The following is a 56,308-nucleotide window of genomic DNA, read 5'->3' on the forward strand; positions in this document are numbered from 1 at the left end:
GTGACCGGCCCTGCGGCGTGTGCCGTGCTCCCCCGGCCTACTGCTCCTCGGCCTTCTTGCGGTCCTGGGCCTCGCCCTCCTCGATGACCGCCTCGGCCACCGCCGCCATCGTCATCCGACGGTCCATCGACGTCTTCTGGATCCACCGGAACGCAGCCGGCTCGGTCAACCCGAACTTCGTCTGCAGCACGCTCTTCGCCCGGTCCACCAGCTTGCGCGTCTCCAACCGCTGGGTCAGATCAGCGATCTCCCCCTCCAGCGCCCGCATCTCGGTGTACCGCGACACCGCCATCTCGATCGCCGGTACCAGATCGGACTTGGAGAAGGGCTTCACGATGTACGCCATCGCCCCCGCATCCCGCGCCCGGTCCACCAACTCCCGCTGCGAGAACGCCGTCAGCATCAGCACCGGCGCCAGCTGCGCCTCGTGGATCCGCTCCGCCGCCGAGAGGCCGTCCAGCACCGGCATCTTGACGTCCATGATCGCCAGATCCGGCTTCAGCTCCTCGACCAGCCGCACTGCCGTCTCCCCGTCCCCGGCCTCCCCGACGACGGTGTACCCCTCCTCCTCCAGCATCTCCTTGAGGTCGAGGCGGATCAGCGCCTCGTCCTCGGCAATCACAATTCGGGTGATCTGGGGCGAGTCGGTCTCAAGCGCCTGGGGCTGCTCGTCGGCGGTGCTCACGTGACTCCTCTTCCGGCGGGGGCTGCATGCATGAGGGTACCTAGACACGGTATGTTTGAGGCCCACAGGGTCGAGGGAAACCTTCGGATCTGAGGATGCCCCGGTAGCCCAGCGGAAGAGGCACGGCGCTCAAACCGCCGACAGCGTGGGTTCGAATCCCACCCGGGGTACTTTTCCTTGAATTCAAAGGTCATCCACCGTTGGATGATCTTCACCACTTCGAGTGGCTCGTGCGATGAAGTGCCATCGTCGCGGCCAATTCACCGCACTCTGGCGTGCGTGACTCGGTCCTTGCGCGAACAAGCTCTTCTGCTGCTTCGAGACGGAACCCCCAACGCTGACGCAGCGCGTCGACTCGGAGTGCCGAATGGCACTGTCGGCTCGTGGAAATTCGGGGATCGCGCCAGGCGGGGCGAGAATCCTGGCAGAAAGCGTTCAGTGTGCCCCACCCACTACGGGGACCAGCTCAACGAGCCCGCCTACTCCTACTTGCTCGGCCTGTACCTGGGCGACGGCCACATCCTGCAGCCCAAGGGGCGTCGCTACTTCCACCTCGCCGTTACCTGTGACGACAAGTGGCCCGGACACATGGACACCGTCGAGCAGGCCATGCGGGACGTCCTGCCGACCAACAGTCCCTTCCGCGTCCGCCGCACCGGGTGCCACGACGTCAAGATCTACTCCCAGCACCTGCCCTGCCTCTTCCCCCAGCACGGCCCCGGCAAGAAGCACGAGCGGCCGATCATCCTCGAACCATGGCAACAGACCATCGTGGACGCCCACCCCTGGGGCCTGTTGCGCGGCCTGCTCCACTCCGACGGCTGCCGGATCATCAACTGGACCAGCAAGACGGTCAACGGCGTCCCGAAGCGGTACGAGTACCCGCGGTACTTTTTCACCAACAAGTCCTCCGACATCATCGGTCTCTTCACCCGCACCCTCGATGCAGTCGGCATCCGTTGGAAGGCCGCCCGGCACCAGAACGGCGGCACCAACATCTCCATCGCCCGCGCCCCCGACGTCGCCCTCCTCGACCGTCACATCGGCCCCAAGCACTGATCCCCGCCCGCCTGAGGATCTTCCGCCCCGCCTGGGTATAAGTCCCCTGCGGCCTCGCCGACTTGCGGGCCCATGGCCAAAGGAGGAGACCATGTCCGCAACGACGCACGGGGCCCGGTCGGTGCTGGTCTTCGATGTCAACGAGACGCTCAGCGACTTCACCGCCCTCAGCGCCCGGTTCGAGGAGATCGGGGCGCCCGGCACGCTGATGCCGACCTGGTTCGCGGGGGTGCTGCGGGACGGGTTCGCGCTGACGGCGGCGGGGGCCTACGCGGACTTCGCGAGCCTCGCCCTGGACGGCCTCCGCACGCTGCTGCCGACCGTGCCGGGGTGGAGTGGTGACCTCGACAAGAGCGCCCGGCACATCCTGGACGGACTGGCCGAGCTCGACGTGCACCCCGATGTCCCGGACGGCGTGCGACGGTTGAGCGACGCCGGATTCCGGCTGGTGACGATGACCAACGGCAATGCGGCCCTGACTAGGCGGTTGCTGGAGCGGGCGGGTGTGGCGGACCGCTTCGAGGCGCTGCTGGACGTGGGTGGGAGTCGTTGCTGGAAGCCGGCGCCGGCCGCCTACCGCTACGCGGTCGAGCGGGCCGCGGTGCGCCCGGAGCAGGCTCTGATGGTCGCGGTCCACCCCTGGGACATCGACGGCGCGCAGCGGGCGGGTCTGGGCGGGGCGTGGCTGCGGCGGGACGGGGCGGCGGACTACCCGCTGAGCATGTCTCGGCCGACCTATGGTGTGCGTGATCTGGTGGAGCTGGCCGAGGTGCTGACGGTGTAGTGCGGCCCGAGCGGATGCGGATCCTGTTCCCAGGCCGTCGGCAGCAGGATCCGCTCGATCCGGCTCGTGGTGGCGAGTGCGGCGTGGTGGCCGGTGCCGAGGGGGCCGCTGGGCGGGAGGTCGTGGAGGTGGACGGCGTCCTGCGGCCAGCCGGCGGGCAGGTCTCCGGCGGGGCGCAGCGTTGGTCCGGCGGCGTCCAGGTGGGCGAAGCGGGCGGCGATCCCGTGGCCGGTCAGTTTGCTGCCGGCTTCCTTGCGGGTCCACAGCCGGACGAAGGCGGCCGCGCGCGCCGCTTCGGGCAGGCGGGCCAGTTCCTGCTGCTCGGAGACGGTCAGTGTGTTGCGCGACAGTCGGCGTGTGGTCTGGGGGTCGGGTGTGGTGTCGATGTCGAGGCCGATGAGGCCTTGGGAGACGACGGCGGCGAGTACCCAGTGGCGGGTGTGTGCGACTGAGTAGTCGAGTTGTCCGATGGCTGCGGGGAGGCGGGGTCGGCCGTGTGCTGCTCCGCAGTGGTGGCAGGTGCGGTCGATGTGCAGTTGGTGGGCGGGGATGCCCAGGTAGTGGCTTGCCAGGGTGCGTTGGAGGGCGCGCGAGGTGGTGTAGGTGGCGCGCGGGGGTCCGGGCGGGAGTGTGTCGGCGTGGGTGGCTTCGTCCTGGGTGAGCAGTGTGCGCAGGGTCGGGGAGGAGGTGACGGGCCACGCCCACAGGTGGCAGTCGCCGGGGCGGGGTGGTGTTGGGGGTGGGGTCACGGGCTGACGGGCTGTGCCGTGCCGGCCGGGTCCGCGGTCTGGGTGTGGGTGGTGGCGGTCCGGGCGTGCCAGTGGTTGATGAGGGTGCGGGAGGTCAGGTAGACGAGCAGGCCGTCGCCGAGGTGCCAGAGGAAGTGGGTGCCGGTGGGCAGTGCTCCGCAGACGCGCTCGTCCAGGGTGCGGGCGGTCAGGGAGATCGCGAACACGAGCGTCGACCAGGCGAACGGGGCGGCGTACGGGCGCAGTTCGGCGTCGGGCGAGCGGCGCAGGGTTGCGGTGATGCCGATCAGGAGCAGCAGGACGGGGATGTAGGTGCCGGACTTGTTGGGGATGTAGGGGCCGGCGACGGCTATGAACAGGGCGAGGAAGACGATGAAGGCGCCGACGCCGAGCAGGGCTTGCTTGATGGGCCGGCGGTGGAACCAGAGCAGGTAGCTGCCGAGGTACCACAGGACGTAGAGGCCGATCGGTGCGACGTCGAGGACCTGGGCCCAGCGGGTGCCGATGGTGTGGAAGGCGAAGCTGCCCAGGCCGATGCAGACCATCAGGGGTGTGGTGAAGGCGATGCTGACGGGTGTTCTGCGGCCGGCGGCGCGGTCCGGGGCGAGCATCCGCCAGATCGCCCAGGCGGCGAGGAGGAAGGAGGCGTTGCTGATCGCGTTGACCGGCTCGGACCAGAAGGCCGCCGTGGTCCGCTCGCAGTAGTCGAAGACGTGCTCGTTCAGGTTCATCGGCTGTTTTCCGTCAGTTCCTTGTCGGACTCCCGTGCCGTGCGGGGCTGTTGCGGGAGCGGTGGGACGTCGTCGGCCGGCTGGGCGGCGATGGCGAAGCGTCTGGTGTCCAGGACCGGTCCTGCCATGGCGGTGGTGACCACGGCCATGACGACCATCATCGAGTAGACGGTGCTGTTGATCAGGTGGAGTTCGAGGCCGACCGAGAGGATGACGAGTTCGGTCAGGCCCCGCATGTTCATCAGCGCTGTCAGCGGCAGTGCGAGGCGCGGGTCCACGCCGGAGAGCCTGGCTCCGCCGTACACGCCGGCGGCCTTGCCGGCCACTGCCACCAGGAGGATGAGGGTGAGCGTGAGGAGGGAGGCGGGGCCGAGGCCGTGGAGGTCGACCTTCAGACCGGCGACGACGAAGTACAGCGGGAGCAGCAGGGCGCCGATGTGGTTGGCGCGTTCGGTCACGTGTCGGCGCAGGTCCTCGAACCCGCTGCGGGGCATGACGGCGCCGAAGGCGAACGCGCCGAAGATGTAGTGCACGCCGAGCCATTCCGCGGCTGCGCAGGACGTCAGCAGGCCCACGACGAGGAGCGGGAACAGGGTGGGGGGCAGGCGGTCGCCGGCGCCGTCGGTTCGGCGGCCCAGCAGCCGTTCGAGCAGGGGTCGCACGACGACCAGCAGGACCAGCACGTAGACGGGCAGCAGGCTGATCCGCCACTGCGGGGTGGTGCCGAACAGCACCACGACGCCGGCCAGGGTGATCCAGGCCACCAGGTCGCCGAAGGCTGCGGAGACGAGGGCGAGGACTCCGATGGGGGTGGCGGTCAGCCGGCGGTCCGCGAGCACCCGTGCCAGGACGGGAAAGGCGGTGACGGACATGGCGATGCCGAGGAAGAGGACGAAGCCGGTCTTCGATCCGGGGGCGTACTGCTTGGCCAGCGGCAGGGCGAGGAGGATGCCCAGGGCCAGCGGTACCGTGACCGACCCGGCGGCTACGCCGAGCGCGCTGCCCCGCAGTCCGCGCAGGAGGGTGTGTTCCAGCTCGTAGCCGAGGACGAACATGAACAGGGCCAGGCCCAGCGCGGCGAGCGCGCCGAGCAGGGGCTGGACATCAGGGGGTACCAGTGTGTGGCGCACCGACGCGGGCAGGAGGAGGGGGCCGCAGCAGACGCCGGCGACGATTTCGCCGACGACGGCGGGCTGGCGTGCTCTGCGGGCGAGGGAGCCGAAGAGTTTGGCCACCGCCAGCAGGACGGACACGCTGAGGAAGAAATGGACGGCCGTGGGGCTGTTCACGAGTTCACCACCGCGGGGGTTACGGGCCGGGCCGGTGGGGCCGGACGCTTGGCGCGGACGATCAGCGCGGCGACGAGCGCGCCGAGGGTCAGCAGGGCAACTGGCAGGTAGACGGCGTCCGCCAGGGCGCTGCCGAAGGCGGGTCTGAGCGCCACGGGGACAGCCGTGCTGCCGTCGCTTCCTGCGGCGAGGTCGGCGGGCAGGCCGCGGGCGGACATCCGGGAGGCGACCACGGCGCTCACGGCGGCGCTGCCGAGGACGGAGCCCAGTTGGCGGGTCGCGTTGTAGACGCCTGCGCCCGCACCGGCCTGTTTGGGGGAGAGCCGGAGTGTGGCGGCCACGGCCAGTGAGGGCCAGATGCAGGCGTTGGCGAGGCCGGCCACTGCGGCTGCGACGAGGAAGAGGCCGACAGGTGAGTGGGGTGTCATCAGCAGTGAGAATCCGGCGAGCGTGGCGGCGAAGAGCGCGAGGCCGGTGACGGGTGCGACGCGTGGGTGCAGCCGGTCTCCGAACAGGCCGATGATCGGGACGAACACGATGGCCAGCAGTGCCATGGGGGCGAGCAGCAGTCCGGCCCTGGTGCCGGGCAGGTCGCGCACCGACTCGAGGTAGAGGTAGAGCGGCACCATCACGGCGGCGACCGCGGCGGCGGCGAGGCCGACGGCCAGGGCCGCTGCGGCGAAGGCGCGGTCGCGGAAGATGCCCAGGGGCAGCAGTGGGTCGGTCGCGGTGCGGTGCTGGTGGGCGACGAAGGCGGCGAGGACCGCGACGCCGCCCGCGGCCGACCAGGAGGTCCAGCCGTGGCTGCCGCCCTCCTGGATGCCGAGGACCAGCAGCGACATGCCGGTGCTGCTGAGGGCGAGGCCGGTCAGGTCGAACCGGCGGGTGTGGGCGGGCAGCGTCGGCACGTACCGGACGGCCAGGGCGGATCCGGCGATCCCGACGGGGACGTTGACGTAGAAGATCCACTGCCAGCCGGCCTGGTCTACCAGGAATCCGCCGAGCAGGGGGCCCGCCAGGTTGGCGAGGCCGGCGACGGCGCCCCACAGGCTCATCGCGGCGCTTCGGCGCTCGGGTGGGAAGGTCTGGGTGATCACTGCCATCGTCTGCGGGGTCACCAGGGCCGCGCCGATGCCCTGGACGGCGCGGGCGGCGATGAGCGCGCCGATGGACGGGGCCAGGCCGCAGGCCAGGGAGGCGGCGGTGAACACGGCGATTCCGGCGAGGTACACCCGCTTGGGGCCGGCGTGGTCACCGAGTCGGCCGGCGGGCAGCAGCAGCGCGGCGAAGGTGAGCAGGTAGGCGCTGGTGGCCCAGACGAGGGAGCTGACGTCGGTTCGGAGGCTTTTCATGATGACCGGGTTGGCGACGGCCACCACGGTCATGTCCAGCACCACCATGAAGTAGCCGACGATCAGTGCGATCAGCGCTGGCCACGGACGGGATCGATCGGCCACGGAGGGGTCCTCACTGGAACGTGCCGGCAGGGCTTTGGCGGGATACGGCGGTCGGGACGGGTGTACCGCTCAGTGGAGGCGGCTGACGGTCCGCTTCACCCAGAACAGGGCGGTCCTGGGACCGCGCACGAGCCGGGTGAGGGCGTCGGGCGAGGAGGTGCGCATGTGGTGGTCGACCACCGGCCCGAACACGACCTGCCAGGGCAGCCACCGGCGGCCGAGCCGCCCGAGCTCCTGCCCGATGTCGATCGCCATGACGTGCACGGTTTCCTTGCTGTACGGGTGCGTCTTGACGATGGGCAGCCGTTTGCCGCCGATCCGCTCGTAGGCCGGGACGAGCTTCTCGATGGCGTCCAGCACCAGGTAGCGGCAGTCGAGGTTGAAGGCCAGTCGGGCCGTCTCCCGGAAGAGCGCGAGGACGACGCCCGCGCCGCGGTGCGCGGGGTCGATGGCCAGCCGGGACACTTCGACGAACCGGCCGCGCCAGATGTGGAGGGGCAGGCCGACGGTGCCGGTCTCGATCTCGCTGAGGGCGCGGTCCCCGCCGTTGACCACGACCCGGCCGGTGCCGACCGGTTTCTCCCCCAGCAGGCACAGGAAGGTGACGGCGTGGGCGTCGAGCTCGTCGGCCACTTCGGTGGTGTCCTGCACGCCGGCGAGCCGGCCGAAGCGCTGGTTGCCGGCCAGTCGCACGTCGAGGGCCTGACGGTAGGTCAGGTCGTCGGCCACGGTGCGCACCGAGAGGTAACGGGTCATCAGGGAGGGCCGCACGCCGGTGTCCCGCAGCTCGGCGAACCCGAAGCCCGGGTCCGTCCCGGCCAGCACGGTCGCGCTGGTGCGCATCGAGGCCCGGTCCACGATCCGGAAGCCGAACCGGGTGGCGGCCGCCTCCTGGCGGCAGTCGGTCAGCTGGACGGTGAGCCGCCAGTGGCCGAGCCACGGCAGCCAGGCGTCGAGCACGACCGCCATCCCGGGGGCGAGGCAGCGGCCGGGGTCGTCGGTGGTGAACTGCCCCTGGTAGGGCGACAGTCGCAGCAGTTCGACCTCCTGCCGGCGGCCGAACAGGACGGTGCTGTCCAGCCGGGCGGGGATCGGCCGGGGCAGTGGCCGCGTCCGGTGGGCGCCGAGGCCTGCGGACAGGCGGACCACGATGCGGCCGGCCTGCTCGTCCAGGCTGTAGTCGGTGGTGAACAGCGGCACCAGTCGGCGCCGCCGCAGCCGGGCGGCGTCGGCCCGGAAGGCGATGGCCAGCCGCCGGCCGGGCCGCAGGACGGCCAGCCGTTGCGGCTCGGGGACGGACAGCACCAGGGTGCCGTCCGCGCCGCGCTCCTCCAAGGTGGCCGTCACCCGGTGCGGGCCCGACCAGACCAGCACTTCCGGGCGGTGAAGATCGGTCTTCCAGTACGCGTACGCCGCGCCGCGGTCGGTCGACTCCGCGTGAACGAGTTCCATCGTGCGTCGCTCCCCCTGCCAAGCGCTCCGCTGGTGGTGCGGCGCCGCGCCGTGTCCGGCGCGGCGCCCTGTGCGGCCGGGTGCGCAGCCGCATGTCGGACGTGGCCCCCGCACCCTTCGGCGGGTGCGGGGGACGGTGTCCTGGTCAGCCGGCGAGCTGCTGCTGGAAGAGGGTCCAGCCCTCTGCCCAGTCGCCCAGGCCCGCCGAGGAGTTGATGTGGCCCTTGGGCCCGACGTTCACCAGGGTGGCGCCGAGGCGTTCGGCCACCCCCGTGGCGTGCTCCACGCTGCTGTACGGGTCGTCCGCGCTGGCGACCACGGTGACCGGGAAGGGCAGTGCGCCGCGGTACGCGGCCGCGCTGAAGCCCTCCGCGTCAGCGGGGAAGTTCTCCCCGTCGGGGTCCGGGGCCGCGACCAGGAAGGCGCCGGTCAGGTCCCCGGCCGCCTCGGGGTGCTCACCGGCCCATTCGCCGAGCAGCGTGCAGCCGAGGCTGTGGGCGATGACCACCTTGGGGCCCTGCACCGCGGCGAGCGCGTCCGCGAGGTCCTTCACCCACGCGTCCCGGACGGGGCGGTCCCAGGAGTCGTGTTCGACCCACACGCTGTTCTGGGCCGACCGCTCGTACCACTGCCGCTGCCAGTGGTCGGGGCCGGAGTTGTCGATCCCCGCGAGGAACACGTACGTCGGGTTCTGTGCCATGGTCACACCTCGTACTCGACGCCGACGCCGTCGAAGCGCAGGCGGTCCTGGATGAGGACAGGCTGGTCGTTCTTGTCGAACCCGCTGACCAGCCCCGCCTCCATCAGCCGGATGACGATCTGCGAGCTGAGTTCCTGCCGGTCGAGCTCGCTGAGCTGACGGATGACGTCCTTGTAGGAGACGGTCTCCTTGAGCAGGGTCTGGAAGACCTCGCGGTGGGACTCCTCCAGCGGCCACTTGGTCATGTCCTGACCGTTCTCGTTGGCCAGCACCTGCTTGGGCTCCAGCCGGAAGCTGGTCGACTCGATCTTGTAGTACGGCTGGAGCCGGACCTCGGTGCCGTTCCAGCGGAGCCGCTTGATGCTGTTGAGCTGCTTGGTGAGCTGGCTGATCCAGCGGACCCGGGCGACGTTCAGCTCGTCGTCGCTGAACTCGTCGCTCAGCTCCTGCCGCTGGTGCCGGCCGATGGCGATCATCGTGGATGCGCGGTCCCGGAAGTCGGCCACGGACCAGTCCTCGCTCGCGTGGTCGATCGCGGACAGCCGCTCGAACCAGCTCTTGCGGTTGAGCCGGTCGTCGTCGGCCTCGCTGATCCTGCGCTTGGTCCAGAACTCCGACTCGGGTTCGGTGAAGGATGCGAAGGTGTAGAAGGAGGCGAGGAACTCGTGGTACTGCTCGTAGGTCTCGCGGTAGGTGCGGTTGTACCAGGCGTGCACCTGCTCCTGCTCGTCCTGGTGCGCGGTGATCCGGTCGATCGCGGCGGCGGCCGAGACGGCGGACTGGCTGGCGAGGTGGACGCCCTGCGAGAAGAGCGGGTCGGTGAAGCAGGCCGCGTCCCCGCAGAGGAAGAACCGGTCGCGGGAGAAGAGGTCGGACTCGTACGACCAGTCGTGGACGATGCGCACCTCGTCGACCATCGGCGCGTCGCCCAGCAGGTCCGTGGCGCGCTTGGCCTTGGCGAGGGTCTCGCGGTAGAAGCGCTCCGGGCCCAGCTCCTTGACCTCGGCCGCCTTGGACCGGTCGACCACCAGGCCGACGCTGTACAGGTCGTCCTTGACCGGGATCATCCACACCCAGCCGTCCTCGAAGGTGATCGAGTAGGTGGTGCCCTTGAGGTCACCGGTGAAGGGGTCCTCGCGCTTGAAGTACGACCAGATCGCGAAGTTCTTGTAGAACTCGTCGTAGCGGCGGACCTTGAGCTGGCGGGCCAGCGGACTGTTCGCGCCGCCGGCGTCGATGACGAAGTCACTGGTCACGGTGCGGGTCTCGGTGCCCTCGCGGACGGTGAGCGTGACGGAGTCGGCCGCGGAGATGTCGACGTCGGTGACCGCGGTGCCCTCGTGCACGCAGATGCCGCGCTCGCGGACCTCGTCCACCAGGAGCTGGTCGAACTCCTCGCGCTTGACCTGGATGGCGTGGTCGAAGACCCACGGGGAGGTGCGGGGCGTGGTGAACGAGAACGTCCACGGCGCCTGGTCCTGACCCCACAGGAAGGTCGCCGACGGCTTCTTCACGTAGTTCTGGGCGTCGATCCTGTCCTGCAGGCCGAGCCGGTTGAGGATCGACAGGGTGCCGGGCAGGAACGACTCGCCGATGCGGTAGCGCGGGAAGTGGTCCCGCTCGAAGACCTCCACGTCATGGCCGAGCTTGTGCAGGGTCAGGGCAGCCACGCAGCCTGCCGGGCCCGCACCGATGATGGACACCTTCGCTCGCTTCACTACTGCTCTCCTCGCAGGACTTCGGGGGGACTTGTCGGGTGGCTCGGTCAGAGGGACTTGAGGGACTTGACGCGGTTCGGCGCGAGGTACGAGAACCCGGTCGCAGCGTTATCGAAGAGCGTCAGGCCGGCCTGGAAGCGGCACTTGTCGCCGATCTCCACGCCGGGTGCGACCGTGCAGCTGAGCCCGAAGAAGTTGTCGTCGCCGATCTCCACGCTGTTGCCGCAGTGGAAGTTGGGGGCGACGAAGTTGTTCGACCCGACGCCGGAGTGGTGTCCGAAGCTGCTCCGGTAGTTCACGACGTTGAAGTCGCCGAACACCGTGTTCACTCCCACGTAGTTGTCGGGGCCGATGATGTTGCCGGTGCCGCGCAGCGCCGCCGGGTCGACGCGGGAGGACGGGTGGACGATGTTGTCCGCCACCAGGGCGTGCTTGGCGATGACGTCGTCGATCAGCTGCCGGCGCAGCGCGACCTCCGAGAGCGCGAGCAGCACCCGGCTGCCGGGCTCGGGCGCGAACTCGGCCAGGTCGACGGTCAGTTCAGCCGGAGCGTGGGTCGGCTCGCCCGCCACCGCGACGTACTGCCGGATGCGGTAGCCTGCCTGCGGGTCGGCCGCGGTGACGTCCTCGAGGTAGCGGGCCACCTCCAGGGCGAACTTGCCGGCCCCCAGGAGAACGACGTCCTTCACGGCAGGATCCTCCTCTTCTTGAACCGCTCGGAGACCGAGAGCTCCTCGACCACCTGCACCTTGCTGGGGATCTTGAAGGGCTCGACCTTCCCGTCGAGGAACTCGTGGACGTGCTTGCGCGCCTCGGTGCGGCTCAGTGCGCCGACGGGCTGGATGTCGACGCAGACCGACTGTCCGGTGATCGAGTTCGGCTTGCCGTAGACCACGCAGTCGGCGATCAGCGGGCTGCCCAGCAGCAGGGATTCCAACTCCAGCGGGAGGACCTTCTCGCCACCGACGTTGATGATCTCCTTGGCGCGGCCCCTGACCTTGAGGTAGCCCTCGGCGTTCTCCTCCACCAGGTCACCGGTGCGGAACCAGCCGTCCTCGGTGAGCGAGTCACTGGGGTAGTTGAGGTAGCCGAGGAACTGCGTCGGGCTCTTCAGCTGCAGTTCCCCCTCGACGACGCGGTACTGCACCTTCTCGTCGGAGATCTGGAAGTAGGTGCTGCTGGAGGACTCGCTCGTGGTGGTCGAGATGCCGGTCTCACTGGTTCCGAAGGTCTGCAGCAGCCTGGCCCGCGGGAACGCCGCGTGCACCCGCTTGAGCAGTTCCTCGGGCATGGGTTCGGTGCCGTAGGTGATCAGACGCAGGCCCGACAGGTCGAACTTCTCGGGGTAGCCGCCGATCAGGACGAGGTTGAGGAAGGTGGGGCTGGTCGGCAGCAGACGGATGCCGTACGACTCGACCAGCGCGCAGATCTCGTCCGGCGTGCGCTTCTCGGGAACGACCGCGGTTCCGCCCACCTTCAGCACACCCAGCAGCGAGTTGATGCCGCCGATGTGGTCGAAGAGCAGGAACATGAGGATGTTCTGCGCCTTGGCCCCGACCCGGGTCCGGGTGCCGACCTTCTCCTCGACCAGGGAGTCGAGATTGTGCAGGATCGCCTTGGGGGCGCCGGTGCTGCCGCTGCTGAGCAGGACCAGGCCGGCCGCTCCGGCCTCGATCAGCGGCCGGTAGGCAGCCTCGGCCTCGGCCGCGTCGCCGGCCATGGGTTCGATGGTGAGGTCGCCCCGGCCGTCGTTCCCGTCGGGCTTGAGCAGGTGCCTCGGGTGGCAGGAGCCGGTCACCGTGGCGTGGGTGCCCTCGGTGAAGGTCACGACCGGCACCACGACGTTCCGGCCCAGGTAGAGCGCGAGGAACGCCGCGACGGACCGGAAGGAGAAGTCGGCGTTGAGGACGACGACCTCGTGCGGGCGGACCCCGCCCGCAGCCAGCTGCTCCTCGATCCGCCGGATCTCCGCGACCAGTTCGCGGTACGAGTACGTGTCCCCCCGGTGGATCACGGCCGGACGGTCCCCGAACTGCTCAAGTTTGGTGATGAGTTGGCTTCGCATCAGTTCACCCCGCCCAGGAAGAGCGTCTCTCCGGTGACGAACCCCGACCGTTCGGAGACCAGGAATTCGACGGGTCCGACGAGATCCGCCATCGTGCACATACGTTTGATCGCCTGACGTTCGATCAGGGAGTCGACCATCCCTTCGGGGAGCGTGCGGGTGAGCACGGTCCGCACCGGGGGCAGGCCGAGACTGTTGACCCGGATGCCGAAGCCGGCCAGCTCCTTGCTCATGACCCGGGTCAGCTGTTCCACCGCGGCCTTGCTGGCCGCGTAGACCAGTTGGCCGTCCAGCGCCCAGGGCACCGCGACCGTCGAGATGTTGAGGATCGCCGCCGAGCCCGAGGGACTCTTCTGGAGCAGCTTCGCCCCCTCCCGGCTGCAGCTGAGCACCGAGAAGAAGTTGAGGTCGAAGATGTCCCGGGCGACGCTGTCCGGGGTCATCATGAAGTGGTTCATGTTGGACCTGCCGGCGCTGTTCACCAGCGCGTCCAGGTGGCCGAACTCCCGTCGGACCGCCCGGAACATGGACTTCACCGCGCTCGGGTCGGTGAGGTCCAGCCCGTGGTGCCGGTAGCCCGGGTGATCCAGACCTGTCGACTTCCTGCTGCACCCGACGACCTGGTGCCCCTGGTCGAGGAAGTGTTCGGCAAGAGCCCTGCCCACACCGGTGCGCGTACCGGTAATCAGAATAATCATGGTCAGTGCAGCCGATAACCGATCAGCAGCGGCAGGGAGTAGAGCGCCGGGCCGATGTCCTGCGCCGTCAGATCCTTGGACTTGTACTGGGAGGGCACCTCACGGGTGACGACCTTGGCGAACGCGGGGGCGCCCCGCTGGTCGAGGAGGTCTGCCAGCTCGGCGTGGTCGATGACGACGAACGCGGCGCCCAGGCGCAGGCACAGGTCCAGGCGCAGCCGGTCGATGACGTCGAGCAGCATCGGCTTGTTGCTCGCGTAGAGGATCCGGCCGAACGGGACGTACTTGCGCAACCGGAGCTTCTTGACGACGAGGTAGAGGTAGTCGGTGCTGCCACGACGCATGACGAGGTAGTGGCGGCAGTCCAGATTCTCGTGGTCGAGGAAGATCTTCCGGTCGGCCTCGTCCAGATGCTGGATGATCAGGTGCTTTCGCGTCTCCAGCCGGTAGCCTGGACTCAGGGTCCGAGGTGTCGGCACCGGCAGGAACTGCAGGACCTTTGTCTCCAGGTCCGCCCAGCCGAACTTCTTACTGATGTCGTAGACGGTCCGGGTGGGAGTGTAGTTCAGCAGCGTGGCTTTTCGGATCGACATCACCGGAAGGAAGAGCTTCATGCTCTCGTTCCGGTAGGCGTCCTTCACGAACCACGAGTGGATCTCGCAGAACTTGTGCCGCCGCCCGTCTATGTCACGTTCGGTGAAAAGCGTCCCGAGGAATCCGACGACCTCGCTGCCGTCCTCCATGACATAGCCGTAATACCCCTCGTTGCCGCCCCACTGCGGCTGGAACATCCGCCGGCGCGACTCGAACGGGATCCATGACGAATTAAGCGTCGAATCCCGGAGCAGTGGGTAGACCTGGTGCAGGTCCTCGGCCACCGCCCTGCGTACCGTCACCGGCACGTGGCACTCCCTCCCCGCCCCGCCGGCGGCAGTCTCAGACCGCGCTTCCCTGGCCGGACTCGGCGCCGACCAGGACCATCTCCTCTTCGATGAACTCGATCAGCCGCTCGACCCGGCTGAACGGGCTGATCCGCCGCGACACGGCCTTCTCGGAGGTCAGCGAGATCTCGAGGTCGTACTCGTCCTCGATCGCCTCCTCGACCAGGGTCAGGAAGTTGACCAGGTGCATGGAATCGAAGACACCCGCGTCGCCGTACAGGCTGACATTCAGCAGGTCATCGGTCGGGATCTTCTCGTCCCGCCGCTCATTGATCTCGGCAATGACATTGCCGATCACTCCCAAAAGGCGGTCGTCCACGACACGGTCCCCTTTCCCGACAGCGAGAGCCGGCCGGCCGCTCCCCGACATGACTCAATCCGTAATCACATGCTCGCGTACCAATAATCTCCACGCAACGGAAAGCCTGCTACGAGGAGATTAACAATTCCTCACACGTGCTAAAGCACGGGCATTGTCTGGCTATATCCGATTTGGCGTCGGTTCGTCGGCTGGGTCTGGCCGCCGTGCGGCTCGCCCCACTCGTCCGGGTCGGCCCGGAATCCTCGGAAGCCCCGCATGCGCCGAAGTGCGGGCAGGGTGGGGCGGTATCCGATTTGCATCGATTCGTCGGCGGGCCTGCCCGCCGTGCGGCCCACCCCGGCCCTGCGGGTCGGCCCACAGTCCTCGGCATCCACAAACGGCCAGGTCACGGACGGGTGAGGATTTGGTGATCCTTCGCCAGATTCCTGCCGGTACACCCGGTTTGCCCGCTTCTCGGGGGTTGCCATGACAAGCCGGCCCACCTACCTTCGGGGCTCATGCCGCAGCCGCTCTTCTCCGTCGTCGTCCCCGCCCATGACCAGCAGGGACAGCTCTCCGACTGCCTGGAGTCGATCCTGGACCAGTCGTTCGGCGGCTTCGAGGTGATCGTGGTGGCCGACCGCTCCCCCGCGTGCCCCGAGGAGGTGCGGCAGGCGGGGTCGGATCCGCGGGTCTCGGTGCTGCGGTTGAACGCCGAGGTGGGGGTGGGCCGGGTGCGGAACGCGGGGGCGACCCGGGCGACGGGGAGCTACCTGCTCTTCCTGGACGCCGACCACCTGCTCTCCCCCGGGGCGTTCCTGGGCCTGGTGGACCGGATCCGGGAGTTCGACGAGGAGCCGGAGCTGGTGCTGTTCGGGCACACCCGGCTGCACGCGGGGCGGGTCTGGCCGGGGGCGGCGGAGGCGGTGCTGGCGCGGGCGGGCAGCGGTGCTTTCGCGGCGTGCGAGCGGCCGGAGCTGTTCGGGGTGCCGGCCTTCGCCTGGGACCGGTTGATCAGCCGGCAGCTGTGGACCAGGGCGGGGCTGGGTTTCCCGGACGGGCGGTACGAGGAGGTGCCGACGGTGCACGAGGCGCTGCTGCGGGCCGAGCGGGTGGCGGTGCTGGAGCGGGAGCTGGTGCAGTTGCGGCGGCGGCAGACGGTGCATCCGGCGGGGTCGCCGGGGTCCTGCGAGTTCGACCTGTTCGACCAGTACGAGCGCAGTTTCGCGTTGCTGGACACGGCGGGGGCGCCGGCCGAGGTGCGGGCGCAGTTGTTCGAGCGGATGGTGCGGCACTACTTGTTCGTGCTGGATCTGGCGGGGTGTGTGAGCCGGGCGGAGCGGCCGCAGTTCTTCCATCGGGCGGCGGCGCACTACCAGCGGTGGGTGCCGGAGGGGTTCCGGCGGCCGGCGGGTCGGGCGGGGGTGAAGTTCTCGTTGCTGGCGGGTGGGGTGTACAGCGCGTTCGAGGTGGCGAAGTTGACGCAGATCGCGCGGACGGCGGTGGCCGGCCGGATCGGGTGATCGGCGGCAGCGGCGGGACGTGGGTGGGGAGCGGGAGCGGCGGAGCGGCCCGCCCCCGGAACGCGGGGGCGGGTCGCTGGTCCGTCAGTTGTCCAGCTCGCCGACGTGGTGCACGCGCACCAGGTTGGTGGAGCCGGCCAGGCCGGGCGGGGAGCCGGCGGTGATGATGACGATGTCGCCGCGCTGGCAGCGGCCCAGGCTGAGGAGTTGGGCGTCGACCTGGGCGACCATCTCGTCGGTGGTCGGGACGAAGGGGCCGAGGAAGGTCTCCACGCCCCAGGTGAGGGCGAGTTGGCTGCGGACGGCCTGTTCGTAGGTGAAGGCGAGCACCGGGATGGGCGAGCGGTAGCGGGTGAGGCGGCGGGCGGTGTCGCCGGACTGGGTGAAGGCGATCAGGTACTTGGCGCCGAGGAAGTCGCCGATCTCGGCGGCGGCGCGGGCGACGGCACCGCCTTGGGTGCGGGGCTTGTTGGTGGGGGTGAGCGGGGGCAGGCCGGCGCTGAGGACGTCGCTCTCGACGGCTTCGATGATCCGGCCCATGGTCTTGACGGTCTCGACGGGGTACTTGCCGACGGAGGTCTCACCGGAGAGCATCACGGCGTCGGTGCCGTCGAGGACGGCGTTGGCGACGTCGGAGGCCTCGGCGCGGGTGGGCCGGGAGGCGTTGATCATCGAGTCGAGCATCTGGGTGGCGACGATGACCGGTTTGGCGTTGCGCTTGGCCAGCTTGATGGCGCGCTTCTGGACCAGGGGGACCTGCTCGAGGGGCATTTCGACCCCGAGGTCGCCGCGGGCGACCATGATGCCGTCGAAGGCGTCGACGATGGATTCGAGGGCGTCGACCGCCTGGGGCTTCTCGACCTTGGCGATGACGGGGAGGAAGCGGCCTTCTTCGGCCATGATGCTGTGGACGTCCTCGATGTCCTTGCCGCTGCGGACGAAGGAGAGGGCGATCAGGTCGGCGCCGATCCGCAGGCCCCAGCGCAGGTCGGCGACGTCCTTGTCGCTGAGCGCGGGCACGGAGACGGCGACTCCGGGCAGGTTGAGGCCTTTGTGGTCGGAGACCAGGCCGCCTTCGATGACGAGGCAGTGGACGCGGGGGCCGTCGACGTGGGTGACTTCGAGGCAGACGCGGCCGTCGTCGACGAGGATCCGCTCGCCGCGGGTGACGTCGGTGGCGAGGCCCTTGTAGGTGGTGCCGCAGATGTCGCGGCTGCCCGGGACGTCTTCGACGGTGATGGTGAACTCGTCGCCGCGTTCGAGGAGTACGGGTCCTTCGGCGAAAGTGTCGAGGCGGATCTTCGGACCTTGAAGATCGACCAGAATCCCGACGCTGCGGCCGCTCTCGTCCGCGGCTTTGCGGACCCGGCGGTAGCGCTCCTCGTGTTCGGCGTGCGAGCCGTGGCTCAGGTTGAGTCGGGCGATGTCCATGCCGGCGTCGACCAGGGCTTTGATCTGGTCGTACGAGTCGGCGGCGGGCCCGAGGGTGCAGACGATTTTTGCTCGGCGCATGAGTCCGAGGGTATGCATTACCCGCGCGTAACAACGCCGTTCCGCCGGATCGTCACATGACCACTGACGGAAGCTTCGTTTAACTCTCTGACGCATCATGATCTCTCTTGTCCGCCAGGAGAGTTGACTCATCTGTCTCGCGGCTGTTGCCGATCCGTGAAAGCCTGTTCACGCCCGGTTCGCCGGTGCGCCGGGTGCCGCTCCGAGCGGGGCGGGAGGCTGGTGTCCGTCGGACGCCGGGTTCGAGGCTGGGGGGACGGGAACATGAAGCGCCTGCTGGGCGGCGTGCTGGCACTTGCCCTGGTGGCCGGGGTGGTGGTGCTGATCGCTTCGCACTGCTGCAGCCGGCCGACACCTGGTGCCGTCACCAGGGTGAGTGGCCTGATCGGTTCGGAAAAGACCAATTTCTTCGCCGATCCGGCGGTCGCGAAGGCGCTCTCCGATCAGCATCTGGGCGTCTCGGTGGACCACGCCGGGTCCTGGCAGATGGCCGACCTGTCGAAGAAGGCCAAGTACGACTTCGCGATCCCGTCCACCGACGTGATCGGCGCGGACATACCCAACCAGGTGACGACGGTGCCGGTGCGCCCGTTCTACTCGCCGCTGGTGCTGGTGGCTCAGGCGTCGACCGTGGACGCGCTGGACCAACTGGGCCTGGTCAGGAGACGGGACGACGGTGTGACGGTCTTCCTCACCAGGGCCTACCTGGACCTGGTCAAGGCGGGGCACCCGAGCTGGAACGACGTGAAGGGCCACCCCGAGCTGAGCGGGAAGGTCCTGGTCTCCACCACCGACCCGCAGTCCTCGGGCTCGGCCGCGCTCTACCTGGCCACCCTGGCCTACCTGGACCTGGGCAACAACGTGGTGACCGACCCGGCCTCGGCGGCCCGGGAGGGGACGGCGCTGAAGGGCTTCTTCGGGCCGCAGGGCGCGCTGCTGGCCAGCAGCGACCAGTTGGTGGGCGATTTCATCGCCGGCGCCGGCAAGCCGCTGATCTGGACGTACGAGTCGGAGGTGGCCGAGCGGGCCCGCGCGGGGACGCTGCCGAAGGACACGGTGGTGCTCTATCCGGACACCACGATCCAGAGTGACCACACGGTCGTCGAGTTGACGCCGCAGGCGCACCAGCTCGCGCTCGCCCTGCAGAGCGATCCCGCACTGGTGAAGCTGGAGGCCGACCACGGCTTCCGGCCGGAGACCGATCCGGGCGCCTTCGCGCGGGAGATGGGGGCCACGGTCCAGGCCAACCACTTCGTGGCCAACGTGGCCGACCTGAAGTCCGCCCAGGCCAACTCGCCGACCGGCGACCTGCTCAAGGCCATGATCAACGCTGCCACCGGAAAGAACAGCTGATGCCCCGTCATGCTCCCCGCCGGGCCGTGCTCGGCGCTCTCGCCCTGCTGCTGGCTGCCGTCACCGGTTGCACCAGCGGTTCCCCGCGCCATGACGGGGGCGCGTCCGGCAGTTCGGCGGCCGCGGCGCCGACCAGTACGCCGGGCACCCTGCGGATCCTGGCCGGCAGTGAGCTGCAGGACCTGCAGCCGGTGCTGGACGATGCCCAGAAGGCGACCGGGGTGACGGTGAAGTTCACCTTCACCGGCACGCTGGACGGGGCCGACACGGTGAGTTCGGGCAAGGCCGACGGTGCGTACGACGCGGTCTGGTTCGGTTCCAACCGCTATCTGCGGCTGGACCGGGCGGCCGGTGCCAGGCTGCTCTCGGAGACGCCGGTGATGGTCTCGCCGGTGGCGGTCGGGGTGCGCTCCTCGCTGCTGCCGGGGCTGGGCTGGGACCCGGCGAAGGTGACCTGGTCGCAGATCGGCGACGCGGTGCAGCAGGGCAGGCTGACCTTCGGGATGACCGACCCGTCGCGTTCCAACTCGGGCCTGTCCGCGCTGGTCGGGGTGGCCTCGGCGTTCTCGGGGGCGCAGGCGGCGCTGACCGAGGCGGACGTGGCCAAGGCGACGCCCGCGCTGCACGGCTTCTTCGGCGGCCAGAAGCTGACCTCGGGTTCCTCCGGCTGGCTGGCCCAGGCCTACCAGCGCACCGCGCAGGGTGGTTCGGGCAATCCGGTGGGTGCGCTGGTGAACTACGAGTCGGTGCTGCTGTCGCTCAACCGGACGCTGCCCGGGGACGCCCAGCTGACGGTGGTCCGCCCGACGGACGGGGTGGTGACCTCCGACTATCCGCTGAGCCTGCTCAGTTCGGCTCCGCAGTCGGCCAAGGACGACTTCGGGCGGCTGACGGCCTATCTGCTGCGCCCGGAGGTGCAGCGCAAGATCTCCGACACCACCGAGCGCCGGCCGGTGCTCGCCGGGGCGGCGCTGGGGCCGGGCCTGTCGCCGGACCGGCGGCCCGAACTGCCGTTCCCGGGCAGCCGGTCGGTGGCGGACGCGCTGCTGGCCGCGTACCAGAACGAGCTGCGCCGCCCGTCGCGCACGGTGTACGTGCTGGACACCTCGGGCTCGATGTCCGGGGACCGGCTGGCGGCACTGAAGACGGCGCTGGGCGTGCTGACCGGGTCCGGGGACACCCGGGCGGTGAACCGGTTCCGCAACCGCGAGGAGGTCACGCTGATCTCCTTCGCGGACGACGTGAAGTGGGAGAAGGTGCACCAGGTCCCGGCGACGGCGCCGGAGTCGGAGCTGGCGGCGATCAACGCCGATGTGCAGAGCCTGTCCACGGACGGCGGTACCGCGATCTACTCGACGCTGGAGGCGGCCTACCGGGAGGTGGCCAAGCAGCAGGCGGCCGCGAACGACGACCGGTTCACCTCGATCGTGCTGATGACGGACGGGGAGAGCAACGAGGGGGCGAGCGCGAAGGACTTCGCCGACTTCTACCAGGCGTTGCCGGCCTCGGGGAAGGCGGTGCCGGTCTTCCCGATCCTGTTCGGCGAGGGGGCCAAGGACCAGTTGCAGGGCATTGCCGACACCACGGGCGGCAAGTTGTTCGACGGGATGTCGGGTTCGCTGAGCGGTGTCTTCGAGGAGATCCGTGGCTACCAGTGAGCCGTCGGGGCCGGCCGGGGCGCGGCGGTCGCCGCTGGGGCGGTGGTTCGACTCGGTGCCGCACTATGCGGGCAGTGCGGCGGGGTTGACCGGGTTGGCGGGTGCGCTGGCGGCGGGGGCCGGCCTGTGGGCGGTGGCCGCGGTGGGCGGGCTGTACGCGGCGGGGGCGCTGGTGGGCTGGCTGGTGCAGGATCTGCGCGGCCGGGGCTCTCGCCCGGTCCTGCCGGCGACGGGTCCGGATCCGCAGCTGCTGCGGGAGTTGGAGTCGGAGGTGGGCCGGCGGGCCGAGCAGGTGGCGGCGGCGGGTTGGCCGGCTGCGGCGGCGCGGCAGGCGGGGCTGCTGCTGGCGGCGGCCGAGGAGGTGGTGCGGCGGGCCGGGCCGGGCGCGGGGGCGCGGGCGTCGGTGGCGGTGCGCGAGTGGGTGCCGGAGCCGCTGGACTGGTACGAGCGGGCGCTGTGCTGGTGGCGGCTGGAGCCGCTGGGCGAGGATCCGGGGGTGGAGTTCGCGGCCCGGGTGGAGCGCGCGCTGGCCCGGTTGGCGGCGCTGTAGCGCGCCTGGGCACGGTCGGGGCCCGGTCGCCCCGTGGCGGGGTGGCCGGGCCCGGTGGTGTCCGGTCAGTGGGCCGAGTGGTGTTCGGCGCCGCGGTGGCGGTGGCCCTTGAGTTCGGCGTGGCCCGGTGCGATGCCGGTGTGGGCCCGTTCCTCGGGGGCGCGGCGCCCGCCGTGCGCGAACGGGGCGGCGCCGGCCAGGGCCGCGTAGCTGCCGTAGCCGGCCGGGCGGGCAGCCGGGCCGGCGGCGGCCGTGGTGTGCAGCACCGGGCCGACGGGGCGCTGGCCGCCGGTGGTGGTCATCATGCCGCGGCGTTCCAGCAGGTCCTGGGTACCGCGGCGCAGCTTGCTGCCGGGTGCGGCTCGTCTGGTCATCTCCGGCCTCCCATCGCTGTCCTTCTGCGATGGTATGTCCGGAGATGACCGCTGCAACCCCGAGGTCTCAGAACGGGAACCGGCTGCGGCCGTGCTGGATCGAGATCCACTTGACCGTGGTGAACGCCTCGACGGTGGCTTCGCCGTTGAGCCGGCCGACGCCGGAGTTCTTCTCGCCGCCGAAGGGCACGATCGGCTCGTCGGCGATGGTCCCGTCGTTGACGTGGATCATGCCGGTCTCGATCCGCTGCGCCACCTGCACGCCGCGCTCGACCGAGCCGCTGTGCACGGCGCCGCTGAGGCCGAAGGGGGTGTCGTTGGCGATGGCCACCGCCTCGTCCTCGCCGTCGAACGGGAGCACCATGACCACCGGTCCGAACAGCTCGCGGTGCAGCAGCGGGTGGCCGGCCGGCACGTCGGTGAGCACCACCGGGTCCACCAGGGTGCCGACGGTGTTGCCGCGCAGCAGGGCGGTGGCGCCGTCGGCGATCACCTGATCGACCTCGGCGGTGATCGCGTCGGCCTGGGTGCTGTTGATCAGCGGGCCGAGCTGGGTGCTCGGGTCGGCGGGGTCGCCCACCTTGAGGGTCCTGATCTTGGCGACGAACTTCTCGGTGAACTCGGCGAGCACGGCGCGGTCCACCAGCACCCGGTTGGCCGCCATGCAGACCTGGCCCTGGTGCGCGAAGCGGCTGAACACCGCCGCGTCCACCGCGTAGTCCAGGTCGGCGTCGTCCAGCACGATCAGCGCGCTGTTGCCGCCGAGTTCGAGCACGGTGCGCTTGAAGTGGGAGGCGGCGACGGTGGCCACGTGGCGGCCGACCCGGTCCGAGCCGGTGAAGGCGATCACCTTGGGCACCGGGTGCTCGATGAACGCGTCGCCGATCTCGGCGATGTCGGTGACCAGCACGTTGAGCAGGCCGGCCGGCAGCCCGGCGTCCTCGAAGAGCTTGGCGAGCAGGGTGCCGCCGACGATCGGGGCGTCCTGGTGCGGCTTGAGCACCACCGCGTTGCCCAGCGCCAGGGCGGGGGCGACGCCCTTGATCGACAGGAACAGCGGGAAGTTGAACGGGCTGATCACCCCGACCACGCCGACCGGCAGCCGGTACAGCCGGTTCTCCTTGCCGTCCACCGGCGAGGGCAGGATCCGGCCCTCGGGGCGGATGGCCAGCTGCATCGCCTCGCGCAGCATGTCCTTGGTGAGGGCGAGTTCGAAGCCCGCCTTCAGGTAGGTGCCGCCGAGCTCGGCGATGATCGCCTCGGTGATCTCCTGCTCGCGCTCCTCGACCAGGCGCAGCGCCCGTTCGAAGACCAGCCGGCGCTGGTAGGGGTTGGTCCTGGCCCACTCGCGCTGGGCGCGCTCGGCGGCCCGGTAGGCCTCGTCGAGTTCGCCGACGGTGGCCACCGTGATGCTGGCCAGCTTCTCACCGTTGAACGGGTTGATGTCGACGATGTCCCAGGAGCCGCTCCCCGGGCGCCACTGGCCGTCGATGTACTGCAGGGCGAGTTCCGAAAAGTAGGACACCTGAATCCCCTTCGCGTGCGTGCGCGATATCCAGCTACCGTGTTCCCCCGGGCTGACTGAGGATCATCCTACTGATGAGTCAGGCTTCCTGATGCAGTGTCCGCAGAAGCTCGCGGCTCTGCTCGACGGTGAGGCTGTCCACCCGCAGCCGCTCCAGGGTGTCGCGGTACTCCTCCACCTCGCGCGGCCGGTCCAGGTAGAGCGCGGTGGTGAACTGCTCGAGGTAGACCACCTCGGCCAGGTCCGGCTCGCGGAAGGAGAGCAGCGAGAAGGTGCCGCTCTCCACGCCCGCGCCGGCGAAGCCCAGCGGCATCACCTGGATCTCGATGCCCGGGTGCTCGGTCAGTTCCAGCAGCCGGGCCAGCTGACCGCGCATCACCTCGGGCCCGCCGCACGGGCGGCGCAGCGCCGCCTCGTCGATCACCGCGTAGACCGCCGGGGCCTGCTCGCCCTGCAGCAGCCGCTGGCGGCGCAGCCGCACCTCGACCCGCCGGTCGATCTCGCGCTGCGGGGCGGCCAGCGAGCCCAGTTCGACCACCGCGCGGGCGTAGGCCTCGGTCTGCAGCAGCCCGGGGACGAACTGCACCTCGTAGCAGGAGATGACGCCGGCCGCCTCCTCGAAGCCGAGGTAGGTCTGGAACCAGGCCGGCACCACGTCGGCGTAGTCGTGCCACCAGGGCACCTCGTTGGCGGTGCGCACCATGCCGAGCAGTTCGGCGCGCTGTCCCCCGTCCTCGACGCCGTAGAGGGTGAGCAGGTCGGCCACGTCCCGCTCCTTGAAGCTGACCCGGCCCAGCTCCATCCGGCCGATCTTGGACTCGGAGGCGCGGATCTCGTAGCCGGCGTCCTCCCGGCTGACGCCCTGTGCCTCGCGCAGCCGGCGCAGTTGGGAGCCGAGCAGCAGCCGTCGGACCGTCACTCCGCTGCCGGTCTGGCCCGTGCCGTTCATCGCGCTGCCTCCCCTGGCGCTGTCACGGACGGCAGTCTGCCATGTCCAACCGTCAACAACCACGGGTGGAAGCTGTGAGTTCGCCGGGGGACGATCGGTGAACGGCCCTGCCGGCGCGCCCTGTTGCCGGTGCGGGCGAGCGGGCCCGGCTGCACACCGCGCCGGCCGGGGCGCGGTCGGCGGGCTGACTGCGGACATGCCGACGGCGCCTGCCCCCCTTGGTCGGGGACGGGGCAGGCGCCGTCGTTGGTGCTCCGCTGAGGACCGGCGGCTCTGACGGGTCAGCGATGGAGCGGCCCGGCGAGCCGGGCTGTGTGCGGGAGGGTTAGGACCGCCGCACGGCGGTCGGAGTGCGGCCCGGCCGCCGAGCAGGTCGGCAGCCGGGTCGCGAGGCGTTGCGGGTCAGACCACCAGGGGGCGGTCGGTGGGGCGGATCGGTGCGGGAAGCGCCGTCTTGCCGCCCAGGTAGGCGTCGACCGCGGCGGCGGCGGAGCGGCCCTCGGCGATCGCCCAGACGATCAGCGACTGGCCGCGGCCGGCATCGCCGCAGACGTAGACGCCATCGACGTTGGTGGCGAACTTCCCGTCCCGGGCGATGTTACCGCGTGCGTCCAGGTCCACGCCCAGCTGGTCGACCAGGCCGTTGCCTTGGTCGGTGCCGGTGAAGCCCATGGCCAGGGTGACCAGCTGGGCCGGGATCGACCGCTCGGTGCCCGGGACCGGCTCGAACCGGCCGTCCTTGAACTCCACCTCGACCAGGTGCAGCTCCTGGACGTTGCCGTCCTGGTCGCCGGTGAAGTGGGTGGTGTTGACGGAGTAGACCCGCTCACCGCCCTCCTCGTGCGCGGAGGTGACCTTGTAGGTCATCGGCATGGTCGGCCAGGGCTGGCCGGCCGGCCGCGCCTCGCTCGGGCGCGGCATGATCTCCAGCTGGGTGACCGAGGCCGCCCCCTGGCGCAGCGCGGTGCCCAGGCAGTCGGCGCCGGTGTCACCGCCGCCGATCACGATGACGTGCTTGCCCTTGGCGCTGATCGGGGAGTCGACGTAGTCGCCCTCCTGGACCTTGTTGGCCAGCGGCAGGTACTCCATCGCCTGGTGGATGCCGTTCAGCTCCCGGCCGGGGACCGGCAGGTCGCGGGCGGTGGTGGCGCCGGCGGCGACCACCACGGCGTCGAACCGGTTGCGCAGGTCCTGGCCGGTGATGTCCTCGCCCACGTGCACGCCGGTGCGGAACCGGGTGCCCTCCGCGCGCATCTGCTCGACGCGGCGGTTGATGTGGCGCTTCTCCATCTTGAACTCGGGGATGCCGTAGCGCAGCAGGCCGCCGATCCGGTCGGCCCGCTCGTAGACCACCACGGTGTGCCCGGCCCGGGTCAGCTGCTGGGCGGCCGCGAGGCCGGCCGGCCCCGAGCCGACCACGGCGACGGTCTTGCCGGACAGTCGCTCGGGCACCTGCGGGCGCACCCCGCCGTTGTCCCAGGCCTTGTCGATGATGGTGACCTCGACGTTCTTGATGGTCACCGCGTCCTGGTTGATCCCCAGCACGCAGGCCGACTCGCACGGCGCCGGGCACAGCCGCCCGGTGAACTCCGGGAAGTTGTTGGTCGCGTGCAGCCGCTCGATGGCGCCGGACCAGTCGTCGCGGAAGGCCAGGTCGTTCCACTCGGGGATCAGGTTCCCCAGCGGACAGCCGTTGTGGCAGAACGGGATGCCGCAGTCCATGCAGCGGCCGGCCTGCTTGGTGATGATCGGCAGGAGGCTGCGCTCGACGTAGACCTCGTTCCAGTCACGGAGCCGGACGTCGACCGGGCGGCGCTCCGCCAGCTGCTTGGGCGTGGTCAGGAAGCCCTTGGGGTCAGCCATGTGCCGCCTCCATCATCTTCGCGGTGGTCTCGGACTCGGAGAGCCCGTCGCGCTCAGCGGCGTCCTTGGCGGCGAGCACTGCCTTGTAGTCGGTGGGCATGATCTTGGAGAAGCGGCTGACGCCGCTGCCCCAGTCGGCCAGCAGCTCGGCGGCGACCGTCGAGCCGGTCTCCTCGTAGTGCTGCTGCACGGTCTCGCGCAGCCACTCGCGGTCGTGGGCGTCGGGGGCCTCGATGCCCACCATGCCGCCGTTGACGTTGGCCGGGCGCAGGTCGAGGACGTAGGCGATGCCGCCGGACATGCCGGCCGCCAGGTTGCGGCCGGTCTCGCCGAGGATGACCACCCGGCCGCCGGTCATGTACTCCAGGCCGTGGTCGCCGACTCCCTCGACCACCAGGGTGGCGCCGGAGTTGCGCACCGCGAACCGCTCGCCGGCCTTGCCGCGCAGGTGGATGCGGCCCGAGGTGGCGCCGTAGCCGATGGTGTTGCCGGCGATCACGTGGGCCTGGGCGTCGGCGCCGATCGCGGCGGCGTCGCGGGCCGGACGGACCACCAGCACGCCGCCGGACAGGCCCTTGCCGACGTAGTCGTTGGCGTCGCCCTCCAGCCGCAGGGTGATGCCGCTGGGCACGAAGGCGCCGAAGGACTGGCCGGCCGAGCCGGTGAAGGTCACGTCGATGGTGCCCTCGGGCAGGCCCGCACCGCGGTAGCGCTTGGTCACCTGGTGGCCGAGCATGGTGCCGACCGTGCGGTTGACGTTGCGGATCGGCAGCTGGATCCGCACCGCCTCGCCGCGCTCCAGGGCGTCCTCGGCCAGCTCGATCAGCTGGTTGTCGAGCGCCTTGTCGAGCGCGTGGTCCTGGGTGGTGGTGCAGTGCCGGGCCGCGCCCTCGGGCAGCTCGGGCACGTGGAACAGCGGGGCCAGGTCCAGGCCGGCCGCCTTCCAGTGGCTGACCGCCCCGCTCGCGTCGATGTGCTCGGCGTGGCCGACCGCCTCCTCGAGGGTGCGGAAGCCCAGCTCGGCGAGGATCTCGCGGACCTCCTCGGCGATGAACTCGAAGAAGTTCACCACGAACTCCGGCTTGCCGGAGAAGCGCTCGCGCAGCACCGGGTTCTGGGTGGCCACGCCGACCGGACAGGTGTCCAGGTGGCAGACCCGCATCATGATGCAGCCGGAGACCACCAGCGGCGCGGTGGCGAAGCCGAACTCCTCGGCGCCGAGCAGCGCGGCGATCACCACGTCGCGGCCGGTCTTCAGCTGGCCGTCGGTCTGCACCACGATCCGGTCGCGCAGCCCGTTCAGCAGCAGGGTCTGCTGGGTCTCGGCCAGGCCGAGCTCCCAGGGGCCGCCCGCGTGCTTGAGCGAGGTGAGCGGCGAGGCGCCGGTGCCGCCGTCGTGGCCGGAGACCAGCACCACGTCGGCGTGCGCCTTGGAGACGCCGGCCGCGACCGTGCCCACGCCGACCTCGGAGACCAGCTTCACGTGGACGCGGGCCGCCGGGTTGGCGTTCTTGAGGTCGTGGATCAGCTGGGCCAGGTCCTCGATGGAGTAGATGTCGTGGTGCGGCGGCGGGGAGATCAGGCCGACGCCCGGGGTCGAGTGACGGGTCCGGGCCACCCACGGGTAGACCTTGTGGCCGGGCAGCTGGCCGCCCTCGCCGGGCTTGGCGCCCTGGGCCATCTTGATCTGGATGTCGTCGGCGTTCACCAGGTACTCGGAGGTGACGCCGAACCGGCCGGAGGCCACCTGCTTGATCGCCGAGCGGCGGGCCGGGTCGTACAGGCGCTCCGGGTCCTCGCCGCCCTCACCGGTGTTCGACTTGCCGCCCAGCTGGTTCATCGCGATGGCCAGCGTCTCGTGCGCCTCCATCGAGATGGAGCCGTAGGACATCGCGCCGGTGGAGAACCGCTTGACGATCTCGGAGACCGGCTCGACCTCGTCGATCGGGATCGGGGTGCGGCCCTGGGCGTCGAACTTGAACAGGCCGCGCAGCGTCATCAGGCGCTCGGACTGCTCGTTCACCCGGTCGGTGTACTGCTTGAAGATGTCGTAGCGCCGGGCCCGGGTGGAGTGCTGCAGCCGGAAGACGGTGTCCGGGTCGAACAGGTGCGGCTCGCCCTCGCGGCGCCACTGGTACTCGCCGCCGATCTCCAGCGCGCGGTGCGCGGCCGCGATGCCGGAGGCCGGGTAGGCCTTGGCGTGCCGGGCGGCGACCTCCTTGGCGATCTCGGCCAGGCCGATGCCGCCGAGCTTGGTGGTGGTGCCGGCGAAGTAGCTGTCGACGGTCTCCTGGGACAGGCCGATGGCCTCGAAGACCTGCGCGCCGCGGTAGGAGGCGACGGTGGAGATGCCCATCTTGGACATCACCTTGAGCACGCCCTTGCCGAGCGCCTTGATCAGGTTGCGGATCGCCTTGTCCGGCTCGATCCCGGTCAGGAAGGTGCCCTGGGCGACCAGGTCCTCCACCGACTCCATCGCCAGGTAGGGGTTGACCGCGCCGGCGCCGTAGCCGATCAGCAGCGCCACGTGGTGGACCTCGCGGACGTCGCCGGCCTCGACCAGCAGCGAGATCAGGGTGCGCTGCTTGGTGCGGATCAGGTGGTGGTGCACCGCGGAGGTGAGCAGCAGCGAGGGGATCGGGGCGTGCTCGGCGTCCGAGTGGCGGTCGGAGAGCACGATGACCCGGGCGCCGTCGGCGATCGCCGCGTCGGCCTCGGCCGCGATGGCCGCCAGCCGGGCGGCCAGGGCCTCGCCGCCGCCGGAGACCTTGTAGAGGCCGGAGAGGGTCACGGCCTTCAGGCCGGGCTGGTCCCCGTCGGCGTTGATGTGGATCAGCTTGGCGAGCTCGTCGTTGTCGATCACCGGGAACGGCATGCCGACCGAGCGGCAGTGCGCGGCCTCGGCGGCCAGCAGGTTGCCCTCGGGGCCGAGGTTGCTCAGCAGCGAGGTGACGAGCTCCTCGCGGATGGCGTCCAGCGGCGGGTTGGTGACCTGCGCGAAGAGCTGCACGAAGTAGTCGAAGAGCAGCCGGGGCTTCTCGGAGAGCGCGGCGATCGGCGAGTCGGTGCCCATCGAGCCGAGCGCCTCGCCGCCGGTCTTGGCCATCGGGGCCAGGATGACCCGCAGTTCCTCCTCGGTGTAGCCGAAGGTCTGCTGACGGCGCGTCACCGAGGCGTGGGTGTGCGCGATGTGCTCGCGCTCGGGCAGCTTGGAGAGCTGGATCTGGCCGGCGGCCACCCACTCCTCGTACGGGTGCTCGGCGGCGAGCTTGCCCTTGAGCTCCTCGTCCTCGACGATGCGGTGCTCGGCGGTGTCGACCAGGAACATCTTGCCGGGCTGCAGGCGGCCCTTCTTGACCACCTTCTCCTGCGCCAGGTCGAGCACGCCGACCTCGGAGGAGAGCACGACCAGGCCGTCCTCGGTGATCCAGTACCGGGCCGGGCGCAGGCCGTTGCGGTCCAGTACGGCGCCGATCTGGGTGCCGTCGGTGAAGGTGACGCAGGCCGGGCCGTCCCAGGGCTCCATCAGGTTGGAGTGGTACTGGTAGAAGGCGCGCCGGGCCGGCTCCATGGTGGCGTGGTTCTCCCAGGCCTCCGGGATCATCATCAGCACCGCGTGGGGCAGCGGGCGGCCGCCCAGGTGGAGCAGCTCCAGCACCTCGTCGAAGGAGGCGGAGTCGGAGTGGTCCGGGGTGCAGATCGGGAAGATCCGCGACAGGTCGCCGGGGATCAGGTCGGTGGCCAGCTGCGACTCGCGCGCGGTCATCCAGTTCCGGTTGCCCTTGACGGTGTTGATCTCGCCGTTGTGCGCGACGAACCGGTAGGGGTGGGCCAGCGGCCAGCTCGGGAAGGTGTTGGTGGAGAACCGGGAGTGCACCAGGCCGATCGCCGAGGCGTACAGGCGGTCCGAAAGGTCGGGGAAGAACGGCTCCAGCTGACCGGTGGTCAGCATGCCCTTGTAGACGATGGTGCGGGCGGAGAGCGAGGGGAAGTACACCCCGGCCTCGCGCTCGGCGCGCTTGCGGACCACGAAGGCGACCCGGTCCAGCAGCAGTCCGCTGGTGCCCTGGCCGGCCAGGAAGAGCTGGCGGAAGCGCGGCATCACCGAGCGGGCGGTGGCACCCAGCAGGTCGGGGGCGGTCGGCACCTCGCGCCAGCCCAGGACGGTCAGGCCCTCCTCGGCCGCGATCGCCTCGACCTGCGCGACAGCGGCGGCGTCGGCCGCGTCCTCGTCCGGCAGGAAGGCGATGCCGACCGCGTACTCGCCGGCGCCCGGCAGTGCGAAGGGCACCTGGGCGCGCAGGAACGCGTCCGGGATCTGGGTCAGGATGCCGGCGCCGTCGCCGGAGTCGGGCTCGGCCCCGGTGGCGCCGCGGTGCTCGAGGTTGCGCAGCACGGTGAGCGCCTGCTCGACGATGGTGTGGTCGGCGATGCCGGTCAGCGTGGCGACGAAGCCGACGCCGCAGGCGTCGTGCTCGTTCCTCGGGTCGTACAGGCCCTGAGCAGCAGGTCGCGCATCCGGAACGAGCGCGTACGGGGAGCTGGTGCTGCCCTGGGGCTCGTTGGCGGAGTGCATGGATGCAGACAGCATCGGCTCTCCCGTCGTCGTCTTGAGCATTTGGGGTGCCGCCCGGCCGCCGGCCAGGGGGTCACGTGCAACAGGGACGACGTTGGCCCTCTGCGATTTCGTGCAGGTTACATGATGCCGGAAGTCCCGGGAAGTGGAATTTTTCGTCCACATGGCGGACAAGGCCGCAGCTCAGAGGCCCTTACCTACGGGTAGTGCGGGGACGTGGGCCCACCTCAGTGTGCCCGGTCGCCGCAGGGGCGAAACAGGGGCGAAACGGCGCCGGCCGACCCCGCCCCGGGGTCGGCCTGCGAATTCACGCGTTCAGCTGCGTCCGGAGCGACGGACCGATGGCGGACCGCCGCTCCCACCGCAAATTCTGCATGCCTATGCAGTGCAGTGAGTGAGATATCACACGGTCCGGTCAGCCGACCTGGCCGCCGATCAGCGCCCCCAGCAGGAAGGTGACCCCGGCCGCCGCGCCGCCCAGCACCAGCTGGCGCAGGCCGGAGAACCACCAGCTGCGCGCCGTGACCCGGGCCACCAGCGCACCGCAGCCGAACAGCCCGAGCACCGCCAGCACCAGGGCCGGCAGCAGCGAGTCGGCGCCCAGCAGGTAGGGCAGCAGCGGCAGCAGCGCGCCGAGCGCGAAGCAGCCGAACGAGGAGGCCGCGGCGACCAGCGGGCTGGGCAGGTCGTGCGGGTCGATGCCCAGCTCCTCCCGCACGTGCACCTCCACCGCCCGCTCCGGGTCCCGGGTCAGCTGCTCGGCCACCTGGTGGGCCAGCTCCGGGTCCACGCCGCGGGATATGTAGACCTGGGCCAGCTCGGCCAGCTCGCCCGCCGGGTTGCGGCGCAGCTCGATCCGCTCCGCCTCGATCTCCGCCTCCACCAGCTCGCGCTGCGAGGCCACCGAGGTGTACTCCCCCGCGGCCATCGAGCAGGCGCCGGCCGCCAGGCCCGCCAGGCCGGTGAGCACCACGGCGCTGTGGCTCGCCGAGCCGCCGACCACGCCGGTCATCAGGGCGAAGTTGGAGACCAGTCCGTCCATCGCGCCGAAGACCGCCGGGCGCAGCCAGCCGCCGTTGACGTCGCGGTGGTGGTCGGCGTCCGGGATCCGCGGGGCCGTCGGCTCCTCGGTGGCGGGTTCGGTGACGGTGGCGCTCATGATGGCGGCCCTCCCTGGTGCAGCGTGCTTCCCCGACCGCAGTCAGGGCGTCTCAACCTTGAAACTAGCCCGATGATCTGACGTTTTCTAGCAAGCCAGGGCTGGCTAACCTGCGCTGAGCTGCGGGTTCGGTGTTCGACTGCGCACCGGGCAGCAGAACGGGCCCCGGAGTGCGTGCACTCCGGGGCCCGTGGTGACGGTGGGTCAGGCGGCGTCGTCCTGCTGGCTCGGCTCGTCCTGCGCGAGCTCCTAGTGCGCCGCCGGGTCGATGCTGTCCGGGTCCTCCCGGCCGGGCCGCAGCCGGCCGACGACCACGAAGTAGGCCACCGCGCCGGCGAAGACCACGATCGAGGTCCAGTCGTTCAACCGCAGACCCAGGAAGTAGTGCGCCTCGTCCACCCGCAGGTACTCGATCCAGAACCGGCCCACGGTGTACGCCGCGACGTAGAGCGCGAAGGCCCGCCCGTGCCCGAGCCGGAACCGCCGGTCGGCCCAGATCACCAGCGCCGCCACGCCCACGCACCAGAGCGACTCGTAAAGGAAGGTCGGGTGGTAGGTGGCGAGGTCCGGGGTGTCGGGCGGCCGGTGCGCGGGGTCGATCTGCAGGCCCCAGGGCAGCGTGGTCGGCTTGCCGTACAGCTCCTGGTTGAACCAGTTGCCCCAGCGTCCGCAGGCCTGGGCCAGCGCGATGCCCGGTGCCACCGCGTCCGCCCAGGCCGGCAGCGGCACGCCGCGCCGGCGGGCGCCGATCCAGGCGCCGACCGCGCCCAGCGCGATCGCGCCCCAGATGCCCAGGCCGCCCTCCCAGATCTTGAAGGCGTTCCACGGGTTCTTCCCCGGGGCGAAGTAGAGCTGGTGGTCGGTGATCACGTGGTAGAGCCGCCCGCCGACCAGGCCGAACGGCACCGCCCAGACCGCGATGTCGCCGACCGTGTGCTTGGCGCCGCCGCGCGCGACCCAGCGCTTGCCGCCCAGCCAGACGGCCACGACGACACCGATGATGATGCAGAAGGCGTACGCGCGCAGCGGGATCGGTCCCAGGTGGAGGACGCCCCGCGACGGGCTCGGGATGTAAGCGAGTTCCATGGCAGGTCCGACGCTACCGCCTGCCGACCGGCGAACCGGCATCGCCCGGGGTACCGGTTCGGACACGGCACCCCGGGCGATCGGCGGGCGGGCCTAGGAGCCGCCGCCCGAGGGCTGCAGCGCCGGGTCGCTCTCGGCCGCGGTGCTGGTGGGCGCGGGGCTGGCCGAGCCGCTGCCGGTGGTGCCCGGCTTCTTGCCCTGGTTGGCCTCGTCGACCCACTTCACCAGGTTGTCCGGGGTGATCTCGTCGTTGCCGTTCTTGGGGTAGATCGGCTTGCCATTGAGCAGCACGGTCGGGGTGGACGTGTAGCCGGACTTGTCGAAGTCCTGCTCGACCGCGGAGACCCAGCTGCCGAACTTGTTGCTGTTGACGCAGGACTCGAAGGTGGGCGAGTCCAGGCCCGGGACCTGCTTGGCCAGGTCGATCAGCTTGGACTTGTCCTTCCAGGCGTCCACCGTCTCGTCCGGCTGGTTCTTGTAGAGCACGTCGTGGTAGGCGCGGAAGTAGCCCGCGTCCTGGGCACAGGCCAGGGCGTTGGCCCCGTTCTTGGAGCCCTTGCCGCCGTCGTGCCGGTCGATGAACGAGACGATGTGGTAGTTCCCGTAGAGCTTGCCCTGGTCCTGCAACTGGTCGACGGTGGGCGCGAACTCCCGCTCGAACTGGCCGCAGGCGGGGCACCTGGGGTCCTCGTAGACGGTCAGCGTGGCCGGGGCGTTGGCCGGACCGTCCGGGATCACCAGGTTCTTGGGGCCGATCGCGCCGGCCGGGGCCGCGCTCGGCGTGTCCGAGCTGGAGCGGCTGCTCTGCACCGCGATGCCGATCCCGGCGGCCACCGCCAGCACCACCACCACGGCGCCGATGACCAGGAGCTTCTTCTTCTTGGCGTGCTGGGCGTCCTGCGCGGCCCGCTCCTCCAGCATCCGCTCGCGGGCCGTCCGCTTGCCAGATCGGTTCTTCTCGCTCATGCCTTCTGCTTCTCCGGGTCGACGGTCAGGGGTTCGGCGGCGGTCAGGGGTTCAGGCGGCCAGCCAGCCGTCCACCGAGAACCTGGAGCGCGGCCTGGCCACCAGCCAGCCGGCCAGCAGCAGGAACCCGCAGTCGCGCAGGATCTCCTGGCCGTACTGGGTCTGCGACTTGTCCACCGCGCCGCCGCCGCCGAAGCAGCCGCAGTCGATCGAGATGCCGCGGGCCCAGGCCGAGGCGATCCCGGCCACGAAGGCCAGCAGCAGCAGCACCGACACCACCGCCGCGATCCGCACCCCGAGCCCGATCAGCAGCAGCAGCGCCAGCGCCAGTTCCAGGAACGGCAGCCCGTACCCGACCGGCTTGACCAGTCCCTCGGGCAGGATCCGGTAGGCCCGCACCGCCTGGGCCGCCACCGCCGGATCCGAGATCTTGGCGAGACCGGCCCAGGCCCACACCACCGCCAGGCCCAACCGGGCCGCGGTGCTGATCCACTCGACCACACCACCGCCGCCGCCACCGGCTGTGCGCGCTGCCATGCCGCCTCCCCCTCTCGGTCCTCGGCTCCCGCCGGAGCTTCCTGACGAACCGTAGGGGATTTGGTCTGTTTACTCCAAGCTCATCACATTCACCCGAATAGGGGAGGATGAGGTCACCTGTCCGTTTTGCCGCCGTGGCGCGCCGCCGGCTCCTCCACCCGGTGCGCGGCCTGCTCGGCACCGCGTTTGGCCAGCGCGTGCCCCACCGCGTGCTCGCCCCCGCAGGCCGCCAGCAGCGCCAGTGCGGCGACGGCCGCCCTGACCAGTACCGCGCGGTGCAGGCCGATCACGATGGGCCTCCTCGGAGCCGGGGCGATCAACTGAGAAGTGTACGAACGGCAGGGCTGGAACCCGTTCCCCGCTGGACACTTGATGCAACGTCAGCCGCCCGGGGATGACACGAGCGGACCGCGCGATTCACCCCCGCGGGCGAGCGCGAAGCCGATCCGGGCGCCGGCAGCAGAACGGCCCGCCACCCCCTGCGGGGTGGCGGGCCGCCTCGACGGTGCATCAGCGCGAGCGCACGCCCTGCGCCAGCTCGGCCGCCAGCGCGCGGACGGCGGCCAGCGCGGCCGGCTCGTCCTCGCCGGCGTCCAGGATCCGCTGCACGAAGGCCGAGCCGACGATCACGCCGTCGGCGAAGCCGGCCACCTGGGCCGCCTGCGCACCGGTGGAGACCCCCAGGCCCACGCAGACCGGCAGCTCGGTGGTGGCCCGGGTGCGCGCCACCAAGTCCTCGGCCAGCTCGCCGACCTGGGCCCGGGAGCCGGTCACGCCCATCACCGCGGCCGCGTAGACGAAGCCGGAACCGGCCGCGGTCACCTCGGCCAGCCGCTTGTCCTGGCTGGAGGGGGCGACCACGAAGACGGTGTCCAGGCCGTGCTCGGCGGCGGCCTTGCGCCACTCCGCGGACTCCTCCACCGGCAGGTCCGGCAGGATCACCCCGGCCCCGCCGGCCGCCGCCAGGTCGGCCGCGAACCGGGCGGTGCCGTAGCGGTCCACCGGGTTCCAGTAGGTCATCACCAGCACCGCGGCGACCGGGTGCGCCGCGGCCACCTCCCGCACGGTGCGCAGCACGTCCGTGATCCGCACCCCGCCGCGCAGCGCGATGTCGTCGGCGGTCTGGATGGTCGGGCCGTCCAGCACCGGGTCGGAGTGCGGCAGGCCGACCTCGACCACGTCGCAGCCGCCCTCCAGCAGGGCGTTGACCGCCTTGATGCCGCCCTCCACGCTCGGGAAGCCGGCCGGCAGGTAGCCGATCAGCGCCGCCCGCTCCTCGGCCCGGGCCGCCGCGAGGACCTGGCTGAGCTTGCTGGTCATCGGTTCTCCCCCTGGGCGGACTCGTCGTACAGGCCGAAGTACTGGGCGGCGGTGTGCATGTCCTTGTCGCCACGCCCGGACAGGCTGACCAGGATGGTGGCGTCCGGACCCAGCTCGCGGCCCAGCTCCAGCGCGCCGGCCAGCGCGTGCGCGCTCTCGATGGCCGGGATGATGCCCTCGGTGCGCGACAGCAGGCGCAGCGCCTGCATCGCCGCGTCGTCGGTGACCGGGCGGTACTCGGCCCGGCCGGTGTCCTTCAGCCAGGCGTGCTCGGGGCCGACCCCGGGGTAGTCCAGGCCGGCCGAGATCGAGTGGCTCTCGATGGTCTGGCCGTCCTCGTCCTGCAGCACGTAGGTGCGGGCGCCGTGCAGCACGCCGGGTTCGCCCTTGGTCAGGGTGGCCGCGTGCCGCGGGGTCTCGGCGCCCTCGCCGGCCGCCTCGCAGCCGATCAGCCGCACCCCCGCGTCCGGGATGAACTCGTGGAAGATGCCCATCGCGTTGGAGCCGCCGCCCACGCAGGCCACCACGGCGTCGGGCAGCGCGCCGGTGCGCTCCAGCACCTGGGCGCGGGCCTCGATGCCGATCACCCGGTGGAAGTCGCGCACCATGGCCGGGAACGGGTGCGGGCCGGCCACCGTACCGAACAGGTAGTGGGTGGAGTCGACGTTGGCCACCCAGTCGCGGAAGGCCTCGTTGATCGCGTCCTTGAGGGTGCGGCTGCCGGACTTGACGGCCACCACCTCGGCGCCGAGCATCCGCATCCGGGCGACGTTCAACGCCTGGCGCTCGGTGTCCACCTCGCCCATGTAGATGGTGCAGTCGAAGCCGAACAGCGCGCAGGCGGTGGCGGTGGCCACGCCGTGCTGGCCGGCGCCGGTCTCGGCGATGATCCGGGTCTTGCCCATCCGGCGGGTCAGCAGCGCCTGGCCCAGCACGTTGTTGATCTTGTGCGAGCCGGTGTGGTTGAGGTCCTCGCGCTTGAGCAGCACCCGGGCCCCGCCGGCCTCGGCGGAGAACCGGTGCACGTCGGTGAGCGGGCTGGGCCGACCGGTGTAGTCCTTGAGCAGCAGGTCGAGCTCGGCGGTGAAGGCCGGGTCGTTCTTGGCCTTCTCGTACTCCTCGGCCACCTGCTCCACGGCGGCGATCAGCGCCTCCGGGATGAAGCGGCCGCCATAGGCGCCGAAGTAGCCGCGGGCGTCGGGCACCTGCGGGCCGGTTGGCAGGTCGGACATGGTGATCCTTCGTGACGGTGGGTCGGACGGACGGGGATTCAGCCGTGCGTCCGGCGCCATCGCCGACCGGGCACCTGCCCGGGCTCGCAGCCGATCACGTACCGCACCCGCCGGCCCAGCACCCGGCGCGCGGGAGCGCGGCAGCCGCGCGGGCGGCAGCCGGGGGCCAGGCGGGCGCTGAGTGACACGGTGTCAGCCCTTGTTCCGCAGCGCGGGGTGGGCGCCGGCGGCCACCAGGTCGGCCACCGCCGTCTTGGGGTCCTTGCCGGTCACCAGGGACTCGCCGACCAGCACCGCGTCGGCGCCCTCGTTGGCGTAGGCGATCAGGTCGTGCGGGCCGCGCACGCCGGACTCGGCCACCTTGACGATGTGGTCCGGGATCAGGTGCGCCACGTTGGCGAAGGTGTTGCGGTCCACTTCGAGAGTCTTCAGGTTGCGGGCGTTGACGCCGATGATCCGGGCGCCGGCGTCCACCGCGCGGCGGATCTCCTCCTCGTCGTGCACCTCGACCAGCGGGGTCAGCCCGATCGACTCGGCCCGCTCGATCAGCGAGACCAGGGCCGGCTGCTCCAGTGCGGCCACGATCAGCAGCGCGAGGTCGGCGCCGTGCGCGCGGGCCTCCCACAGCTGGTAGGCGGTGACGATGAAGTCCTTGCGCAAAACAGGGGTGTCCACGGCGGCCCGGACCGCGTCCAGGTCGGCCAGCGAGCCGCCGAACCGGCGCTGCTCGGTGAGCACGCTGATCGCGGCCGCACCGCCGGCGGCGTAGTCGCGGGCCAGCGCGGCCGGGTCGGCGATCGCGGCCAGCGCGCCCTTGGACGGGCTGGACCGCTTGACCTCGCAGATCACCCGGATGCCCTCGCCGCGCAGGGCGGCCACGCCGTCCTTGGCGTCGCGGGCCTTGGCGGCCAGCTCCTTCAGCTCCTCCAGGGAGACCTGGGCCTGCCGCTCCGCGAGGTCCTGCCGGACCCCGTCGATGATCTCGTCGAGCACGGTCATGCGCCCGCCTCCTTCTGCTAGCCGGAACTGCGTCCGGGGCGGCGTGGCAAAGCACCGGTGCCGCAACCCCCGTCGGCACCTCGATGGTATCGGCACCGGGGCGCGCGGGGCGCATCCGCCCGGCGCGCGTCTCGCCCAGCGGACCGGCTGCTGAGCTGCCCGGACACCCGTCGATCGAGCGGTGGACGGGGCGGGGCGTCAGACCGCCGGGGGTGCCAGGGCGGCGCCGGCCGGCAGGTTGCGCAGCACCGTGAAGACCACAAGCACCAGGACCATCAGCACCGTCGCGCGGCGGCCCAGGGCGAGCCGGGGCGGCCTGCCGTCGGTGAGCGCGGCCCAGGCCCAGCGCAGCCAGCAGACGCCGAGCACCGCGAACAGCAGCACGGCCGGCAGGTTGTCGTGGACCGCCGCGCCGAGGTCGCCGCGGGTCAGCGCGTGCACGCAGCGCAGCCCGCCGCAGCCGGGGCACCACCAGCCGGTGGCCTGCAGGAACGGGCAGGTCGGGTAGTGGCCGGGACGGTTCGGGTCCACCGCGGCCACGTAGAGGGTGGGCAGCGCGACGGCGGTCAGGGCGGCGAACGGGCGGGCGAGGCGGCGCAGTGCGGCGGGGGCGCCGACCGGGGAGCTGGGGGCGGTCACGGGCTGATTGTCCCCCGTGCGGGGGGGTGCCGGGTTACGCCGCGCGGGTGGTGCGGCGCACCGGCGCGGGTGCGCCGCACCACCCGCAACGCGCACGGACCGGGGCGCCCGCCTGCGCGGCGGCGCCCCGGTCCGGGGAGTGTGCGGGAGGCGTCAGGCGCCGACGGTGACGGCCTCGGGGGTGCCCGCCGAGCGCGCCGCGCGGAACTCGGCCTTGTACTGCTCCACCGACGGGTCGGGCTGCTTGCCCAGGCCGGCCCCCTTCATCGCCAGGCCGACCGCGCCGGCGACGACGAACGCCACCACCATGCCCAGCACCACGACCAGCGTGGAGGCCATGATCATGCCGGCGCCGGAGATGCAGAAGCCGACGAAGCTGATGACCACACCGGTCCAGGCCGCGGGGGTGTGTCCGTGGGCTTGCTTAGACATCTGGGTGCTCCTAGGTTTTGCGCTCCTGTCTCCCCCATTGTTGCGGACGCCTCGACGGTGCCCAAAGCGGGGTACGGGTGAGCACCGTCACGCTTGCCGGCCGCAGGGCGGGGAAGGACAGCGGTCAGCCCTCGGTCGGGTCCTCGCCGCGGTCCAGCGCCTTCCACAGGTCGGCAGGGGTGTTCGCGCCGCTCTTGGCGGCGGCCTTGGCGGTGGGGGCCTCGTAGCGCGCGCCCATGGCCGGCCAGTCCCGCCCGCGCAGCAGGGTCAGCGCGCCGGCCGCGGCCAGCAGCAGGCCGCCGAGCACCGCGACGTACGGCCACAGGGTGTGGCTGACCTGCTCAGCCACCGTGCCGGTCAGCGCCAGGCGGCTCGCCGCCAGGGCGTCCACCGTGCTGCTGTCGCCCGCGCCCAGCGCCGCGCCGGCCGCCGCGCCCAGGCCGGCCGCCACCACCAGCACGCCGACCAGTTGCCGGCCGGCCCCGCGCACCGCGAAGACGGCCACCGCCGAGGCCAGCCCGACCAGCGCCAGGGCGCCCGGCAGCCCGGAGATCTGGCTGCCCGAGGCGGCCACCGCCAGCCCGCCGGCCGCCGTGCCCCGGGCCCAGGTCCGCCCGACCGCGACCAGCACCAGCACCGCGCCCACCACGGTGAGCAGCAGCATCAGGGCCAGGCCCCGGCGGGCGCCGGAGCGGGCGGCGGGGGCGGACTCGGCGCGGGGGGCGGGAACGGTGCTCACCGGACCACTATCCCCCGAGCCGGTCCGCCCCCGGCAACTGGGGGCACCTCCCGGCCGAAGGCTGGGCTGGGGGCACCTCCCGGCCGAAGGCTGGGGGCGTTCAGGCCAGCGGGGCGCGCAGGGTGTTGGCGGTGGCCACCGCGCGCAGCACGGCGGCCGCCTTGTTGCGGCACTCGGTGTCCTCGCCGGCCGGGTCGGAGTCGGCCACCACGCCCGCGCCCGCCTGCACGTAGGCGGTGCCGCCGCGCAGCACCGCGGTGCGGATGGCGATCGCGGTGTCGGCGTCGCCGGCGAAGTCCAGGTAGCCGACGCAGCCGCCGTAGAGGCCGCGCCGGGTGGGCTCCAGCTCCTCGATGATCCGCATCGCGCGCGGCTTGGGCGCCCCGGACAGGGTGCCGGCCGGGAAGCAGGCGGTCAGCACGTCGAAGGCGGTGCGGCCGTCGGCCACCTCGCCGGTGACGGTGGAGACGATGTGCATCACGTGGCTGTACCGCTCGACCGACATGAAGTCGACCACCTCGACGCTGCCCGGGGCGCAGACCCGGCCAAGGTCGTTGCGGCCCAGGTCGACCAGCATCAGGTGCTCGGCCCGCTCCTTGGGGTCGGCCAGCAGCTCGGCGGCCAGCTCCGCGTCCTCCTGGGGCGTGGCGCCGCGGTGCCGGGTGCCGGCGATCGGGTGCACCATCGCCTGGCCCGCCGTCACCTTGACCAGCGCCTCGGGGCTGGAGCCGACCACGTCGAAGCCGCCCTCGGCGCCGCCGTCCGGGCCGGGGAAGCGGAACAGGTACATGTACGGGCTGGGGTTGGTGGTGCGCAGCACCCGGTAGACGTCCAGCGCGGAGGCCGGGCAGGGCGCCTCGAACCGCTGCGAGGGGACCACCTGGAAGGCCTCGCCGGCCCGGATCCGCTCCTTGACCACCTCGACCGCGGCCCGGTACGGCGCCCCGCCGAAGGGTGACACGGCGTCAGCGTCAGCGGCGGTGGGGGTGAAGGTGGCCAGGCCCGGGTCGACCGGCTTGGCCAGCTCGGCCTCCATCGCGTCCAGCCGGGCCACCGCGTCGGCGTGGGCCTCGTCGACGCCGCTGGCCAGGTCGTTGTGGTTGACCGCGTTGGCGATCAGCAGCACGGTGCCGTCCACGTGGTCGAGCACCGCGAGGTCGGTGGCCAGCATCATGGTCAGCTCGGGCAGGCCCAGGTCGTCCGGGTTGAGGTCGGGCAGCTTCTCCAGCCGGCGCACCACGTCGTAGCCGAGGTAGCCGACCAGGCCGCCGGTCAGCGGCGGCAGGCCGTCGTCGTCGTGGCGCGGGGTGTGCAGCGCGGCCAGCGCGGCCCGCAGCACCTCCAGCGGGTCGCCCTCGCGCGGGATGCCCACCGGCGGGGTACCCAGCCAGCGGGCGCCGCCCTGCTGGTCCACCGTCAGGGTGGCGGCGCCGCGCACGCCCACGAAGGAGTAGCGGGACCAGCTGCGGCCCTGCTCGGCCGACTCCAGCAGGAAGGTGCCGGGCCGCTCGGCCGCCAGCGAGCGGTACAGGCCGATCGGCGTCAGGCCGTCCGCCAGGAGCCGGCGGGTGACCGGGATCACCCGGGTGTCGACGGCGAGCTTGCGGAACGCCTCAAGGTCCATGGCGTGGGGCACCGATCTCTCGTGTGGGTGGTCGTGGCCGGGTCAGCCGGCGAGCAGCACGTCTTCGTCGAAGCAGGTCCGGGCGCCGGTGTGGCAGGCCGCGCCGCTCTGGTCGACCCGGACCAGCAGGGTGTCCCCGTCGCAGTCCAGGGCGACCGACTTCACCTGCTGGACGTGCCCGGAGGTGTCGCCCTTGACCCAGTACTCCTGGCGGCTGCGGCTCCAGTAGGTGCAGCGGCCGGTGGTCAGGGTGCGGTGCAGCGCCTCGTCGTCCATCCAACCGAGCATCAGCACCTCGCCGGTGTCGTACTGCTGCGCGATGGCGGGCAGCAGGCCGTCCGCACTGCGCTTGAGGCGGGCGGCGACGGCCGGGTCGAGGGCGGTGCTGCCGGGGGCGGCGGGGCTGGGCGGCGGTACGGATGGCATGGGGCCCATTCTGGCAGGCCGACGGCGTGGCCGGGGCCGTGGACCAACTCGTGGAAACCGGCCCCGCGCGGCGCCGCACTGCGGAATTCTAGTGCGCATGACCAAGTCCCCGCGCTCCCGCACGGCCGCGACGGTGGTGGCGCTGCTCGTCGCCCTGGCCGGGGTGGCGGCGGTGCTGCTGTGGCCGAGCTCGCCCAAGCACCCGGCGGCCGCCGCGCCGCCGTCGCCGAGCCACTCGCCGTCCCCGTCGCCCTCGCCCTCGCCGACCAAGAAGCTGCCCTACCCGTGGTTCCCGGTGGGCAGCTGCGTCGACCACCCGAAGCTGAGCCCGGTGATCACTGCGGCCGAGGCCCGCCCGTGCCAGGGGCCGCACGACGGCGAGTCGATCGCCAACCCGCTGCTGCCGGACGGGCTGACCAAGGAGAGCCAGATCGCGCTGGCGCTGATCCGGGCCTGCCAGCCGTACGTGACCAGCTGGGAGGCCGCGCAGGGCGGCGGCACCTGGTACGGCATCCCGATGGGCCCCTCGCTGGCCTACTACAACCAGGGCCTGCGCGACGCCACCTGCCTGCTCACCGACTCCCAGCACGAGGGTGGCACCAAGCTCACCGGTCCGCTCAAGCCGGCCGCCGACCCGTCACCCTCCCCCGCGGCGAGCCCGAGCAGCGGCTGACGGCGGATCAGCGGACCGGGTGGCCGGCCTCGCGCAGCGCGGACTTGACGGCGGGGATGGTGAGGTCGCCGAAGTGGAAGACCGAGGCGGCCAGCACCGCGTCCGCGCCGGCCGCCACCGCCGGGGCGAAGTCGGCCAGCCGGCCCGCGCCGCCGGAGGCGATCACCGGCACCGAGACCCGCTCCCGGACGGCGCGGATCATGGCCAGGTCGTAGCCGTCCTTGGTGCCGTCCGCGTCCATCGAGTTGAGCAGGATCTCGCCGGCTCCGAGCTCGGCCGCCCGGGCTGCCCACTCGACCGCGTCCAGCCCGGTGCCGCGCCGGCCGCCGTGGGTGGTCACCTCGAAGCCGGAGGCCGTCTGCGTCCCCGCCGGGCAGCGCCGGGCGTCCACCGAGAGCACCAGCACCTGGCGGCCGAACCGCTCGGCGATCTCCCGGACCAGCTCGGGACGGGCGATCGCGGCGGTGTTGACGCCCACCTTGTCGGCGCCGGCCCGCAGCAGCTTGTCCACGTCCGCCACCGCCCGGATCCCGCCGCCCACGGTGAGCGGGATGAAGACCTGCTCAGCGGTGCGGCGCACCACGTCGTAGGTGGTCTCGCGGTCCCCGGAGGAGGCCGTGATGTCCAGGAAGGTGAGCTCGTCCGCGCCCTGGGCGTCGTAGGCGCGGGCCAGCTCGACCGGGTCGCCCGCGTCGCGCAGGTTCTGGAAGTTGACGCCCTTGACCACCCGGCCCGCATCCACGTCCAGGCAGGGGATCACACGTACGGCGAGGGTCACTTCTGACTGCTTTCGAAGAGTTAGGGGGCTTCCAGGGTCCGCGCCAGGCCGGCGCGGTGGGCGTCGAGTTCCACCTGGACCATCATCCGGGGGTCGACCAGCCCGGTCACCACCACCAGCGTGGTCACCGGGCGGACCGCGGCGAACAGTTGCCGGTGCGCCCGGCCGACTTCCTCCGCGTCCCGCACGTGGGTCACGTACAGCCGGGTGCGGAACACGTCCGCGGCCGTCAGACCGTACTCGGCCAGCGCCGCCAGGCCGTTGCCGACGGCGGTGAGCGTCTGGGCGAACGGGTCGCCCTCGTGCTCGATCCGGCCGTCCACCCAGGCGGAGCACCCCGCCACGTGGACCTGGTCGCCGACCGCCACCGCCAGGGCCGAGCCGAGCCCCTCCTCCCACGGGGTGGCACCGGACACCCTGCCGCGCACGATCCGAGGGTCCGTCACGATGACACAGCCTCCAGGGCCTCTTCGAGGGTGAACTTCTGCTCGTAGAGGGCCTTGCCGACGATCGAGCCCTCGACGCCCTCCGGCACCAGGGTGGCGATCGCGCGCAGGTCGGCCAGGGAGGACACGCCGCCGGAGGCGACCACGGGCTTGTCGGTGGCGGCGCAGACGTTGCGCAGCAGTTCCAGGTTGGGGCCGGTCAGGGTGCCGTCCCGGTTGACGTCGGTGACCACGTAGCGGGCGCAGCCCTCGGAGTCGAGGCGGGCCAGCACCTCGTACAGGTCGCCGCCGTCGCGGGTCCAGCCGCGCCCGCGCAGCGTGGTGCCGACCACGTCCAGGCCGACCGCGATCCGGTCGCCGTGCTCGGCGATCACCTTGGCCACCCACTCGGGGGACTCCAGCGCGGCGGTGCCCAGGTTGACCCGGGTGCAGCCGGTGGCCAGCGCGGCGGCCAGCGACTCGTCGTCGCGGATGCCGCCGGACAGCTCGACCTTGATGTCCAGCGCGCCGGTCACCTCGCGCAGCAGGTCCCGGTTGGAACCGGTGCCGAAGGCGGCGTCGAGGTCGACCAGGTGCAGCCACTCGGCGCCGGCGGCCTGCCAGGCGAGCGCGGCGGCCAGCGGCTCGCCGAAGGAGGTCTCGGTGCCGGAGGCGCCCTTGACCAGGCGGACCGCCTGGCCGTCACGGACGTCGACGGCGGGAAGCAGTTCGAGGCGGCTCATCGTTGGCTACTTTCCGTGCTTTGGGGGTGTCGGGAGCTCAGAGGGTGTTGACCCAGTTGGTGAGCAGGGCGGCGCCGGCGTCACCTGACTTCTCGGGGTGGAATTGGGTGGCCCACAGCGGACCGTTCTCCACCGCGGCGACGAACGGCTCGCCGTGGGTGGTCCAGCTGACCAGCGGGGCGTGCAGCCGCGCGCTGTGCACCTCCAGCTCCCAGCGGCGCACCGCGTAGGAGTGCACGAAGTAGAACCGGGTGTCCTGGTCCAGCCCGGCGAAGAGGCGGCTGCCCGCGGGGGCGTCGACGGTGTTCCAGCCCATGTGCGGGATGACCGGCGCCTGCAGCGGCTCGACGGTGCCGGGCCACTCGTCGCAGCCCGCGCTCTCCACCCCGTGCTCGACCCCGCGCTCGAACAGGATCTGCATGCCGACGCAGATCCCCAGCACCGGTCGGCCGCCGGCCAGCCTGCGGCCGATGACCTGCTCGCCGCGCACCGCCTTCAGCCCGCGCATGCAGGCCTCGAAGGCGCCGACGCCGGGGACCAGCAGCCCGTCCGCGTCCAGGGCCTGCTGGAAGTCCGAGGTGACGGTGACGTTCGCCCCGGTGCGCTCCACCGCGCGCTGCGCCGAGCGCAGGTTGCCCGAACCGTAGTCGAGCACCACGACGTTCTTCGCCATCTGTCGTCCTCCCGCTGCTAGAGGCGCATGATGCCTGCGGACAGGCACATGACCGAACCGACGGCGAGCACGGCGATGACGCCCCTGGAGACCTTCTGCTTCCAGAAGGAGAAGACGCCGCCGGCCAGGAAGAGGCCGACGAAGATGAACGCGACAGCGGACTTGCTCACAGCGCACCCTTGGTCGAGGGGAGGATCCCGGCCGCCCGCGGGTCGAACTCGGCGGCGTAGCGCAGGGCCCGGGCGAGGGCCTTGAACTGGCACTCCACGATGTGGTGCGCGTTGCGACCGTACGGCACGTGCACGTGCAGGGCGATCTGGGCCTGGGCGGTGAAGGACTCCAGGATGTGCCGGGTCATCGTCGTGTCGTAGCTGCCGATCATCGGCGCCATGTTCTGCGGCTCGGTGTGCACCAGGTACGGGCGGCCGGACAGGTCGACGGTGACCTGGGCCAGCGACTCGTCCAGCGGCACCGTGCAGTTGCCGAACCGGTAGATGCCCACCTTGTCGCCGAGCGCCTGCTTGAAGGCGGCGCCGAGCGCGAGGGCGGTGTCCTCGATGGTGTGGTGGGTGTCGATGTGCAGGTCGCCCTCGGTCTTCACGGTGAGGTCGAACAGACCGTGCCGGCCGAGCTGGTCGAGCATGTGGTCGTAGAACCCGACGCCCGTGGAGATGTCGGTCACCCCGGTGCCGTCGAGGTCGATCTCGACCAGGACCGAGGTCTCCTTGGTGGTGCGCTCCACGCGCCCGATGCGGGACATTGGGTCTACAGCTCCTTGATCACGGTGGCGACGGCGGCCAGGAACGCGTCGTTCTCCTCGGGGGTGCCCGCGGTGACGCGCAGGCGGCCGGGGACGCCGTTGTTGCGGACCAGCACGCCGTGGTCGAGGAGCGCGCGCCAGACGGCCTGCGGGTCCTCGAAGACGCCGAACTGGACGAAGTTGGAGTCGGAGTCGGTGACCTCCAGGCCCAGGGCGCGCAGCGCCCCGACCACCCGGTCGCGCTCCTGCTTGAGCCGCTGGACGTAGCCGAGCAGCGTGTCGGTGTGCTCCAGGCAGGCCAGCGCGGTGGCCTGGGTGACGGCCGACAGGTGGTACGGCAGCCGGACCAGCTGCACCGCGTCGACCACGGCCGGATCGGCGGCCAGGTAGCCCAGGCGCAGGCCGGCCGCGCCGAAGGCCTTGGACATGGTGCGGGTGACCACCAGCAGCGGGCGCCCGGTCAGCAGCCCCAGCAGCGACTCGCGGTGCGAGAACTCGACGTACGCCTCGTCCACCACCACCAGGACCGGCTTGACCGCCTGCGCGGCCTCGTACAGCCGCAGCACCGTCTCGGCGGCGACCGCGGTGCCGGTGGGGTTGTTGGGCGAGCAGACGAACAGCACGTCCGGGCGGTGCTCGGCCAGGGCCGCCACCGCCGCGTCCAGGTCGATGGTGAAGTCGGCCCGGCGCGGGCCGGCGATCCACCGGGTGCCGGTGCCGCGCGAGATCAGCTCGTGCATCTGGTAGCTGGGCTCGAAGCCGAGCGCGCTGCGGCCGGGGCCGCCGAAGGTCTGCAGCAGCTGCTGGATGACCTCGTTGGAGCCGTTGGCCGCCCACACCTGCTCGCGGGTGAGCGGGTGGCCGCTGGTGCGGGTCAGGTAGGCCGCCAGGCCCTCGCGCAGCTCCACCGCGTCCCGGTCCGGGTAGCGGTTGAGGTGGCGGGCCGCCTCGGCCACCCGCTCGGCGATCCGGGCCACCAGCGGCTCGGGCAGCGGGTACGGGTTCTCGTTGGTGTTCAGCTGCACCGGGACGGTCAGCTGCGGGGCGCCGTACGGCGACTGGCCGCGCAGCTCCGCACGGATCGGCAGGTCGTCGATCTTCACGTGTTCGGGACCGTCCAGTCGAAGCGGGCGCGGACGGCGTCGCCGTGGCCGGGCAGGTCCTCGGCGTCGGCCAGGGTGACCACGTGCGCGGCGACCTCGGCCAGCGCCTGCTTGCTGTAGTCGACCACGTGGATGCCGCGCAGGAAGGACTGCACCGACAGGCCGGAGGAGTGGCAGGCGCAGCCGGCGGTGGGCAGCACATGGTTGGAGCCGGCCGCGTAGTCGCCCAGCGAGACCGGGGCGTACCGGCCGACGAAGACCGCGCCGGCGTTGCGCACCCGGGCGGCCACCGCGGCCGCGTCCCGGGTCTGGATCTCCAGGTGCTCGGCGGCGTAGGCGTTGGCCACCGCCAGGCCCTGCGTCAGGTCGTCCACCAGCACGACCGCCGACTGCCGGCCGCCGAGCGCGGTGGTCACCCGCTCGCGGTGCTTGGTCCGCGCGACCTGCTCGACCAGAGCGGCCTCGACCGCCTCGGCCAGCGCGACCGAGTCGGTGACCAGCACCGAGGCGGCCATCGGGTCGTGCTCGGCCTGGCTGATCAGGTCGGCGGCCACCTCGCCGGCGTCGGCGGTGTCGTCGGCCAGCACCAGGATCTCGGTGGGACCCGCCTCGGCGTCGATCCCGATCCGGCCCTTGAGCAGCCGCTTGGCGGCGGCCACGTAGATGTTGCCGGGGCCGGTCACCAGGTTGACCGGGGCGCACTCCTCGGTGCCGTAGGCGAACATCGCCACCGCCTGGGCGCCGCCGACCGCGTACACCTCGGTGACGCCGAGCAGCGCGCAGGCGGCCAGCACCGCGGGGTGCACCTTGCCCGCGAAGTCCTTCTGCGGCGGCGAGGTGACCGCGATGCCCGCAACGCCCGCCTCCTGGGCCGGGACCACGTTCATCACCACGGAGGACGGGTAGACCGCCAGGCCGCCGGGGACGTAGAGGCCGACCCGGTCCATCGGGACCCAGCGCTCGGTCACCGTGCCACCGGGCACCACCTGGGTGGTGTGGTCGGTGCGGCGCTGCGCCCGGTGGACGATCCGGACCCGCCGGATGGTCTCCTCCAGCGCGGCCCGCACCTTCGGGTCCAGCGTCGTGAGCGCGTCGGTGATCTCCTGCTGCGGGACCCGGGTGGAGGCCAGCCGGACCCCGTCGAACCGCTCGGTGATCTCGATCAGCGCCGCCACGCCGCGATGGCGCACGTCCTCGCAGATCGGACGCACCTTCTCCAGGGCGTCCTCCACGTCGAACTCGGCACGGGGCAGCAGGTCCCGCGGATCGGAGGTGGATCCGCGCAGATCGATTCGAGAGATCACAGAGGCAAGTGTAAGGAGTGGCCGGAATCGGTGGTCCCGCATTTCAGTCCGTGATACGAACCCTGAGACGTGACGCGGGAAGACATTCGAAAACGGTGGGGGGATCGCAGATGGAGCAGGCTCCGGCGGGGTGGAGCGAGGTGGAGCAGCGGCTGTGGCGGGCGTTCGGCCGCGGCGACATCCTCGACCTGGCCAGTGGCGACCAGGCCGCGGACGACCCGGCCACCGGCGCGGCCTGGGGGGCCGAGCGCACGGTGCGGGCCGAGACGCTGGCCCGGGTGCTGCTCGCGGGGCCGGCCCCGGAGCCGGGGCGGGTGCGCGGGCTCAAGCTGGTCGGTGCCCGGATCGCGGGACGGCTCTGGCTGGCCGGCGGCCGGTTCGAGTCCTTCGTGGAACTGCACGACTGCTACTTCGACACCGGTGCGGTGCTCTCCGAGGCGCACGCCGGCACGGTCCGCCTCGACGGCTGCCACATCCCCCGGCTGGACGCCTCCCGGCTGGACACCAGCGGCGACCTGGTGCTGGCCCGGTGCACCGTGCTGTACGGGGTCCGGCTGACCGACGCGCAGATCGGCACCGACCTGATCGCCAACCACCTGCGGGTGGGCACCGACCAGTTCGGCCGCTCGTTCTCCGCCGACGGCATGACGGTGCACCAGGACTTCGAGGCGGACCGGCTGGAGTGCGACGGCGAGCTGAGCCTGCGCACCGCCCGGATCGGCGGCCGGTTCTCGCTGCGCGGCGCCCAGCTGCGCGGCCGCCCCGGCAAGATGAACTGCTTCAACGCGGCCCGCCTCAGCGTGGGCAGCACCTTCTACCTGACCGGCTGGCGCGATCCGAAGACGATGGCCCAGCCGCAGTCGCCGGACCGGGGCGGGCTGCTGGAGCCGGCGGCGGCCGGCCGGCCGAACGGGCCCGAGCTGCGCTACAGCCGCCCGGAGGGCGACCCGGGCCCCTACCGGTCCGCGCTGCCGCCCCAACGGCTCGGCGAGCGGGAGGGCGAGGGCCAGGAGGAGCTGGAGGAGGAGACCGAGGCGGCCACCCGGATGGTGTACGGCCAGGGCTTCGGCGAGGACCCGGAGAGCGGCATCCCGTTCCGCGCCTTCGGCGGCGTCCGGCTGGAGGACGCCCGGTTCGAGACCGCCTGCCTGATCAACTACGCGGAGTTCCACCTGGGCGAGGACCAGGAACTGTCGCTGCGCCGGATCCAGACGCCGGAGCTGCGGTTCACCTGCCCGGCCCCGCCGACCGGCAAGGTGGCGCTGTCCCGGGCCCGGGTCGGCAACCTGATCGACCGGCCCACCGCCTGGCCGCGCAACCACGAGGTGCGCCTGACCGGCTTCTCGTACGAGGCGCTGCGCTCCCCGGAGGGCGCCTACCAGAGCGTGCACCAGCGGATCGCGTGGCTGGACCAGGCGCTGGACACCTTCCACCCCGAGCCCTACGAGCAGCTGGCGGCCGCGCTGCGCCGGGACGGCCTGGACGACGACGCCCGCCAGGTCCAGTACGCCAAGCAGCAGCGCCGGGCCCGCACCCTGCCGGCGCCGGGGCGGGCCTGGTCCCGGCTGCAGGACATCACGGTCGGCTACGGCTACCGCCCCGGGCGGGCCGCGCTCTGGCTGCTCGCCGCCTGGGCGGTGGGCACCCTGTGGTTCGCCGGCCACCCGCCGGCCCCGGTCAAGGTGGACGAGCACCCGCACTGGAACCCCGCGCTGTACGCGGCCAGCCTGGTGCTGCCGATCGTCAACTTCGGCATGGACGGCTGGGCGCCGGCCGGGGTCGGCCAGTGGCTCAGCGCGGTGCTGGTGCTCTCCGGCTGGGTGCTGGCCTCCACCGTGGTGACGGGGGCGACCCGGGTGCTGCAGCGCGGCTGATCCGGTGCGCGGGCCGGCCGGTAGGGTGCCGGGCATGATCGACGACGACCGGACCGGCCCGCCCCACTTCGGCACCGAGCGCGAAATGCTGCGCGCCTTCCTGGAGTTCCACCGCGCGACGCTGGCGATCAAGTGCCGGGGGCTGACGGACGATCAGCTGCGCGAGCGCTCGATGCCGCCCTCCACGCTGACCCTGCTCGGGCTGGTGCGGCACATGGCCGAGGTGGAGCGCGCCTGGTTCCGGCGCACCTTCGAGGACCCCGAGGTGCCGATGGTCTGGTCGGACCAGGTGGACTTCCAGGCGGCCTACGACGCGAGCGGCTCCACCCGGTCCGAGGCGTTCGCCGCCTGGGAGGCGGAGGTGGCGCACTCGCGCCGCGTCGAGGCGGCCGCCGAGTCGCTGGACACGGCGGGCTACCAGCCGCGGTGGGAGGAGGAGGTGTCGCTGCGCATGGTGCTGCTGCACGTGCTGCTCGACTACGCGCGGCACAACGGCCACGCCGACTTCCTGCGCGAGGGCATCGACGGCGTGACCGGGGCCTGAGGCCCCGGTCACGCCGTCCGGGCCTCAGGCCCCGTCGGCCGGCAGGCCCACAGGGCGCCCGGTACCGCGAACCGCGGTGGCCGGTGCGGCGGCTACGCTGTGCGCCGTGACAGAACGGCTGCCCATCTTCCCGCTCAACGCGGTGCTCTACCCCGGTCTGGTGCTCCCGCTGCACGTCTTCGAGGAACGCTACCGCCGGCTGGTCGCCGATCTGCTGGCCGAGCCCGAGGGGCGGCCGCGGCGGTTCGGCGTGCTGGCGATCAAGGACGGGCGCGAGGTCGCGCCGGTGACCGAGGACGGCGGGACGGCCGGACCCCTGGACGGCCTGGGCACCGAGACCGGCGATCCGCTGGAGGCGCTCTACCACATCGGGTGCGTGGCCGACGTGGCCTCGGTGACGCCGCAGCAGGACGGGCGGTACGAGCTGCTGGTGACCGGGACCACCCGGTTCCGGCTGCGCGCGGTGGACACCGCCGGGCCGTACCTGGTGGGCCAGTGCGAGCCGATCGCCGAGCAGCCCGGGAACGGGGCGGGCGCGTTGGCGGGCGGGGTGGAGCGGGCCTTCCGGACCTACCAGAAGCGGCTGGCCGGGGCCCGGCAGTCCAGCCTGGCGGGCGAGCAGGAGCTGCCGGACGACCCGCAGGTGCTCTCCTACCTGGTGGCCGCCGCCGCGGTCCTGGAGGTCCCGGTCAAACAGCGCCTGCTCGCCTGCGCGGACACCACCGAGCGCCTCGCCGCCGAACTCGACCTGCTGCGCCGCGAGACCGCCCTGCTGAACTGGCTCCCGTCGGTCCCGGCCGTCGACCTGACCAGGCAGCAGTTCAGCCCGAACTGAGCCACACCCAGACCTGGAGCGACCGGGAGGCCGCCACCGTGCCCAAGAAGAAGTCCCCCGCCGGCGGTACCCCCGCGACGGTGGCGCTGGCCGCGGCCGGGGTGGTGTTCGCGGTGCACGAGTACCCGCACGATCCGGCGGCTGCCTCGTACGGCGACGAGGCGGCGCAGGCGCTCGGGGTGGCTCCGGAGCGGGTGTTCAAGACCCTGGTGGCCGAGCTGGACGGCGCGCTGGTGGTCGGCGTCGTCCCCGTGGCCGGCCGCCTCGACCTCAAGGCGCTGGCCGCCGCCCTGGGCGGCAAGCGGGCCACCATGGCCGACCCTGCCAAGGCCGAGCGCTCCAGCGGCTACGTGCTCGGCGGCATCTCCCCGCTCGGCCAGCGCAAGCAGCTGCGCACCGTGCTCGACACCGGCGCGCTGGCCCACCCGACGGTCTACGTCTCGGCCGGCCGCCGCGGCCTGGAGGTGGAGCTGGCCCCCGCCGACCTACTGCGCCTGACGGGTGCCGTCACCGCCGAGATCGGCCGGGGCTGACGGAGCGTCGGCCGGGCCGCCGACCGCGGGCGGCTCCGGCGGAGCGTCCACCGGAGCCGACGGGGCGTCAGCCGGGCCGGTCGGCGGGGCGTGCGGGTCGTCCAGCGGAGTCGTCCCCGCCCCCCACTGCGGGCCCGCCCAGTACGGCGGCGGGTCCTCCTCGCGCTTGCCGAAGGCCGCCGTCAGCGCCAGCAGCACCACCATCGCGCAGATCGGCCAGGCGAACAGGGCCCCCTTGGCCTGCAGTTCGAGCGCCTCGTGGAAGCTGTGCCCGTCCCCGGCCGCCTTGGCCGCCGCGACCAGGTCCGAGGTCGGCCCGAGGGCCTGGCCCAGCCACATCCCGATGAACGAGCCCAGCACCGCCCCGGCGCCCAGGCCCACCGCCACCGCGATACCGCCGCCGCGCCGCCGGGTGGCGAAGAACGCGGCCGCTGCCGTGACCAGCCCGAAGCCCAGCCCGAGCAGCACGAAGGTGCCGTCTCCCCCCGCCCGCTGCTCGCCCTCGGGGTCCACGTAGAGCACCGACTGCCCGTGCACCACCAGCGGCACCTCAGGCGCCAGCCAGTACCACATCGCCCCCAGCAGCAGGCCGAGCAGCGCACAGCCGACGCCGATCAGCGCGCCGACGCCGAGCTCGGCGGGCAGCCGTTCGAACAGGACGGTTCTGGCCGACGGGGTCGGCGGGACGAGCAGCTCGCCGTCCAAGGGGGTGTTCGGTTCGGTCACGCGCCCCATCGTGTCACGCCGCGCCCCACCAGGGGGCCAACGGGTACCGGGCCTACCGCGTGGTGGCCCGGCGGTACGCGTAGGTGGCCAGGGTCAGCGAGACCAGCCCGACGCCCGCGCAGACCGCGAGGTCGCCCAGCACCGCGGGCCAGGCGGGCGCGGGCGCGAAACTGCGGGCGAAGGCGTCCACTCCGTAGGTCGAGGGCAGCAGGTCGCGCAGCAGCCGGATCGCCTGCGGCAGCCGCCCCGCCGGCAGCACGCCCAGCAGCAGCGCCGCCGACATGCCGAGCTGGCCGAGCAGGGTGGCGATCTCCTGCTTGGGGGCCAGCAGCCCGAGCGCCGCGCCGAGCCCGGACAGCGCCGCCCCGGCCAGTGGCACCACCGCCAGCAGCACCCACAGGTGGGTGAGCGGTAGTTGGAAGAACCAGGCGCCGAAGCCGGCCGTGACCAGCGCGCCGGGCAGGGTGAACGAGGCGTACGCGGCGGCCGCGCCGAGCACCACCGAGGCGGGCGGCACCGGCAGCGTCGCGTAGTGGTCCAGCCCGCCGGTGGCGCGCAGCCGGCCGAAGTACTGGGCCAGCAGGTTGAGCGCCACGAACGCCACCACCAGCACGCTGGAGCCGGCCACCACCGCGCGCGCGGACGGGTTGTCGCCGCCGTCCACCACGCCGCGCATCATCACCAGGATGCCGACCGACTGGAAGGTGGCGACGAACATCAGCGGGATCCGGGCCACCTTGGCCCGGGCCAGCTGCGCCCGGTACACCGCCGCCAGGGCCGGCAGCAGCCGGGCGGCGGGGGCGAGCGGGGCCGGTCCGGTGGCCGCGGCGCGCGGCGCGGTGCCGGTTTCGGTGTCGGAGAGCACGGTCACTTCGCCAGTCCTCCGCGCCGGCCGCCCAGCTGGAGGTAGGCGTCCTCCAGGCTGGCGGTGGTCAGGGTGAAGTCGTCCAGCGCGGCGAAGGCCGGCCCCGTGGTCACCGCGGCGACCAGTTCCCTGGCCTCCTCGGGGCTGGTCCGCACCGACCAGCGGCGCCCGGTCCGTTCGGCCCGCTCGGCCAGGCCCGCCACCGCGGCCACCTGCAGCGGCGGCTCGGTCCGCCAGACCAGGTCCAGCCGGACGTCGCCGGCCACCAGCGCCTTCAGGCCGCCCGGTGTGTCGCAGGCGATCACCCGGCCCTGGTCCAGCACCGCGACCCGGTCCAGCACCGTCTCGGCCTCGATCACGTTGTGGGTGACCAGCAGCACGGTGGTGCCGCGTTCGGCCCGGCGGCGGTCCACCGCGGTCCACACCGCGCGGCGGGCCACCGGGTCCATGCCGGTGGTCGGCTCGTCCAGTACCAGCAGCGGGCGCTCGCCGACCAGCGTGGCGGCGAAGCAGGCCAGTCGGCGCTGCCCGCCGGAGAGCTTGGCGAGCGGGCGGCCGGCCAGCGGCTCCAGGTCCAGCTCGGCGAGCACCTCGGCGCTCTCGGCCCGGGCCGCGGCCCGGGACAGCCCGCGCAGCCGGCCGGTGGTCTCGGCGGCCAGGGCCACGGTGAGCTCGTCCAGTGCGGTGGACTCCTGGCCCAGGTAGCCGAGCAGCCGGGCGGCCCGCTCGGGGTGGCGGACCACGTCGTGGCCGAGGATCTCCACGCTGCCCGCGTCCGGGCGCAGCAGCCCGGTCAGCTGCCGGACCAGGGTGGACTTGCCGGCTCCGTTGGGGCCGAGCAGGCCGAAGACCTCGCCCTGGCGGATCTCCAGGTCGACCCCGTCGTTGGCACGGATCTGGCCGTGGTTCTTGGTGAGGCCCCGGACGGAGCAGCAGGGCGGTGGGGCGTCACTCACGGCCAAGACTCTACGCGCCGGATCCCCCCGGTCGGACCCGGGGTCACCCGGACCGGGCAGCGCCCACCTGGGGGATCAGTCGTCCACCACGATCAGTTCGCCGCCCGGCACCCGGGTCGCCAGCTCCTTCCAGAAGCCGGCCCGGATCGCGTACCTGTCGTGCTCGTCGATCTGGTCGTCCTTGTGCGCGAGCAGGCCGAACCGGGCCGCGTACCGCAGCAGCTCGCCGTCCACCCGGTGCGGGACGCGCGGGTAGTCGGACCAGAGCAGGGTGAGCCGCTCCTTGTCGCCGAGCCGGTCCGTCCAGCGGCGGGCGAAGACCTGGCCGACCTCGTGCGGGTCGCCGCCGATCGCGGTGATGTCCTCCTCGCGGTCGGCCCAGCGCTGCTCGGCGGTGGTCAGCTGGGCCAGCGTGGGCAGCGCGTCGGCGGCGGTGGTCAGGTCGGTCGGCCCGCGGTCCACGTAGCCGCGGTCGGAGGACCAGCGCAGCACCGGGCCGGTGGCGGCCGCGGCGGCGGGCGGCTGGGGGTGGGCGGCGTGCACGGCGGCGGCCCGGCCGGCCAGGTCCTTGGGGGTGGGGACCACCTTGAGCGCGGCCGCCGGCAGCTGCGGCTCGGCCGGCGGTTCGGGCGCCTGGGCCGCAGCGGGGCGGGCGGTCGGCGGGGCGGCCAGGATCTTGGCGATCTCCGGCGGCGGGCCGGCCGGCGGGAAGGCGACGGCGGGTTCGCGCAGCCGCACCGAGCGGGTGATCCACTCGCGGTCCAGCACCCGGCGCTCGTCGGCCTCGCCGACCAGGTCCTCGGACTGGTTGAAGTCGCCGTCGGCGGCCTGCAGCGCCCACAGGTGCACGGCCACCCCGTGCTCCTTGGCCGACATCATCCCGGGCAGCAGGTCGCCGTCCCCGGTGACCAGCACCACGTCGGCACAGGCCCGGTTGCGGGCCAGCTCGGAGAGCTCGGCGTGCATCGCGGCGTCCACGCCCTTCTGCACCCAGCGGCCCTCGGCCCGGGTGAGCGCGCCCAGCCGCACGGTGACCCGGGGCAGCACCCGCAGTCGGCGGTGCTCGGGCAGCGGGCGGCGTTCGGGGGCGGCGTCGAACCAGTAGATCCGCAGCAGCGGCAGGCCGGTCTCCTCCTCCGCCCGTTCGCGCAGCGAGGCGATCAGCGCGGTGTGGTCCACCGTCACCCGCGACCGGGACGGCTCACCGGCCAGCAGACTGGCGGAGGCGCCCAGCAGGTACCCGGCGTCCACGAGGACAACGCAGCGGTCCACATCCGCACCTTTCTCCCGGTCGGCCCCCATGGTCTGTGCTGCTGACGCCGCCTGAGGAGCAGTCTGCCCGAGCAGGCACCTCGTAGGGACCCGGTCGGAGTGTTGCGGTTGCCTTTACCCTCCGAAGGCCCTGCGAATCACCCGACTGCCCCGGTCTTCCAGCAGTGACGGCAACGGTGACGAGGCGGTGACGGGACACGGGGCCGGGAACGCGAAGGGGTGCCCGCCCCGGTGGGAGCGGACACCCCGTCACGGGTGCCGAAGGGTCAGCCGCGCAGCTCGGCGGCGACCAGCTCGGCCAGCTGAACGGTGTTCAGCGCGGCGCCCTTGCGCAGGTTGTCGTTGGAGAGGAAGAGCGACAGGCCGTGCTCCACCGTCTCGTCCCGGCGGATCCGGCCGACGTAGCTCGGGTCCTGACCGGCCGCCTGCAGCGGGGTGGGAATGTCGGTGAGCACCACGCCGGGCGCGCCGTCGAGCAGCTCGACCGCGCGCTCGGGGCTGATCGGGCGCTCGAAGCGGGCGTGCACCTGGAGCGAGTGACCGGTGAAGACCGGGACCCGCACGCAGGTGCCG

The 56,308-nt window shown here is 72.0% G+C and carries 57 protein-coding genes and 1 tRNA gene (1 of these 58 only partly in view); 12 read left to right on the forward strand and 46 right to left on the reverse strand.

Annotated elements, in window-relative coordinates:
* Positions 1–37: 37 nt before the first annotated feature.
* Positions 38–685: an ANTAR domain-containing response regulator gene (locus tag C7C46_RS02790; RefSeq protein WP_110665255.1), complete on the reverse strand. Its 648-nt coding sequence runs from the start codon at positions 683–685 to the stop codon at positions 38–40.
* Positions 686–782: 97 nt separating this feature from the next.
* Here C7C46_RS02790 and C7C46_RS02795 point away from each other — a divergent pair.
* The 3 genes from C7C46_RS02795 (at position 783) to C7C46_RS02805 (ending at position 2,528) form a co-directional block, all read left to right on the forward strand.
* Positions 783–855: transfer RNA gene (locus C7C46_RS02795), tRNA-Leu, on the forward strand.
* A gap of 268 nt (positions 856–1,123) precedes the next feature.
* Positions 1,124–1,744, forward strand: coding sequence for a helix-turn-helix domain-containing protein (locus C7C46_RS02800; RefSeq protein ID WP_342775361.1), 621 nt, complete (start codon positions 1,124–1,126; stop codon positions 1,742–1,744).
* A 91-nt stretch (positions 1,745–1,835) separates the two neighbouring features.
* Positions 1,836–2,528, forward strand: coding sequence for a haloacid dehalogenase type II (locus tag C7C46_RS02805; RefSeq protein WP_110665257.1), 693 nt, complete (start codon positions 1,836–1,838; stop codon positions 2,526–2,528).
* Here C7C46_RS02805 and C7C46_RS02810 read toward each other — a convergent pair.
* From C7C46_RS02810 to C7C46_RS02865, 12 genes are all read right to left on the reverse strand, one after another.
* On the reverse strand, positions 2,480–3,277 hold the full coding sequence (locus tag C7C46_RS02810) for a 4'-phosphopantetheinyl transferase family protein (protein WP_181442155.1): 798 nt from the start codon (positions 3,275–3,277) through the stop codon (positions 2,480–2,482). The two genes, C7C46_RS02805 and C7C46_RS02810, sit on opposite strands and share 49 nt — an antisense overlap.
* On the reverse strand, positions 3,274–4,008 hold the full coding sequence (locus tag C7C46_RS02815) for a ceramidase domain-containing protein (protein WP_110665260.1): 735 nt from the start codon (positions 4,006–4,008) through the stop codon (positions 3,274–3,276). Before C7C46_RS02815 ends, C7C46_RS02810 begins: the two co-directional genes overlap by 4 nt.
* Positions 4,005–5,297: a cation:proton antiporter gene (locus C7C46_RS02820; protein WP_220040547.1), complete on the reverse strand. Its 1,293-nt coding sequence runs from the start codon at positions 5,295–5,297 to the stop codon at positions 4,005–4,007. Before C7C46_RS02820 ends, C7C46_RS02815 begins: the two co-directional genes overlap by 4 nt.
* A complete protein-coding gene (locus C7C46_RS02825; RefSeq protein WP_110665262.1) occupies positions 5,294–6,754 on the reverse strand; it encodes a DHA2 family efflux MFS transporter permease subunit in 1,461 nt (486 codons plus the stop codon). The genes C7C46_RS02820 and C7C46_RS02825 overlap by 4 nt, the downstream gene beginning before the upstream one ends.
* Before the next feature lie 69 nt (positions 6,755–6,823).
* Positions 6,824–8,206: a GNAT family N-acetyltransferase gene (locus C7C46_RS02830; RefSeq protein ID WP_110665264.1), complete on the reverse strand. Its 1,383-nt coding sequence runs from the start codon at positions 8,204–8,206 to the stop codon at positions 6,824–6,826.
* Between the two features lie 145 nt (positions 8,207–8,351).
* Positions 8,352–8,906 carry an RBBP9/YdeN family alpha/beta hydrolase gene (locus tag C7C46_RS02835; RefSeq protein WP_110665266.1) on the reverse strand — a complete coding sequence of 185 codons (555 nt, stop codon included), beginning with the start codon at positions 8,904–8,906 and terminating at the stop codon, positions 8,352–8,354.
* 2 nt (positions 8,907–8,908) lie between these two features.
* Positions 8,909–10,624 carry a chloramphenicol-biosynthetic FADH2-dependent halogenase CmlS gene (gene cmlS / locus C7C46_RS02840; protein ID WP_110665268.1) on the reverse strand — a complete coding sequence of 572 codons (1,716 nt, stop codon included), beginning with the start codon at positions 10,622–10,624 and terminating at the stop codon, positions 8,909–8,911.
* Positions 10,625–10,671: 47 nt separating this feature from the next.
* Complete coding sequence (locus C7C46_RS02845; protein ID WP_110665270.1) at positions 10,672–11,313, reverse strand: DapH/DapD/GlmU-related protein; 642 nt, start codon at positions 11,311–11,313, stop codon at positions 10,672–10,674.
* On the reverse strand, positions 11,310–12,689 hold the full coding sequence (locus C7C46_RS02850; protein ID WP_110665272.1) for a class I adenylate-forming enzyme family protein: 1,380 nt from the start codon (positions 12,687–12,689) through the stop codon (positions 11,310–11,312). The genes C7C46_RS02845 and C7C46_RS02850 overlap by 4 nt, the downstream gene beginning before the upstream one ends.
* A complete protein-coding gene (locus C7C46_RS02855; protein ID WP_110665274.1) occupies positions 12,689–13,387 on the reverse strand; it encodes an SDR family NAD(P)-dependent oxidoreductase in 699 nt (232 codons plus the stop codon). Before C7C46_RS02855 ends, C7C46_RS02850 begins: the two co-directional genes overlap by 1 nt.
* Positions 13,388–13,389: 2 nt before the next feature.
* Positions 13,390–14,289 carry a GNAT family N-acetyltransferase gene (locus C7C46_RS02860; RefSeq protein WP_110665276.1) on the reverse strand — a complete coding sequence of 300 codons (900 nt, stop codon included), beginning with the start codon at positions 14,287–14,289 and terminating at the stop codon, positions 13,390–13,392.
* 34 nt (positions 14,290–14,323) lie between these two features.
* A complete protein-coding gene (locus C7C46_RS02865) occupies positions 14,324–14,647 on the reverse strand; it encodes a hypothetical protein (RefSeq protein ID WP_245984065.1) in 324 nt (107 codons plus the stop codon).
* 500 nt (positions 14,648–15,147) lie between these two features.
* Here C7C46_RS02865 and C7C46_RS02875 point away from each other — a divergent pair, with 500 nt between their 5' ends.
* Positions 15,148–16,152, forward strand: a complete 1,005-nt coding sequence (locus C7C46_RS02875; protein WP_110665283.1) for a glycosyltransferase family 2 protein — start codon at positions 15,148–15,150, stop codon at positions 16,150–16,152.
* An 84-nt stretch (positions 16,153–16,236) separates the two neighbouring features.
* Here C7C46_RS02875 and pyk read toward each other — a convergent pair whose 3' ends face one another.
* The gene (gene pyk / locus C7C46_RS02880) at positions 16,237–17,664 is read right to left on the reverse strand and encodes a pyruvate kinase (protein ID WP_110665285.1); all 1,428 of its coding nucleotides are present in this window, start codon (positions 17,662–17,664) and stop codon (positions 16,237–16,239) included.
* A 264-nt stretch (positions 17,665–17,928) separates the two neighbouring features.
* On the opposite strand from pyk, the gene C7C46_RS02885 reads away from it, so the two are divergent.
* Genes C7C46_RS02885 through C7C46_RS02895 form a run of 3 tightly spaced genes read left to right on the forward strand, consistent with a single transcriptional unit; the run spans position 17,929 to position 21,225 of the window.
* The gene (locus C7C46_RS02885; RefSeq protein WP_110665287.1) at positions 17,929–19,017 is read left to right on the forward strand and encodes a hypothetical protein; all 1,089 of its coding nucleotides are present in this window, start codon (positions 17,929–17,931) and stop codon (positions 19,015–19,017) included.
* Entirely contained in the window at positions 19,017–20,675 is a 1,659-nt protein-coding gene (locus tag C7C46_RS02890; protein WP_110665290.1) for a VWA domain-containing protein, read from the forward strand. Before C7C46_RS02885 ends, C7C46_RS02890 begins: the two co-directional genes overlap by 1 nt.
* Positions 20,662–21,225: a hypothetical protein gene (locus tag C7C46_RS02895; protein WP_110665292.1), complete on the forward strand. Its 564-nt coding sequence runs from the start codon at positions 20,662–20,664 to the stop codon at positions 21,223–21,225. Before C7C46_RS02890 ends, C7C46_RS02895 begins: the two co-directional genes overlap by 14 nt.
* 65 nt (positions 21,226–21,290) lie before the next feature.
* On the opposite strand, the gene C7C46_RS02900 is transcribed toward C7C46_RS02895, so the two are convergent.
* The 19 genes from C7C46_RS02900 to hisI all read right to left on the reverse strand — a co-directional run bounded on the left by C7C46_RS02900 (position 21,291) and on the right by hisI (position 41,671).
* A complete protein-coding gene (locus C7C46_RS02900; RefSeq protein ID WP_110665294.1) occupies positions 21,291–21,599 on the reverse strand; it encodes a hypothetical protein in 309 nt (102 codons plus the stop codon).
* Positions 21,600–21,666: 67 nt separating this feature from the next.
* Entirely contained in the window at positions 21,667–23,124 is a 1,458-nt protein-coding gene (locus tag C7C46_RS02905) for an aldehyde dehydrogenase family protein (protein ID WP_110665296.1), read from the reverse strand.
* Positions 23,125–23,203: 79 nt separating this feature from the next.
* A complete protein-coding gene (locus tag C7C46_RS02910; RefSeq protein WP_110665299.1) occupies positions 23,204–24,073 on the reverse strand; it encodes a helix-turn-helix domain-containing protein in 870 nt (289 codons plus the stop codon).
* A 402-nt stretch (positions 24,074–24,475) separates the two neighbouring features.
* The gene (locus C7C46_RS02915; RefSeq protein WP_110665300.1) at positions 24,476–25,936 is read right to left on the reverse strand and encodes a glutamate synthase subunit beta; all 1,461 of its coding nucleotides are present in this window, start codon (positions 25,934–25,936) and stop codon (positions 24,476–24,478) included.
* A complete protein-coding gene (gene gltB / locus C7C46_RS02920) occupies positions 25,929–30,512 on the reverse strand; it encodes a glutamate synthase large subunit (protein ID WP_181442165.1) in 4,584 nt (1,527 codons plus the stop codon). The genes C7C46_RS02915 and gltB overlap by 8 nt, the downstream gene beginning before the upstream one ends.
* 415 nt (positions 30,513–30,927) lie before the next feature.
* Positions 30,928–31,671 carry a VIT1/CCC1 transporter family protein gene (locus C7C46_RS02925; RefSeq protein ID WP_110665305.1) on the reverse strand — a complete coding sequence of 248 codons (744 nt, stop codon included), beginning with the start codon at positions 31,669–31,671 and terminating at the stop codon, positions 30,928–30,930.
* Positions 31,672–31,920: 249 nt separating this feature from the next.
* On the reverse strand, positions 31,921–32,757 hold the full coding sequence (gene lgt, locus C7C46_RS02930) for a prolipoprotein diacylglyceryl transferase (protein ID WP_110665307.1): 837 nt from the start codon (positions 32,755–32,757) through the stop codon (positions 31,921–31,923).
* 93 nt (positions 32,758–32,850) lie between these two features.
* Entirely contained in the window at positions 32,851–33,723 is an 873-nt protein-coding gene (locus tag C7C46_RS02935) for a DsbA family protein (protein WP_110665309.1), read from the reverse strand.
* 51 nt (positions 33,724–33,774) lie between these two features.
* Complete coding sequence (locus tag C7C46_RS02940; protein WP_110665311.1) at positions 33,775–34,260, reverse strand: MauE/DoxX family redox-associated membrane protein; 486 nt, start codon at positions 34,258–34,260, stop codon at positions 33,775–33,777.
* A 113-nt stretch (positions 34,261–34,373) separates the two neighbouring features.
* Positions 34,374–34,550: a hypothetical protein gene (locus C7C46_RS34710; RefSeq protein ID WP_181442157.1), complete on the reverse strand. Its 177-nt coding sequence runs from the start codon at positions 34,548–34,550 to the stop codon at positions 34,374–34,376.
* A 220-nt stretch (positions 34,551–34,770) separates the two neighbouring features.
* Complete coding sequence (gene trpA / locus C7C46_RS02945; protein ID WP_110665313.1) at positions 34,771–35,580, reverse strand: tryptophan synthase subunit alpha; 810 nt, start codon at positions 35,578–35,580, stop codon at positions 34,771–34,773.
* Positions 35,577–36,812 (reverse strand): tryptophan synthase subunit beta, encoded by a 1,236-nt coding sequence (gene trpB / locus C7C46_RS02950; protein ID WP_110665315.1) that lies wholly within the window; start codon positions 36,810–36,812, stop codon positions 35,577–35,579. Before trpB ends, trpA begins: the two co-directional genes overlap by 4 nt.
* 38 nt (positions 36,813–36,850) lie before the next feature.
* Positions 36,851–37,000, reverse strand: coding sequence for a tryptophan biosynthesis modulator TrpM (trpM, locus tag C7C46_RS37665; protein WP_425470012.1), 150 nt, complete (start codon positions 36,998–37,000; stop codon positions 36,851–36,853).
* 4 nt (positions 37,001–37,004) lie between these two features.
* Positions 37,005–37,811, reverse strand: a complete 807-nt coding sequence (gene trpC, locus C7C46_RS02955) for an indole-3-glycerol phosphate synthase TrpC (RefSeq protein WP_110665318.1) — start codon at positions 37,809–37,811, stop codon at positions 37,005–37,007.
* Positions 37,812–38,009: 198 nt separating this feature from the next.
* Positions 38,010–38,450 carry a DUF2752 domain-containing protein gene (locus tag C7C46_RS02960; protein WP_110665320.1) on the reverse strand — a complete coding sequence of 147 codons (441 nt, stop codon included), beginning with the start codon at positions 38,448–38,450 and terminating at the stop codon, positions 38,010–38,012.
* A gap of 153 nt (positions 38,451–38,603) precedes the next feature.
* Complete coding sequence (locus tag C7C46_RS02965) at positions 38,604–38,882, reverse strand: HGxxPAAW family protein (protein ID WP_110665322.1); 279 nt, start codon at positions 38,880–38,882, stop codon at positions 38,604–38,606.
* 124 nt (positions 38,883–39,006) lie between these two features.
* The gene (locus C7C46_RS02970) at positions 39,007–39,621 is read right to left on the reverse strand and encodes a TIGR02234 family membrane protein (RefSeq protein ID WP_245984067.1); all 615 of its coding nucleotides are present in this window, start codon (positions 39,619–39,621) and stop codon (positions 39,007–39,009) included.
* A 100-nt stretch (positions 39,622–39,721) separates the two neighbouring features.
* Positions 39,722–41,245: an anthranilate synthase component I gene (locus C7C46_RS02975; RefSeq protein ID WP_110665324.1), complete on the reverse strand. Its 1,524-nt coding sequence runs from the start codon at positions 41,243–41,245 to the stop codon at positions 39,722–39,724.
* 42 nt (positions 41,246–41,287) lie between these two features.
* Positions 41,288–41,671, reverse strand: coding sequence for a phosphoribosyl-AMP cyclohydrolase (gene hisI, locus C7C46_RS02980; RefSeq protein ID WP_110665326.1), 384 nt, complete (start codon positions 41,669–41,671; stop codon positions 41,288–41,290).
* Positions 41,672–41,768: 97 nt separating this feature from the next.
* On the opposite strand from hisI, the gene C7C46_RS02985 reads away from it, so the two are divergent.
* Complete coding sequence (locus C7C46_RS02985; protein ID WP_110665328.1) at positions 41,769–42,344, forward strand: hypothetical protein; 576 nt, start codon at positions 41,769–41,771, stop codon at positions 42,342–42,344.
* A 7-nt stretch (positions 42,345–42,351) separates the two neighbouring features.
* Here C7C46_RS02985 and hisF read toward each other — a convergent pair whose 3' ends face one another.
* From hisF to hisD, 8 genes are read right to left on the reverse strand one after another with little or no spacing between them, the layout of a single operon-like run.
* A complete protein-coding gene (gene hisF, locus C7C46_RS02990) occupies positions 42,352–43,122 on the reverse strand; it encodes an imidazole glycerol phosphate synthase subunit HisF (protein WP_110665330.1) in 771 nt (256 codons plus the stop codon).
* Between the two features lie 20 nt (positions 43,123–43,142).
* The gene (locus C7C46_RS02995) at positions 43,143–43,550 is read right to left on the reverse strand and encodes a Rid family hydrolase (RefSeq protein WP_245984068.1); all 408 of its coding nucleotides are present in this window, start codon (positions 43,548–43,550) and stop codon (positions 43,143–43,145) included.
* Positions 43,551–43,564: 14 nt separating this feature from the next.
* The gene (priA, locus tag C7C46_RS03000) at positions 43,565–44,290 is read right to left on the reverse strand and encodes a bifunctional 1-(5-phosphoribosyl)-5-((5-phosphoribosylamino)methylideneamino)imidazole-4-carboxamide isomerase/phosphoribosylanthranilate isomerase PriA (RefSeq protein ID WP_110665335.1); all 726 of its coding nucleotides are present in this window, start codon (positions 44,288–44,290) and stop codon (positions 43,565–43,567) included.
* A 37-nt stretch (positions 44,291–44,327) separates the two neighbouring features.
* A complete protein-coding gene (gene hisH, locus C7C46_RS03005; protein ID WP_110665337.1) occupies positions 44,328–44,963 on the reverse strand; it encodes an imidazole glycerol phosphate synthase subunit HisH in 636 nt (211 codons plus the stop codon).
* Between the two features lie 17 nt (positions 44,964–44,980).
* Complete coding sequence (locus C7C46_RS34715) at positions 44,981–45,133, reverse strand: hypothetical protein (protein ID WP_181442158.1); 153 nt, start codon at positions 45,131–45,133, stop codon at positions 44,981–44,983.
* Positions 45,130–45,723, reverse strand: a complete 594-nt coding sequence (gene hisB / locus C7C46_RS03010; protein ID WP_110665339.1) for an imidazoleglycerol-phosphate dehydratase HisB — start codon at positions 45,721–45,723, stop codon at positions 45,130–45,132. Before hisB ends, C7C46_RS34715 begins: the two co-directional genes overlap by 4 nt.
* 5 nt (positions 45,724–45,728) lie before the next feature.
* A complete protein-coding gene (locus C7C46_RS03015; protein ID WP_245984069.1) occupies positions 45,729–46,826 on the reverse strand; it encodes a histidinol-phosphate transaminase in 1,098 nt (365 codons plus the stop codon).
* A complete protein-coding gene (gene hisD / locus C7C46_RS03020; protein WP_110665341.1) occupies positions 46,823–48,130 on the reverse strand; it encodes a histidinol dehydrogenase in 1,308 nt (435 codons plus the stop codon). Before hisD ends, C7C46_RS03015 begins: the two co-directional genes overlap by 4 nt.
* A 110-nt stretch (positions 48,131–48,240) precedes the next feature.
* On the opposite strand from hisD, the gene C7C46_RS03025 reads away from it, so the two are divergent.
* The 4 genes from C7C46_RS03025 to ybaK all read left to right on the forward strand — a co-directional run bounded on the left by C7C46_RS03025 (position 48,241) and on the right by ybaK (position 51,916).
* Positions 48,241–50,004: an oxidoreductase gene (locus C7C46_RS03025; RefSeq protein ID WP_110665343.1), complete on the forward strand. Its 1,764-nt coding sequence runs from the start codon at positions 48,241–48,243 to the stop codon at positions 50,002–50,004.
* A gap of 34 nt (positions 50,005–50,038) precedes the next feature.
* Positions 50,039–50,548: a DinB family protein gene (locus tag C7C46_RS03030; RefSeq protein ID WP_110665345.1), complete on the forward strand. Its 510-nt coding sequence runs from the start codon at positions 50,039–50,041 to the stop codon at positions 50,546–50,548.
* Positions 50,549–50,654: 106 nt separating this feature from the next.
* Positions 50,655–51,383, forward strand: coding sequence for an LON peptidase substrate-binding domain-containing protein (locus C7C46_RS03035; protein ID WP_110665347.1), 729 nt, complete (start codon positions 50,655–50,657; stop codon positions 51,381–51,383).
* A gap of 38 nt (positions 51,384–51,421) precedes the next feature.
* Positions 51,422–51,916 (forward strand): Cys-tRNA(Pro) deacylase, encoded by a 495-nt coding sequence (gene ybaK / locus C7C46_RS03040; RefSeq protein WP_110665349.1) that lies wholly within the window; start codon positions 51,422–51,424, stop codon positions 51,914–51,916.
* Here the strand turns inward: ybaK and C7C46_RS34720 are convergent.
* The 5 genes from C7C46_RS34720 to C7C46_RS03065 form a co-directional block, all read right to left on the reverse strand.
* Positions 51,869–52,642 carry a hypothetical protein gene (locus C7C46_RS34720; RefSeq protein ID WP_181442159.1) on the reverse strand — a complete coding sequence of 258 codons (774 nt, stop codon included), beginning with the start codon at positions 52,640–52,642 and terminating at the stop codon, positions 51,869–51,871. The two genes, ybaK and C7C46_RS34720, sit on opposite strands and share 48 nt — an antisense overlap.
* 52 nt (positions 52,643–52,694) lie before the next feature.
* Positions 52,695–53,513: an ABC transporter permease gene (locus tag C7C46_RS03050; protein WP_110665351.1), complete on the reverse strand. Its 819-nt coding sequence runs from the start codon at positions 53,511–53,513 to the stop codon at positions 52,695–52,697.
* Positions 53,510–54,463, reverse strand: a complete 954-nt coding sequence (locus C7C46_RS03055) for an ABC transporter ATP-binding protein (protein WP_181442160.1) — start codon at positions 54,461–54,463, stop codon at positions 53,510–53,512. Before C7C46_RS03055 ends, C7C46_RS03050 begins: the two co-directional genes overlap by 4 nt.
* A 75-nt stretch (positions 54,464–54,538) precedes the next feature.
* The gene (locus C7C46_RS03060) at positions 54,539–55,735 is read right to left on the reverse strand and encodes an NYN domain-containing protein (RefSeq protein WP_110665356.1); all 1,197 of its coding nucleotides are present in this window, start codon (positions 55,733–55,735) and stop codon (positions 54,539–54,541) included.
* A 266-nt stretch (positions 55,736–56,001) separates the two neighbouring features.
* On the reverse strand, positions 56,002–56,308 hold the 3' portion of the coding sequence (locus C7C46_RS03065) for an aspartate-semialdehyde dehydrogenase (protein ID WP_110665359.1). 722 nt of this gene lie beyond the right edge of the window; 307 of the gene's 1,029 nt are visible here — the last part of the coding sequence; its start codon lies off the right edge, out of view; the stop codon is at positions 56,002–56,004.

The sequence above is a fragment of the Streptomyces tateyamensis genome (assembly GCF_003205575.1).
In the GTDB taxonomy this organism is placed as follows: domain Bacteria; phylum Actinomycetota; class Actinomycetes; order Streptomycetales; family Streptomycetaceae; genus Kitasatospora; species Kitasatospora tateyamensis.

Coding starts and splice junctions, on each gene's coding strand:
- C7C46_RS02985 (WP_110665328.1), top strand. CDS start 41,769: ATGACCAAGTCCCCGCGCTCCCGCACGGCCGCGACGGTGGTGGCGCTG.
- C7C46_RS02875 (WP_110665283.1), top strand. CDS start 15,148: ATGCCGCAGCCGCTCTTCTCCGTCGTCGTCCCCGCCCATGACCAGCAG.
- C7C46_RS02925 (WP_110665305.1), bottom strand. CDS start 31,671: ATGAGCGCCACCGTCACCGAACCCGCCACCGAGGAGCCGACGGCCCCG.
- hisB (WP_110665339.1), bottom strand. CDS start 45,723: ATGTCCCGCATCGGGCGCGTGGAGCGCACCACCAAGGAGACCTCGGTC.
- C7C46_RS02940 (WP_110665311.1), bottom strand. CDS start 34,260: ATGGCAGCGCGCACAGCCGGTGGCGGCGGCGGTGGTGTGGTCGAGTGG.
- C7C46_RS02935 (WP_110665309.1), bottom strand. CDS start 33,723: ATGAGCGAGAAGAACCGATCTGGCAAGCGGACGGCCCGCGAGCGGATG.
- C7C46_RS02965 (WP_110665322.1), bottom strand. CDS start 38,882: ATGTCTAAGCAAGCCCACGGACACACCCCCGCGGCCTGGACCGGTGTG.
- C7C46_RS02835 (WP_110665266.1), bottom strand. CDS start 8,906: ATGGCACAGAACCCGACGTACGTGTTCCTCGCGGGGATCGACAACTCC.
- C7C46_RS02815 (WP_110665260.1), bottom strand. CDS start 4,008: ATGAACCTGAACGAGCACGTCTTCGACTACTGCGAGCGGACCACGGCG.
- C7C46_RS02885 (WP_110665287.1), top strand. CDS start 17,929: ATGAAGCGCCTGCTGGGCGGCGTGCTGGCACTTGCCCTGGTGGCCGGG.
- priA (WP_110665335.1), bottom strand. CDS start 44,290: ATGAGCCGCCTCGAACTGCTTCCCGCCGTCGACGTCCGTGACGGCCAG.
- C7C46_RS02855 (WP_110665274.1), bottom strand. CDS start 13,387: ATGATTATTCTGATTACCGGTACGCGCACCGGTGTGGGCAGGGCTCTT.
- trpC (WP_110665318.1), bottom strand. CDS start 37,811: ATGACCGTGCTCGACGAGATCATCGACGGGGTCCGGCAGGACCTCGCG.
- C7C46_RS02850 (WP_110665272.1), bottom strand. CDS start 12,689: ATGCGAAGCCAACTCATCACCAAACTTGAGCAGTTCGGGGACCGTCCG.
- pyk (WP_110665285.1), bottom strand. CDS start 17,664: ATGCGCCGAGCAAAAATCGTCTGCACCCTCGGGCCCGCCGCCGACTCG.
- trpA (WP_110665313.1), bottom strand. CDS start 35,580: ATGACCAGCAAGCTCAGCCAGGTCCTCGCGGCGGCCCGGGCCGAGGAG.
- C7C46_RS02900 (WP_110665294.1), bottom strand. CDS start 21,599: ATGACCAGACGAGCCGCACCCGGCAGCAAGCTGCGCCGCGGTACCCAG.
- C7C46_RS02805 (WP_110665257.1), top strand. CDS start 1,836: ATGTCCGCAACGACGCACGGGGCCCGGTCGGTGCTGGTCTTCGATGTC.
- C7C46_RS02915 (WP_110665300.1), bottom strand. CDS start 25,936: ATGGCTGACCCCAAGGGCTTCCTGACCACGCCCAAGCAGCTGGCGGAG.
- hisI (WP_110665326.1), bottom strand. CDS start 41,671: ATGCCATCCGTACCGCCGCCCAGCCCCGCCGCCCCCGGCAGCACCGCC.
- C7C46_RS03025 (WP_110665343.1), top strand. CDS start 48,241: ATGGAGCAGGCTCCGGCGGGGTGGAGCGAGGTGGAGCAGCGGCTGTGG.
- gltB (WP_181442165.1), bottom strand. CDS start 30,512: ATGCACTCCGCCAACGAGCCCCAGGGCAGCACCAGCTCCCCGTACGCG.
- C7C46_RS02910 (WP_110665299.1), bottom strand. CDS start 24,073: ATGAACGGCACGGGCCAGACCGGCAGCGGAGTGACGGTCCGACGGCTG.
- C7C46_RS02830 (WP_110665264.1), bottom strand. CDS start 8,206: ATGGAACTCGTTCACGCGGAGTCGACCGACCGCGGCGCGGCGTACGCG.
- C7C46_RS02890 (WP_110665290.1), top strand. CDS start 19,017: ATGCCCCGTCATGCTCCCCGCCGGGCCGTGCTCGGCGCTCTCGCCCTG.
- hisH (WP_110665337.1), bottom strand. CDS start 44,963: ATGGCGAAGAACGTCGTGGTGCTCGACTACGGTTCGGGCAACCTGCGC.
- lgt (WP_110665307.1), bottom strand. CDS start 32,757: ATGGAACTCGCTTACATCCCGAGCCCGTCGCGGGGCGTCCTCCACCTG.
- C7C46_RS03030 (WP_110665345.1), top strand. CDS start 50,039: ATGATCGACGACGACCGGACCGGCCCGCCCCACTTCGGCACCGAGCGC.
- trpB (WP_110665315.1), bottom strand. CDS start 36,812: ATGTCCGACCTGCCAACCGGCCCGCAGGTGCCCGACGCCCGCGGCTAC.
- C7C46_RS02975 (WP_110665324.1), bottom strand. CDS start 41,245: ATGGACCTTGAGGCGTTCCGCAAGCTCGCCGTCGACACCCGGGTGATC.